The organism is Sinobaca sp. TMA16-18 (genome assembly GCF_059510535.1).
This window is the reverse complement of sequence record NZ_JCAKFM010000006.1, coordinates 172,650-223,617: the sequence shown is the minus strand read 5'-3', so window position 1 is coordinate 223,617 and position 50,968 is coordinate 172,650. Positions and strand designations below refer to the sequence as shown.

The following is a 50,968-nucleotide window of genomic DNA, read 5'->3' as shown; positions in this document are numbered from 1 at the left end:
ATCGCGTCGATGGTTTTTGGCTTTGCCAAGCATCTTAGGATCGCCCCTTTTCTTTTCAGTATACGACCATTCCAGCCCTTTGCCCACAAAAAAACTGCCGAGAAAAAAACTTTCTCGACAGCCTGGAAAAGACCGATCTATTTAGATCGGTCTTTTTCAGATTGTCGAGAAACTATTTCACCTTGTATACCTATACATGATCTCGAATTCTATGAATGCTTTGGTGAGAAGGAGAGAAGAAAAAGAAACAGGGGCGACTCCTGCAGAACAGCCATCGGTGAAGATAAAGAGGTCGTTCTTTTCCTCTTTAGCTTAAGGCTCGGCCTGCGGAAAGCACCCCTGTACAGCTTTTTGTATAAAAATACGTATTTTTTCTCTTTTGTTGTTTTAAAAACAATTTCTATTTATGCATCTCTTTGGTGTAAGTATGCCTGTTATCCTTTCGGCTTCCAGTATTTTTCGCTGCCGACGTAAGCTTCTGCGGTGTGTAAGGAATCATAGGGTGCAGCTTCTTTTTTGGTCCAGAATCTGTAAAGCGCCATAAGAAATTTCACGATACATCCCCCTTTTTGATAAGCTGTAAGTCATAGTCTTTACCTTATGGGATTAGAAGAAAGCCTGCAATTGGTTTGTCAGATAATGTGCTGCGAATAATATGTATATGAAATACACATTAAAAAAACGACCATTCAACGGCGTACCACAGCTGATATTTTTAAAAAAAGAAAGGGGGATAAGCATGATTTATGTCGCTCTTCTAAGAGGGATTAACGTAGGTGGGAAAAACAAAGTGGACATGAAGCTTTTGAAGCAGGCGTTCGAAACAGCCGGGATGAAGGAGGTGGTGACCTATATTAATACAGGAAACGTCATTTTTTCACATCGCAGCCTGTCCCAACCAGAGTTGTCCCGCGTGCTGGAAGAAGCAATGTACAAAGATTTCGGATTACCCATTAAAGTAGTCATCCGCAGCATCGAGGAGATCAGGCAGATCATGGACGCCGTTCCGGACACATGGAAAAACGACAAAAACATGAAAAGCGATGTGATGTTTTTATGGGATGAAGTGGATGATGCATCTATACTTGACCATTTGGTTATTAAGCCGGCTGTCGATACAGTGAAATATGTCCCGGGAGCCATTCTTTGGTCTGTAGACAAAAAAGATGTAACCAAAAGTGGATTAACGAGGATAGTTGGCACAAAATGGTACAAGCAGATGACGGTGCGAAACGTGAACACGGGCCGTAAGATATATGAAATCATGCAGGACCGGGTGGAATAACCTGCTTACAAAACGGGCAGAGAGGAGTTCCTCTCTGCTCGTTTTGTATTAATTACTGTATAGTTAAATTATCATGTTGTATTCCGGGATAATGCCTGCATAATAAAGAGAGGTCTATTTTATTTTACTAAGGACGTATATATAAACACAGGACACGTTTGATATGTAAGGCAAAGCGGACTGTTGGGGAGGGGGGCAAAGCTTATGGGTGAAGGAATTGAATCGTATCAATTAGGAACGGTTGGCATATCCATTCTGGTAGCTGTATTAGCTTCTTACGCTGCACTGCATGTATCCGCACAAATGGTCGATTCCAAAGGAGGGCGCCGGAAACTGTGGCTGTTTGGCGGGTCCCTCGTAATGGCGATGGGCATTTGGTCGATGCATCTCATTGGAATGATGGCTGTACATATAGGAATACCTTCTGCATATAATACCTGGCTGCTGATTATTTCGTTTGGTGCGGCCTGGCTGGGCTCTTTAATAGCTTTTTGGGTCGTTTCTGTCTCCTCCTCTATGAAAGGCGTTCGTCTGCTGATTGCCGGTTTATGCATGGGGAGCTCGATTGCGGCGATGCACTATATTGGAATGGAAGCGATGGATTATGTCGCTATTACATACGATTTTCCGCTTCTGCTGCTTTCCATTATTGTATCTGTAGGCGCATCGATTGTGGCACTCCGGTGTTTTTATGTGTTTCCTGCCTGGCCGCCGTCCCGCAGAAAAAACGCAGTAATAGCGGTAAGTTCGATTCTGCTCGGAACAGCAATAAGCGGCACGCATTATATTGGAATGAGTGCTGCCAGCTTTCAAATGGAAACGGATTCAGCGGCTGTTAATGAAATCAACAGTACAACGATGGCTGTCATTATCGGCCTGTTGGCATTTGCGATTCAAGGGTTTTTCCTTCTTGTGGCATTTTACGACCGGCGTTTTGTCTCACAGGAAGTAAAGCTGACGGACAATGAGCAGCGCTACCAATCATTGCTTACACACAGCGTGGATGCTATTTTTACAATGGATTTGGATGGGACGTTTCGAAAAATGAATAACACGGGAGTGGAATGGTCCGGGATTTCTCACGAACAGTGGCCGGTGACGACGTGGAAGGAGCTGTTCCAGGAAGACATGGCGGCCGCTACAGTTCAGTCATTCCGGCAGGTTGTCACGGGAAAACGGGCGCTGAATTTTGATACGGCGATTATAGCAAAAGGCATGCCGCTCTACCTCAACGTAACGCTGATCCCTTTATACTTAAATGAAGAACTCGATGGCGTTCATGGGATTGCCCGTAATATTACCGAGCAGGTCGTGGGGGAGCAGCAGCTCTATCAAGTTGCCTATCATGATTTATTAACAGGCCTTCCGAACCGCCGTTCGTTTGTAAAGCATCTGGAGGAAATGTTTCGGCAGACCGATCAGGACTATGCTTTGTTTTTTCTCGATTTGAATCGGTTTAAAGTAATTAATGACTCCCTGGGCCATTCGATAGGAGATAAACTGCTGCAGGCTGTGGCCAAACGCCTGAAAAATAAAATAGGAGAATCTGGATTTCTCGCCCGGCTCGGGGGAGATGAATTTACTGTCTTTTTCAGCGGGTATACGTCAAAGGCAGACCTGAAGCAGGAGGCGGAAACCCTTCTCGATGCGTTTCGAACACCCTTTTTCATAGACGGCTATTCGCTCTCTACTTCATCAAGTGTCGGCATTGCGCTGGCGCCGCAGGATGGCTGGGACCCGGATACGTTAATGAAACATGCGGATCTGGCCATGTACGCCTCCAAAAAGAAAAGGCCGAACACCGTGACGTTTTTTCATCTGCAGCTGGCGGAAGCCTCCCGGGACCTGCTTCAGGAAGAACTGGATTTGCAGCGGGGCATCGATCGGGAAGAGTTTTTTCTTGTCTACCAGCCGCGTATCGGCTGTCAGCACCGGCAGATTGTAGGAGTAGAGGCGCTGGTCAGATGGCGGAGAAGCGACGGTTCGATTGATTTCCCGGATGAATTTATTCCTCTGTCCGAGGAAACCGGCCAGATTATTCCTTTAGGAGCCTTTGTTCTCGATCAGGCCTGCAGGCAGGCAAAGCACTGGCAGGACAATGGAACAGCGATTCTCGTTTCTGTTAATTTATCCGCCAGGCAGTTTCAGTCGGTGGAGCTCGTCTCCTATATAGAAACGCTTTTAGAAAAATATGAGCTGCCGCCGCATTTGCTGGAGCTTGAAGTAACGGAAAGCATGACGATGGATCATGTGGAGCATTCCATTCAAATGCTCCATCAGCTGCGCGCATTAGGGGTGTCACTGGCGATAGACGATTTTGGAATGGGCTACAGTTCCCTTTCGTATTTGAAGGATTTCCCTATTCAGCGTCTGAAGCTGGACCGCACCTTCGTGCAGGGCGTAGAGACGGATCACAAAACAGAAAAAATCACCCAGGCCATTATAGCCATGAGTCACTATTTGGAACTGGAAGTCACAGGGGAAGGGGCAGAAACGAAAGAGCAGGTCGAGTACCTGGAGGCCCACCTCTGTTCAGATATTCAAGGATTTTACTTTAGTAAGCCGTTACTCGTCGAGGAGCTGGAAGAGCGCTATTTGGATTTTCTTCCTACCATCAACGTGTAAACGTAATAAAACGCCTGTTTCTCTATTCGTACATGGAGAAGCAGGCGTTTCTTTTTGTTTTCTGTAAAAGAACTTCTTGCCAAATGGAAACGATTTCAGCTAAACTTGTCATACAACATGACAAGATGATTGATTTTCTCATTATATAAAAGAAAGGAATCGATCCGATGGACCCAGTGATTGAACGAAAAAAAGTATCCAGCCAGGTGCTGGAGCGGATTAAAGAAAAAATCAAAAGCGGGAATTTTCCGGCGGGGGAAAAGCTGCCGTCCGAAATGGAGCTTGCCCGCCAGTTCGGCGTGAGCCGGGCACCGATCCGTGAAGCGCTCAGCATTTTATCGGCAAGCGGTATTGTGGAATCGAGGCAGGGCGGCGGCAGCCGCGTGAATGCCGTCCCACTCGTCGACATGCTTGAGCAGATTCCATATGACGTTGTAAAAGTGGAAGAAGTCCACGACCTTCTCGAAATGCGGAGCGTAATTGAAGTGGAGGCGGCCGCACTCGCAGCCGTCCGCCATACGTCCGCAGAAGAAGACGAGCTCAAGCAGGCGCTTGAAGAGTTTTCCAAAACCGTAGCCGATCAGCAGGAAGTAGGCGCGCAGGCCGACTTTTCCTTTCACCGCGTAATACTGAAAGCCGCCCGCAATCCCTTTTTGGAACAGACGATGAACAACGTCAGCGGCCTGCTCCAGAAGGCACTCGATTATTCGTTGTCGCAGAACGTCGGCAGGCAGGAAAAGCGCGAGGAAGTGTACGAAGAGCATCAGGTTATTTACGAAGCGTTCTGCAGGCGCGATCCGGAAGCCGCACGCACCGCGATGCGGACCCATCTGGAGAACGCGCGGCGTAAGCTTGGAGATACAAGAGTTGACCACTAAAGGAGGAAGCAGCATGGCAGATTATATTATTATCGGCGGAGGCATTGTTGGACTATCGACGGCCTACGCGTTAACGCAGCAGAAACCGGGAGCCCATATTGTGATTTTGGAAAAGGAACAGCAGGTCGCCTCGCACCAGACCGGAAACAACAGCGGTGTCATTCACTCCGGCATTTATTACAAGCCCGGCAGTTTAAAAGCAAGACTCGCCAAATCGGGCAATGAATCGATGCGGCTGTTTGCCGAAGAGCACGGCATTGATGTCGACATCTGCGGCAAGGTAATTGTCGCCTCCGAAGAAAAGGAACTGCCTTTTCTGGAAGATTTGTACCAGCGCGGCCTCGAAAACGGCCTGAATATTAGAAAGCTCAACCAGGAAGAGCTTCACGAAAAAGAACCGCACGTCAACGGCATCGCAGCGATTCACGTGCCGACGGCCGGGATTATTAACTACAAGCAGGTATCCAATAAGCTCGCAGAACTCGTTCAGGCCAAAGGCGCCGAAGTGAAAAGCGGCACGGCTGTGACGGGGATCGTTGAACACGAAGGCGGTGTAACCGTCGATACCGATAAAGGCCGGATCGAAGGAAAGTACTTAATCAACTGCGCCGGCCTGCAGAGCGACCGGATTGCAGCAATGGCGGGCTACCACCTGGACGTGAAAATTGTCCCGTTCCGCGGGGAGTACTACAAGTTTGTGGAAACGAGCCGCCACCTCGTGCGCAACTTAATCTACCCGGTGCCGAATCCGGACTTTCCGTTTTTGGGGGCGCATTTTACCCGCATGATTGACGGCAACGTGGATGCCGGGCCGAACGCCGTGCTCGGATTTAAGCGCGAAGGCTACAAGAAAAGCGACATTAACTGGAAGGATCTGTCCGAAGTACTGCTTTACAAAGGCTTCTGGAAGCTGGCCCGTCCGTATTTAAAAGAAGGAACCGGCGAAATGATCCGCTCCGTAAACAAAAAGAAGTTCGTAAAGAATCTGCAGAAGCTTCTGCCCGAGGTACGGGCCGAGGATTTAGTTCCGGGACCGCGCGGCGTTCGGGCGCAGGCGCTGAGTGTAGACGGGAAAATGGTTGACGACTTTTATATCGTGCCGGGGCGCAACAGCCTGCACGTCTGCAACGCACCATCTCCGGCCGCCACCGCGAGCCTCGAAATCGGCAAGGAGATCGTGAAGCGCCTGGATGAAGGACGAAGGAGGACGAATCATGGAAGCTCAATGGATCAAAGCGCTGCAGCAGCGGATTGATAAAAACAGTGTCCAGACCGGCACGGCGGACCGGCACAGCTACAGCTACGACGGCTCCTTCGGGGAGTTTCTGCCGGAAGCGGTCGTGCAGGTCCGCAGCACCACAGAAGTAGTCGCGGTCATGGAAACAGCGAACGCGTACCGTGTCCCGGTCACCCCGCGCGGGCAGGGAACGTGTTTGAGCGGCGGCCCGCTTCCCGTTAAAGGGGGCATCGTGCTTGATATGAGCCAGTGGCCGTCTTCGGTTGAGATTACGCCCGGCGACTTAACGGCCCGGGTGTCTCCGGGAACGCTTACCGCAGCCATTCATGCGGCAGCGGAGGAGCACGGCCTGATGTACCCGCCGGATCCAAGCAGTGCGCACGTGTCCACAATCGGCGGCAACCTGGCGGAAAATTCCGGGGGTCCGCGCGGCTTGAAGTACGGGGTAACGAAGGATTATGTTATTGGACTCGAAGTCGTGACCCCGGAAGGGAAAGTCATGCAGACCGGCGGCAGTACGATCAAAAATGTCACCGGTTTTGACCTTACGAAGCTTATTGTCGGCTCGGAAGGGGTACTTGGCGTGATTACGGCAGCAACATTAAAGCTGATTCCGAAGCCGCCTGCCGTGCAGACGATTATGGCGTCGTTTGCCTCGATGGAAACCGCCGGTGAAGCAATTTCGAAAACGCTCACCTCCGGCATTCTTCCTGCCAAAATGGAATTTATCGACCAGGCCTGTGCGCTTGCGGTGGAAGCCTATCAGCCGTCCGGCCTGCCGACGGACGCTGCCGCCATCGTCATGATTGAACTCGACGGCAACGAGCCTTCCATTGAAGTGGAAGCCGTGCAGGTCAGCGGTATTATGAAAAAGCTCGGTGCTCTGGAAGTGATCGAGCCGAAAACGCCGCAGGCGGCTGCAGCGATCTGGAAAGCGAGAAAAATGGTATCGCCGGCGATTGCAAAAATAAAACCGACAAAAGTGTCGGAGGATGCCACCGTGCCGCGGAGCCGGATCCCGGAAATGACGGCGCGCCTCGCTGAGATACGGGAGAAGTACGGCGTTTCGCTCGTCGTATTCGGCCATGCCGGCGACGGCAACCTGCATCCGAACATTCTCTGTGACAAACGCGACCAGGAAGAAATGAAGCGGGTCGAGCAGGCGGTCGGCGAAATTTTCGAAGCAGCGATCGCACTCGGCGGCACCCTCTCCGGCGAGCACGGCATCGGCACGATGAAGTCCTCGTTTATGGAACAGGAGCTCGGCGTCACCGGCGTTGATATGATGCGGCGCATTAAAGACGCCTGGGATCCGAACGGCATTATGAATCCAGGCAAAATATTTGCCGAACCCGGGCAGAGGCTGGTGCTGACCGATGAGTAATCCCGGTACGCTGAAAGAAAGAATGAACTACGAGAAGTCCTTTGACTGCGTGCAGTGCGGCTACTGCCTGCCCGCCTGCCCAACCTACGAAACGATGGAAACCGAAAAGCATTCACCGCGCGGCCGGATTCAGCTCATGAAGCTGGCGGCGGAAGGAAAGATCGGCCTCGAGGAACTGGAAGAACCGGTCGGCAAATGCCTCGGCTGTATGGCGTGCATGCCCGTCTGTCCGACCAACGTGCAGTATGACCAGATGCTCGAAGGTGCAAAGCGGGTGATTGAAGAAAACAAACAAAAGCCGGTGCTGCAGCGGACACTGGAGCATTCCCTGCTCGATACGCTGATTCCTTCCGCAGGCGGGATGAATACGGTCGGCAACCTCACCTGGCTGTACCAGAAAACCGGCCTTCAGAAAGCGGCACAGATGCTGCGCCTTTCCACGCTGGCGCCGCTTGCGATGGGGGAGTTTGAAAAGGTGCTGCCCGCCCAGCCGTCTCCGAAAGAACGCAGCGCGCGTCCGGTATTCCGGGCCGCGGGGCAGACCGAGAAAGCGCGTGTCGCGTTTTTTACCGGCTGTGTGATGGACAGTATGTTTTTCACCATTAACGAACAGTCGATGGAGCTGCTGGCTGCGGCCGGAGCGAGCGTCGTCGTCCCTGATGAGCAGACGTGCTGTGGTGCGCTGCACGCCCATTCGGGGCGTCACGATAAAGCGGTGGAACTGGCCAAACAGAATATTCTTATGCTGGAATCGGTGGATGTGGATTATGTGGTGAACAATGCCGGCGGCTGCGGCGCGCAGATGGTTCAGTACGGTCATCTCTTTGAAGAGGGCAGTGCCTGGCACGAGCGCGCCCTTGCCTTCACAAAGAAAGTAAAAGACATCACCCAGGTACTCGTGGAATTGGACAGCCTGCGCTTTACCAAACCGGTGGAGGAATGCATTACCTATCAGCCGTCATGTCACATGACGAATGTGCAGCGCGTGACAGAAGCACCGCGGATACTCATGGAGGCGATTCCCGGCATCGAGCTCGAGGAGATGACCGATCCGAATTTCTGCTGCGGATCGGCCGGAGTGTATAACCTCGTCCAGCATGAATCGTCCATGAAAATTCTGGACGTGAAAATGAGTGATGCCGGGCGCACCAGGGCGTCTACGATCGTCACGACCAACCCGGGCTGCCTGCTGCAGATGAAAGTCGGAGCCGAACGGGCGGACACCGGGCAGCGGGCCGTACATCTCGTCGAACTTTTAATGGAAGCCGGACCGGTGCCGAAGTACCAGTAGACAGCGGATTGGATCCAATGTTCAATTTATAAATGAATGAATATTTAAAATCGTATTGACATATTAAGCTGTATTGACTATCATTGTAACTATTAAAGACGATTATGGATTGTTAAGTTCCGACTCGTTTCTTTTGCCGGAAATGAATCTCGGATCCAAACGCCAGTCCGCTCAGTCTTCTTGCATGATGTATTCTGCATGGAAGAATTAGGCGAAGACTGGCGTTTTCTTTTACTTATAATATGTAAGCGCTTTAACAATACAATTACGGGGAGCGATTTGATGAATTTTAACTACTCAGACGAACAGGTAATGGTAAAGAACATGCTTCGGGACTTCGTTGATAAAGAGATTATCCCCAACATTCAGCAGTGGGATGAAAAAGGAGAGTTTCAGCCGGCTATTCTGGAAAAGCTTTCCGGTCTCGGCATGATGGGTATCTGCATTCCGGAAAAATACGGCGGCAGCGGGATGGACTACAATACGCTGGCAATTGCCTGTGAAGAGCTGGAACGCGGAGACACCGCCTACCGGACCGCCGTATCGGTGCATACCGGGTTAAACAGCATGACCCTTCTTCAGTGGGGGACAGAAGAACAGAAAGAAAGAATACTTACGCCGCAGGCTAAAGGCGAAAAAATTGCCGCTTTCGGCTTAACCGAACCAAATGCGGGATCGGACGTGGCGGCGATGAACTCCACTGCCGTTAAAGACGGGGACTCCTACATTTTAAACGGATCCAAAACGTGGATTTCCCTCTGCGATTATGCAGATAACTTTCTCGTATTTGCCTACACCGACAAAAGTGCCGGCCACAGAGGATTATCGGCCTTCATCATTGACCGGAACATGGAAGGTTTTTCGTCCAAAGCAATTAAAGGAAAACTCGGTATCCGTGCCGGAAACACCGGTGAAATCTTCTTTGAAGACATTAAAGTACCAAAAGAAAACCTGATCGGTGAAGAAGGCGAAGGGTTCAAGATTGCGATGAGTGCTCTCGACAACGGGCGTTTCACCGTAGCAGCCGGCGCATGCGGCCTTCTTATGGCATCGCTTGAAGCAAGCGTGAACTACTGCCATGACCGGAAAACATTCGGCAAAGAAATCGGCAAGCATCAGCTCGTGCAGCAGATGATTGCGAACATGGAAGCCGGCCTGCAGATGGGACGCGCGCTCGTATTTAAAGCAGGTAGCCTGAAAAACGAAGGCAAACGCAACACCCGCGAAACATCGATGGCCAAATGGCAGGCCTGTAATTTTGCCAACGAAGCCGCCAACGACGCGGTGCAGATATTCGGAGCATACGGCTATTCCAACGAATATCCGGTAGAGAGATACCTGCGAAACTCCAAAGCACCGGTGATTTATGAAGGCACACGGGAAATTCATACAGTGATGCAGGCACGCTACGCATTAGGCTACAACGAAGACAAGCCGCTGCGTAAAACACTGCCGGCATGGCCGTTCGAATAAAATAAAAAAATCATAATCGAAAGGGGGACATGAATATGAGTGATACAAGCACAGCGACGCCGGAAGAAGAGCAGCAGGAGCAGAAGCGAATACTCGACGAAGAAGGAAAAATGAGAAGCTATACCGGCTTTATGAAGTGGGTTATTACAGCTATCTGTATTGTCTGGGCCTTCATGCTGATATATTATAACAGCTTCGGGGCCATGGAGGCGCTTATTCTCCGGGCGTATACCCTTGGATTTCTTTTCCTGATGGCTTTTCTATTGTTTCCTGCTTCAAAGAAAAGCGGAGGCACGAGAAGACTGCCCACGATCTGGGACTTCATTTGTATTATCGGTTCTGTAAGCGCCATCATCTATTTCGTCTCTATTTATGAAACGTTTGCCAGAGAATGGGGAGGCTTCCACCGCACGGACTGGAACTTTATTATGGGGGCCGTCGGAACGCTGTTTCTGTTCGAAGCGAGCAGACGGGTTGTTGGTAACACACTTTCGATTATCGCAGCGGTTTTCCTCTCTTATATTTTCTTAGGACCATACATGCCGGGCACATTCAGCCACGGCGGCTTCACGATAACGAGAACGATCGACACCATGTTCTGGGGTGCCCAGGGAATCTTCGGTATTGCACTCGGCGTGTTTACCACATTCGTTTTTATGTTCGTACTGTTTGGAGCCTTTCTGAAAAACAGTGGATTTACTGATTTTGTTAACAACCTGGCCCTTACCGTAGCGGGAAGCACCGCCGGCGGACCGGCCAAAGTAGCTGTACTCGGAAGCGGTTTGATGGGCATGGTAAACGGAAGTGCGATCGGAAACGTCGTAACGACCGGTACCGTGACCATTCCGTTAATGAAAAAAACAGGCTATAAGAAGCATTTCGCCGGAGCAGTTGAAGCGGTTGCTTCTACCGGGGGATTGTTCGCACCGCCTGTTATGGGGGCTGCCGGTTTTATTATGGCAGAGTTTATCGGCGTACCTTATACCACGATCATGCTTGCCGCCGTTATCCCGGCGCTGCTGTATTTCGTAACGGTATTTATGGTTGTTCACTTTGAAGCGAAAAATCTCGGGTTGTCCGGGATCAATAAAGAAAACATCCCTTCTGCGATTGGCGTATTAAAAAGCAAAGGGCATCTGATAGTTCCGCTGGCAGTATTAGTGTACCTGCTCGTTATCGGGACGACGCCAACGTATGCTGCGGTATTTGCCCTATTTGCGACCATTCTGGTAAGTGCATTAAGAAAATCGACCAGAATGAGCTTGAAATTGATTATCCAATCGATTGAAGACGGCTGTAAGGCAGCTGTCGCAGTAGGTATTGCCACTGCAATCGTCGGTATCATTGTAGGAACGGTTACTCTTACAAGCCTCGGCCTGGTTGTAGGAAATAACATACTAAACCTTGCAGGGGACAGCCTGTTGATCGCCGGTCTATTCACGATGGTTATCAGCATCATCATGGGAATGGGCGTACCGGCAACAGCCGCGTACATTATCGTAGCAACCGTTTCAGCTCCGCTTCTTGTGGAACTGGGTGCGTCGGTACTAGTAGCGCATATGTTTGCCTTCTTCTTCGCCGCTCTATCGAATATCACACCACCTGTGGCGCTTGCATCCTATGCCGCAGCCGGCATAGCCAACGCGTCACCGAACAAAGTATCGCTGACGGCGGTGAGGATCGGAATCACAGGCTTTATCATTCCGTTCTTCTTCCTCTTTAATCCGGTGCTGTTGTTTGACGGCGCCAGCTACTCGGCAAGTATTCTCGCCGCGATCACAGCAACTATTGGTGTTATCGCTCTGGCAGCCGGCCTGCAGGGCTGGTTATTGACCAGAGCTAGTATAGTACAACGTCTCATTCTTTTTGTCAGCGCCTTCCTTCTGGTGGAGCCGACATTTATGTGGGACCTGGTAGGTATTGCCCTGCTTATCGGCATTATGGTTTGGCAGAAAGTAAAGCCGGCCCAGGCAAAGCAGCCGAAGGAGCAGCAGGAAACAGCAGATCAAATAGCAGGCAATGGCAGAGTTAAGCTGTAGGAACCAACGCACATAAAAAACAAAAAAGGGGAGTTTTATGATGAAAAAGATGTCCACGAAGAGAGTATTTCCAGCAGTAACTATGGCGGTAGGACTGGCATTACTGGCAGGCTGCGGAGGCGGCGGGGAGGAAGAGCCTGAAAACGGAGGCGGCGAAGAAGAAGCAGGTGGAAACGACGCTTCCGGCGAAGGCGGCCTTGATGGCGGAAACGGCGAAGCAAACAATGAAGGCGAAGAAGGAGATACACATATTAACCTGGCGACAGCCAGTGAGACCGGCCTGTACTATCCACTTGGCGCCACGCTTGCCAACTTCTGGTCCAATGAAGTGGACGGCGTGTCTTCTTCCTCGCAGTCTTCCAACGGAAGCGTGCAGAACATGATTTACATGGCCCAGGGCGAGTCGGATGCCGGTTTTGTTATGGGTAACATCCTTCAGGATGCCTACGAAGGTGAAAACGGGTTCGAAGGCGAGCAGTACGAAGATGTTCGAATTCTTGCCGGGATTTATCCGAACTATAATCACGTCGTCATGCGCGACGGAGCCGGCATTGAATCAATCGGCGACATTGAAGGCGAAAGCTTTGCACCGGGAGCAACGGGAAGCGGAACGGAAATTGCGTCCCAGCATATTCTCGGGGCCTACGACCTGACGTTTGATGATATTAACGCCAACTTTGGTGCCTTCCCGGAAGCGACCGATTTAATGAGAAACAATCAGGTAGTCGGAGCCAACATTAACGGCGGCCTGCCGACTTCGGCTGTAAGTGAAATGCTCAGCACGGCCAATGGCGTTCTGACGAGCATCGATGACGAACAGCGCCAGGAAATGCTTGATGAGTATGATTTCTATATTGATGAAACGATTCCGGCCGGCACATACGAAGGGCAGGAAGAGGACGTTCATACAACGGCTATGCAGAACTTCCTCGTTGTGGATGCCAGCATGTCTGACGAAGTAGCCTACGATATTACGAAAGCCATGTGGGATAACATTGAAGATCTGCATTCCAGCCACGAGACATTCCAGCAGTTCGAAGTAGAAAACTTTGATGAAGGGTCCGGAGACATTCCATTCCACCCGGGCGCAGAGCAGTACTATGAAGAAGAAGGTCTTCTTGACTAATACAGGACATTTGTTCCAGCAAAGTGAAGGCTGTTTTTCTAAACAGCCTTTTCCTTTTTTATCCGGCAGAAAGGATGATGCCCGCCATGTACTGGGAAGATTTTCTGAACGTACCTTCAACAATGGTTGAAAATAAAGTATCCCGCAAACGTGTAGAACAATTTAACGAGGCCCTCGGCTTTTACGACATCGCAGCGGGTCACGTGCCGCCGACATTCGTGCGTACGTTTTCGTTTGGAGAAATTGACGGCCTCACCTGGCCGGACGCGGGCATGATTCACGCCGAGCAGGAATACGAATACCACCGGCCGCTCGCAGTCGATGAAACCGTGCAGTGCTCGCAGCAGATTGAACAGATCGTCCGAAAAAACGGCAGAAACGGGGAAATGGCTTTTATTTACCTGACGCAGACGGGAAAAGACGGCGCGGCCAACACCGTGTTTGTCTCCAGGCGGGTGCTCGTCTGGAAAACCGCCCGCCGCATGGAAGGGGTGCCGGAATGAATACGACGACCATTCATGAGTACTGTATTAAAGTGCCGGGCTTCAGTAAAAAGCAGGTACAGGACTATGCCCGGGCTTCCGGCGATTTAAATGGGATACATATAGACGAGGCGCAGGCTAGAGCAAACGGCCTGCCCGGCGTAATCGTGCATGGCCTGCTGACGATGGCGTATACGTATGTTCCCTTTATTCCGCTGCTGGAGGACGGCTGGTATGTTTCATATTTTCAAACGCGGTTTACCGGTAAAGTGTTTCTCGACGAAGCATTGTATATAGAATGGGCACCGGCAGAAACGGCAGCCGGCAAAGCATTTACACTGAAAGCATTAAAGGAAGACGGCACGCAGGTAACCGAAGGAATCATCGAGCTGTCACGCAGCAAGTCAATGTAACAGAGAGGATGCAGGCTTATGGCAAAGGATAGAAAAAAAACAGCATCATACGGAGATGAAGGGTTCAGCGTCTTTCTAAGACAGGCGTTCGCCCGTCACATGGGGCACACGAAAAAGGACTGGGAAAAGCCGACAATCGGTATTTGCAACACGCAGAGCGAGGTGAATCGATGCCATACCCATTTTGGTCCCATTGTCGAAGCCGTCAAGCGCGGGGTGCTGATGGGCGGCGGGATTCCGCTGGAGTTCCCCACCATCTCCCTTGGCGAGAGTTTCACGAGCCCGACAACGATGATGTTCCGGAACCTGGCTGCGATGGACACAGAGGAAATGATCAGCGCCCAGCCGTTGGACGGTGTGATATTAATCGGCGGCTGCGACAAAATGACGCCTGCCCAGCTGATGGGGGCGGCAAGCGCTGATATCCCTTCCATTATGATTACCGGCGGCGGCATGGACAACGGAGAATACGAAGGAAAAACGCTCGGTGCCTGTTCGGACTGCCGTTTCTTCTGGCAGGAATACCGCAGCGGAAGCGTCTCGGAAGAAGAGCTCGATAACATCAATCAGGCGCTGGCTCCTTCCGCCGGCCACTGCATGGTGATGGGAAGTGCAAGCACGATGGCAGTTGTATCAGAAGCACTCGGCATGATGATGCCGGGCGGCGCGGCTACGCTGGCCACCGATAACAGAAAGCTGGCCGAAGCCCAGGAAGCCGGCAGGCAGATCGTGAAACTTGTCGAAAAAGACATTGTGCCGTCGGATATTATGACGGAAAAAGCTTTCGACAACGCGATCCGGATGATTATGGCCGTCGGCGGGTCCACAAACGCGGTCATTCATTTAACCGCGATTGCCGGCCGGCTCGGCATTAAACTGCCTCTCTCCCGCTTCGATACGCTTGGAAAAGACACACCATTTATCGCCAATCTCCGCCCGGCAGGTGAATACCAGATGAAAGAATTCAGCCATGCCGGCGGGGCGCGGGCAGTGATGAAAGAAATAGAATCGTATCTTCACACGGATGTGCTGACGGTGACCGGACAGACGCTGAAGGAAAATCTGGCGGATGTGACCGTGTCTCCGAACTACCGCCACGTGATCCGCCCGCTCACGGAGCCGCTTCATGAAGGCGACGGGATCGCTGTACTAACGGGAAATATTGCACCAAACGGTGCGTTGATTAAACCGAAAGCCGCCTCGGCGTCACTTTTAAAACATGAAGGCCGGGCGATCGTATTTGAATCCACCGCTGACATGGAACAGAAAGTAAATGATCCGGATCTGGACGTGGAAGCAGACGATATTCTCGTACTGAAAAACACCGGACCGCGCGGAGCACCGGGCATGCCGGAAGCGGGTATGCTTCCGATTCCGAAAAAGCTGCTTGAGCAGGGGGTGCGCGATATGGTGCGCATCTCGGACTGCCGCATGAGCGGAACGGCCTTTGGAACGATCGTGCTGCACGTGTCGCCTGAGTCAGCCGTCGGCGGCCCGTTTGCGCTCGTGGAAACCGGCGATTCGATCCGGCTCGACGTCGAAGCGCGCGAGCTCGAACTGCTTGTGGACAAAGCCGAGCTCAGCCGGAGACGCGAACAGTTTGTCCGTCCGGAAGGCGGCGCGGAGCGGGGCTATAAGAAACTGTTTCAGGATCATGTGCTGCAGGCCGATCAAGGCTGCGACTTTGACTTTTTAATGCCTCCGGCTCTTCGATCAACAGATAAGACCGAAGACGGCAGAATCCCGCAGGAGGAGAAAACGAGGGGAGGCTGATGAGTACCGTAAACAAATGGCCGGCGCGGATATCCGTTTCCAGAGGATACCTGCTGCTGACGCTGACCGTTCTCTTTATCATTTTCAGCTTTACCGGCTGGCCGGGAGAAATGGTGCTGATGGTTTTGACAGGAGGGCTGATTCTGTATTCCCTGCCCTTTATGGCATTTTTTCCTAAAATCATGACGGGCATTCTGCTCATCACCGGCCATATCGTATTTTTCGCCCAGGACCTCGGGTTTTCGTACTGGCGGGAATCGCTGATTGAGAACCTGCCGCTGGTGGCGCTGTTTGTATCGGTGCCGTTATTTGCCTACCCGCTGAAAAACGGCGGCTATGTGGAATATATTTCCCTCATCGTTCACCGGTTTTTAAAAACACCGGTCAAAATTTTTTCGAACATTGTGATTTTGACAAGCGTCTTGTCCTCATTTATGAATTTAGGTTCCGTGCGTATATCATTCGAATTGTTTCAAAGCGAAATTGAAAAGGATCCGAAATTTTATACGAAAGCGGTCTCGCAGGGATTTACGCTCGCGATGTGCTGGTCCCCGTATTTTGCCGGGGTGGCAATCGTGCTGAGCATGCTCGGCCTGCCGATTTTTCCGTTTATTTTCTGGGGGCTGCTGCTTGTGTTCATCGGCACCGCCGTTTCGATTTTAATGATTCTCAAACAGCCCCCGGAACCGGAAGAAACCGCGGCTGCGGTGGAAAAGGAAATTCAGGCCGCTGCCGTGCCGGTGACTGCGGGCAAAGGGGTGGAGCTTTTCGTCGTGTTTGCCGGTATGTTTGCCGGGATTTTCATTCTCGAGCGTGTGCTTGATATTAACCTGGTTGTCTTAATCAGCGTCATTGCGATTGCGTATCCGATTATGTGGTCGATCTGTATCAACCGGGTTAAAGCATTCGGGCGCTCGCTCCAGCATTATAAAAATACGATCCTTCCGAATATTCATAATGAAGCGGTGCTTTTTATCGCGGCCGCTTTTTTCGCCAAAATGGTGGAAACGACGCCGGTGTCCCCGTTTATCGCTTCGTTTTTTGCGTCGCTTAACCAGCTGTCTCCGCTGCTCGTCATTGTTGTGACGATTGGAGTTATTGTGCTGCTTGGTGCCGGCGGCATTCACCAGATTCTCACCGTTTCTTTAATCGGTGCGAGTGTATCGACGGCGGATCTGACGATAAGTGTCGAAGCCTTCGCGCTTGCCCTCATGGCGGGATGGTCGTTATCGACCGTTGTATCCCCGGTGGCGGCGCTGAATTTAACGCTCGGTACACTGCTTCACCGCTCTCCGTTCAAAGTCGGGATGTGGAACGCGCCTTACGTGCTTGTCACAGGTGCGCTCGTATCCGTTGTTATTTATGGCATCAGCTATTTAACGATGTAACAGAAAGGAGGCTGCTGCATGAAAGTGGTATGCGTGCATGCGCTGAAATCTTCGCTCCAGCCTATTGAAGATGCGTTTCAGGCGGTGTCCGATGAGATCGAACTGGAGCATCTCATGGATACGACGCTGTTATCGCTTTTAAAAAAACAGCAGACGCTCTCTTCTGCCATTTTGTTCCGGTTTGTGGAATTCTGCCGCCGGGCCGAAGAGGAAGAAGCAGATGTGATCCTGCTGACGTGCTCGGCCTTTAACGAAGCGCGCGATCTGATTCAGCCGCTCACAGCGGTGCCGGTGCTGCGCTCCGATGAAGGTGTTATGCATCAGGCGGCCGCGTACCGACGGGTCGGGCTGATTGCGACGGTAACAGAAACCCCGCCGCCGCTCGAGCGCTACTTAACAAGCCTCGCGCCGGACGTAGAGATCCATACGAAAGTAGACACCGGGGCGATGGACTGCCTCGCCCGCGGGGATAAAACGGGGCATGACGAACGCATCAACCAAATGGTGCAGGACGTACGGGGGGAGGTCGATGTGATCGTTCTTTCCCAGTACAGTATGGCGCACACCGCCCGTCATGTGCCGGCCGGGAACATACCGGTGTTAACCGCACCCGAAGCGGGCGTTCAGCATATTCTCAGGTTACAAGCTCAAAGGGAGGCCGCAGGCTATGGAACTAATTGAAATCACGCAGCAGTTCCCGGAGCAGCGTCTGGAAGACATTGAAGCCGCTGTAAAAGAACAAGTCGGCATCCATCTGCAGGAGCAGCAGTTCCCGGCAGGCAGCCGGATTGCAATTACAGCCGGCAGCCGGGGCATTTACCGGATTGACCATATGCTCGCCTGTGCCGTCGCCGCGGTTAAACAGTTCGACTGCGTGCCGTTTCTCGTTCCCGCAATGGGAAGCCACGGCGGCGCGACCGCGGAAGGACAGCGGAGCGTGCTCGAGCATTTGGGCATCACCGAAGCCACGTCCGGTGCGGAAATCTTGTCGTCGATGGACGTAGAGCGGATTGCCTATACCGACAACGGCATCCCCGCCTACATGGACAAGCATGCGTACGAGGCAGACGGCATCATCGTGATGAACCGGATCAAAGCCCATACGGCCTTCCGCGGCAGTGTCGAGAGCGGGCTCAGTAAAATGGCTGCGATCGGCCTCGGGAAAATCAAAGGCGCCGCTTTTATCCACAGCCACGGCTCGCTGCAGATGGAAAAAAACATCAAAGATATCTGCCATACGTGCCTGAGCCAGGGCCCGCCGATGATGGGCATCGGCATCGTCGAAAACGCGTTTGATCAAACCGCGGTAGTAAAAGCCGTCCGCAGGGAAAACTGGTTTGAAGCAGAAGCCGAGCTGTTGGAGCTGTCCAAGCAGCTCATGCCATCGCTTCCGGTCGAAGAGATCGACGTGCTGGTCGTGGAGGAAATGGGCAAAAACTACAGCGGCACCGGTATGGACCCGAATATTATCGGGCGCTGGCGGATCGAAGGGGTGCCGGAACCGACATCTCCTGTTATCAGACGGATCGCCGCACTCGAACTGTCGGAGGAATCGTTCGGCAACGCCCAGGGCGTGGGGCTGGTTGATTTTATTACCCAGACGCTGTTTAACACGATCGACCGGCACACCACCTACACGAACGCGCTGACGAGCACCTTTCTGCGCCGGGCGATGATTCCGTTTATTTATGAGACGGAACAGCAGACCGTGGAAACGGCTCTGAACAGCCTGAGCGCAGAAGATACCGATGGACTAAAATACATTCAAATCCCGAATACGCTGCATCTGCACCGGCTGTATGTAAGCCCGGCTGTCGTGCAGGAAATGATAGACAACAAGATACATTTTGAAACAGGAGAGCGCTTTACGCTTGATTTTAACGGCGAAGGCCGGCTTTCCCGCCGCCTGCTGCGGCAGTAAATAAGAAAGGACGTGACCGCTGCAATGAGAACTGCTTCGATCCGCGAAAATGGCACCGACAAAGGCGTTATCATATTACCCNTTTTAACGGCGAAGGCCGGCTTTCCCGCCGCCTGCTGCGGCAGTAAATAAGAAAGGACGTGACCGCTGCAATGAGAACTGCTTCGATCCGCGAAAATGGCACCGACAAAGGCGTTATCATATTACCCGAAGGAAAACAGGTCAAAATAGAGACCATCAACGACACGCACCAGACGTTCTTTCCGACCGATGTGGAAGAGCTCGTCGTTTCAGAAAAGCTAACCGAACTCCGCGACTGGGCCCAGTCGCACCCGGAGGAACTGGAAACGCTGGCGAAACCTGCGTCCGGCCCCTACAGCCCGCTGCTTCGCACACCGGGGAAAATCTGGGGCATCGGTTTGAACTACCAGGACCACGCCGCCGATTTAAAGGAAAAAGCCCCGAGCACGGAGCCTGCGAGCTTTATGAAGCCGATCACTTCGATTATCGGACCGGGCGATACGATTGAAATTCCGCCTCAGTCCGACCGGACGACCGCGGAAGCCGAGCTTGGCATTGTGATCGGACGGACGTGCAAAAACGTGTCCGAAGCCGAGGCCATGGATTATGTAGCCGGATATACGACAATCATTGATATGACCGCCGAAGACATTCTCGAGAAGAACCCGCGCTATTTAACGCGCTCGAAAAGCTTTGATACCTTTTTCAGCGTAGGGCCGGAGCTTGTGACGGTGGAAGAAGTCGATAACGTTGACGACCTTAAAGTTGCGACCGTCATTAACGGCCGTATCCACCGCGAGAACGTCGTCTCCAACATGACGTTTACACCGTGGAATCTGGTATCGTTTCACTCCAAAGTGATGACGCTCAAACCGGGTGACATTATTTCGACCGGCACCCCCGGCGCCATCCATATTCAGGACGGCGATGAAGTAGAGTGCCGGATCGAAGGATTTACGTCCCTGACCAATACCGTGAAAGATTTAAAAAAACAGTAATCATCATACTAGAGGAGAGATGTTTCTATGGATCTGCATTTACAAAACAAATCAGTCGTTGTAACGGCTGCAAGCAAAGGGCTCGGCAAAGCATCAGCACTGGAATTCGCACGCGAAGGCGCAAACGTTTTGATTTCCAGCCGGAATGAAGAACAGCTGCAGCAGGCGGTCGCCGAGATCAAAAAAGAAACGAACAACGAAAACGTTCATTACCAGGTGTGCGACATTACCGATGCGGAGTCGATTAAAGCGCTCGTTGAAAAAGCAGTTGAGCTGCACGGCACAGTGGACGTACTTGTCAATAACGCGGGCGGCCCGCCGGCCGGCACGTTTGAAGCATTTGAAGATGAAGCGTGGGAGGCGGCGTTCCACTTGAATCTGTTGAGCTTTGTGCGCCTGATCCGTGAAGTACTGCCGCACATGCGCCGGCAGAAAAACGGACGGATTATTAATTTTGCCTCGTCCTCGATTAAGCAGACGCTCGACAATCTCGTGCTCTCCAACACGTTCCGCGCCGGCATTGTCGGTCTTGCGAAAAGCCTCTCCCAGGAAGTGGCGGACGATAATATTCTCATTAATACGATCGGACCGGGACGGATTGACACCGAGCGCGTTGCTCAGCTCGACAACATCCGTGCAGACAAGCAGGGCAAAACCTACGATCAGGTGCGCGAAGCTACCGAAAAGTCGATTCCAATCGGACGCTACGGGCAGCCGGAAGAATTCGCCAAGCAGGTCGTGTTCCTCTGCTCCGGCGCGAATACGTACGTTACCGGGCAGACGTTTGTGGTCGATGGCGGACTGGTAAAGGCACTATAGTCTATTTTAGTGGAGTGATGCGATAATGAATAAGCCATTGCAAGGTATTAAAGTTCTCGATTTATCCCGGGTGCTGGCAGGTCCCCTCGGCTCGATGCAGCTGGCGGACCTTGGCGCCGAAGTCATTCGGGTGGAAGCGCCGAACGGATCGGACGACATCCGGCACTGGTGGCCGTTTATCGAAGAGGAAAGCACGTATTACCTGGCGGCCAACCGTAACAAGAAATCGATAACGATTGATTTAAAAAATACAGAAGGCGTGGCGCTCTTTAAGCAGCTCGTCAAAGAATCAGATGTTGTGATCGAGAATTTCAAAACGGGGACGCTTGAACGCCTCGGGCTGGACTATAACACGCTGAAACAGGTGAAAGAAGATATTATTCTCTGCTCGGTCACGGGTTACGGCCAGACGGGTCCGTACAAGGATCTGCCCGGCTATGACCCGGTCATTCAGGCCGTCGGCGGCTTAATGGATATTACCGGCCACCCCGGCGCAGAGGCTACAAGAGTCGGGACGCCGGTTGTGGATATTATGACGTCGCACTACGTGGCGATCGGCGTGCTCGCCGCGCTCCGTCACCGCGATAACGAAGGCGAAGGCGAGCATATTGACCTGTCGCTGCTCGATGTGCAGGTGAGCTCGCTCGGCAATATTGCGAGCAGCTACCTGTTAAACGACCATGTGTCTGAGCGGGTCGGCAATGCGCACGGCAACATTACCCCGTACGAAACATTTCCGTGTAAAGACAAGCCGATTATGGTAGCGGCGGGCAACGACCGCCTGTTTCACCGGATGGCTGACGCGATGGACCGCCCGGAATGGAAAGACAACGCCAAGTTTGCGACCAACGGCGACCGGGTCGCGAACCGTGCCGAGCTGCGCAGTCTCCTCGAAGACGTGTTTACCGAAAAGGGAGCGGATGAATGGGAGGAGCTCTTGTCTTCGCACGCTATTCCGTGCGGGCCGGTAAATAATGTTGAACAGGTCTTTGACCATCCGCAGGTAAAGGCCCGGGAAATGACGCAGGAAGCAGAGCACCCTGTCGTCGGCCGGATGAAAGTCGTCCGCAATCCAATTAAATACAAGAATATCAGCGTGGACATGCAGAGCGCGCCGCCGCAGCTGGGCGAACACACAACAGAAGTGCTGCACGGCTACGGGTTATCAGAAGAACAGATAACGGCGCTGCGCGACTGTGGAGCCATTTAACAAAACCGACAGTAAAGAGGGATACGATGACGAACATTACAAACATTTACTGCGTGGGACGCAACTACACCGAGCACGTGTCCGAGCTGAACAATGCGATGCCGGACGCGCCGATGCTTTTCCTGAAGCCGACGCACGCCTGGGTCGAAGCAGACGGCCGCGAGATTCAGCTGCCGGGAGACAAGGGAGCCGTTCATTTTGAAGCGGAGATCGTCATCCGCATCGGCAGGGCATATGAAGAAGGCATGAGTGCCGACGAGCTGATTGACGGACTCGGCCTTGGCCTCGACTTTACGCTGCGCGACATCCAGTCCACGTTAAAGGAAAAAGGCCATCCGTGGCTGCGGGCCAAAGGATTTCCCGCATCCGCCCCGGTGACGCCGTTTATTGATTTTCCCGGTGTGGAAGCGTTAAAAGACATGGAATTTACGCTCATTAAAAATGGAACAGAAGTCCAGCGCGGCAGCAGCCGGCAGATGATCTTTGACCTGCAGCATATTATCGACTACACGGCGGCCTCCTTTGGTCTGGGAGAAGGGGATTTGATTTTCACCGGCACGCCAAAAGGCGTCGGCCCTGTCACAGACGGGGATACGTTTTCCCTTCGTCTCGGGGACCAGGTGCTCGGCGGCTGCCGTACCGTGCTGAAATAAAACAGGACAAACGGAGGAGGAGTAAAGATGGCGGATGTTACACTTCAGGGGGTTATTCCTCCGGTCATTACACCGTTTAAAGAAAACGGGGACGTGGATCTGGAAAGCTACCGGGCCAACATTCAAAAATGGAACGAAGCGGACCTGTCCGGGTACCTGGCACTCGGCTCCAACAGTGAAACGATTTATCTAACCGAAGAGGAAAAGCTGGATCTGATTAAAGAAACCGTGCAGCACGCCAAAAAGGACAGGACCATTCTGGCCGGCACCGGCATGGAGTCCACGCGGGAGACGATTGCGCTCACGAACAAAGCTGCAAAGATCGGGGCCCATGCAGCGTTGATTCTGACGCCGTTTTACTACGGAAAAGCGATGTCGGAGGAGGCGTTGGCGGCCTATTTTACCGACGTGGCGGATCACAGTGACATTCCGATTCTCGTATACAACGTCCCGAAGTTTACGCATATTAACGTCAGTGTGTCGCTGCTGAAACGATTAAGCCGGCACCCGAACATTATCGGCATGAAAGACAGCAGCGGCAACGTCCCGCAGCTTGCGACGTTCAAGCGCGAACTGCCGGCGGATTTCACGATCATGGTCGGCACCGCCTCTGCGTTATTTCCAGCGCTTGCGCTCGGCATTGATACGGCGATCATGGCGCTTGCGAACAGCCACCCAAACGAATGCACCCGGATTATAACTTTATTTAAAGAGGGCCGGGTGGACGAAGCGCGGGAGCTGTACCAGGCCGTGTTTCCGATCAACACCGCCGTCACAGACACTTACGGCATAGCAGGGTTGAAGCATACTGCCACGCTGCAGGGCTATAACGGCGGCTGGGTCCGTAAGCCGCTTCTTGAGAGCACGAAGCAGCAGAAGCAGGAAATAGAGGCTCTCCTCCAGCAGCAGAGCCTGCCGGTCCATTAGCACAGACAGAAGCCGCCCGCATTCTCCAGAACGGAGAATGCGGGCGGCTGTTGTTTTGTCTAATATTATACGCTGCTGGAAATAGCATGTTCGATCGTTTCTTCTTCCACCAGATACTCCTGAATGGCTTCTTCGTTCCACTCGATACCAAGGCCGTCGCCTTCGGGCGGCACGAGGGTGCCGTGGGGCGTTACTTCTCGAGGATTGTGAATCACGAGGTCGAAGTTTTTGACGTTGGTGCCGATAAATTTCTCCAGAATTGTCACTTCTCTTGTCGCGCAGGCGAGATGAATGTGAATATCCCAGTGGTAATGCGGGGCAATCGATACGCCCTGCGCACCGGCAAGGGCTGCGATTTTCAGCCATTCCGACACGCCTCCGCACTGGGTGGCGTCCGGCTGCACGTAATCAAGCGTACCGCGGCGCATGAATTCCTGGAACTCCCAGCGGGTGGCACCGACTTCACCCGAGGCGAGCGGAATCGACGTCTGTCGTTTCAGACGGGCAAACCCTTCCATCATATCAATCGGCAGCGGCTCCTCAAAGAAGGCAATGTCATACTGCTCGACCTTACGGCAGAAGCTCAGGCACTCATTCACATCGAGAAACGACTGGTTGGCATCAATCATCAGCTTCACGTCCGGGCCGATGATGTTGCGGACGACTTTAACCCGTTCGGCTTCCTCGGCTGCGGACAGGCGGCCGACTTTCATTTTGATCGCTTTAAAGCCCTGTTCCATGTAGCCGCGTACTTCTGCTTCCAGCTTGGAGAACACTTCGAGTCCGTCGTAATAGTAGCCGCCCGATGCGTAGCACGGTACTTCCTCACGGTAGGCACCCAAGAGCTTATAGAGCGGCATGCCGGCAAGTTTGGCCTGATGGTCCCAAAGCGCAATGTCAACGGCGGAGAGCGCGTGCATCAGGCTGCCTCTGCGTCCGGCACGTACCGTCTGCCAGTAAAGTCTTTCCCATATTTTAGCGATATCGCGCGGATCTTCGCCGATGATCATTGGGGCCAGCAGCTCATCAACCGCCGCTTTGGCGGCTTTTCCGCTTACGTCCTGCAGGCAGAAGCCGATCCCTTCCACGCCGGCATCGGAATGGATGCGCACAAGCAGATGGTCGCGGTGCGTTAACGTTTTAATCGAAAAGCCGACCGGTCGTTCCAGTGGAATCTGTACCCATTGTGTAACTACTTTTGTAATTTTCATTTGTTCTCTCCTTTTCATGATAGCGCTGTCATTTTTAAGTAAAAAAATAAGGGTTCGGATCGGGTGCTGCTTTCGGTTCACCTCCCGGATTTAATGAAGCGGCTCGACACCTAGTTCCGCTGCCAGTTCTTTCAGTTCGGCTGCAAGGGCGGGGGGAAGCTCGACGCCTTCTGCTTTATGCTTCTGCAGCTTGTCATATTCCAGTTCACCGGGCAGTAGGATCCGTTCGATGCCTTCCCGGGTGGAGACGCTCTGGACTTCGGAGGCAAGCTGATCGATACGGCTGTGAAACACGTCCATATCCTCAAACAGGTCGGGACGAAACGCCAGAAAGAAGTGGCCGTTGTTCTGCTTGACCTTAAAGTCATTGTACAAGTCGCCCATATGCGGGCCGGTGGCGGCACCGCTTAGTGCTGTAGAGAGCATTTCCACGAGAAATGCAATCCCGTAGCCTTTCGGGCCGCCGACAGGAAGCAGCAGGCCGTCAAGCGCTTCGGACGGATCGGTTGTCGGCTCGCCGTCTTTTGTGATCGCCCAGCCGAGCGGGATCGATTCACCGTTGTTTTTTGCCGCAATAATTTTGCCTTTGGCAACAGCACTGGTGGCCATGTCAAAGACGATGTTCGCACGGTCCCGGCGGGGAACGGCGTAGGAAAACGGATTCGTGCCGAAGTATTTTTCCAGGCCGCCCCACGGAGCGACAGCGGAAGGGGAGTTGGTAAAAGCGAGGGAGATGCAGCCCTGATCAGCCGCGTAGTTCGTATAATCGGCAAGCATCCCGCAGTGGTTGGAGTTGGTCACCGCCACCATGCCGATGCCGGAGAGTTTGGCTTTCTGGACGGCAAGCTTGATGCTTTCGGACGCGATCGGAATACCGAGACCGTTGCCGCCGTCTATTGCGGCACTGACGGGCGTTTCCCGTTTGATCGTAATATCCGCTTTTGTTTCTACGATGCCTTCGAGTAAGCGCTTAATATAAATGCCGGTGCGAATCACACCGTGGGACGTTACGCCCCGCATCTGCGCGGTTACCAGATGCTGTGAGACGAGCGAAGCGGGGCCTTCTTCGACGCCGGCCGCAGTAAAGAGACGCTGCAGAAAAGGCTGAAGCTGCTGTTCGGTGTAGCGGAGCTGAACGGTTTCCATAGCACTGGTCTCCTTTCCATCTTTACAAATTAATGTTGTCGATCAGATCGTTTTTGTTTCGTTCAATATGGTACTCCACTACTTTTTTCAAAAGCGAAACTTTGCCGGAACGGGCCGCGGCCAGAATCTGGCGGTGCTCCATCTTGGCTTTGTCGGTGTAGCGGGTCAAAATCATCGGGCTTTTGATCGCCAGGTAGTGATTGCGGAGAATCTCCGTGTTGTGCAGCACCCGTTTCCACGGGCATTTTTCCATCAGCTTCTTATGAAACAGCTGATTCAGGGAAGAATAATGGTCAAAGGATGCCTCGGTTAACTCCATCGTTTCCATCTCCGTCAGGATCGCGTCCATTTCTTCGAAATCCGCTTCCTCCAAATAAGGAAGCGCCTTTTCCACCGCCAGGCTTTCATTCATGGAGCGCAGGGTGTAAATCTCTTCGATGTCATTAATGGAAATAGGATACACAATCGCGCCGCGCCGGGGTTCGTTTTTAACAAGGCCTTCGAACTCCAGGCGCTTTAGTGCTTCGCGGATCGGCATCCGGCTTACCTGCAGGCGTTTGGCCCAGTCTTCCTGAACGATCCGGTCCCCGCGCTGAAACTCCCCGTCCAGAATCGCTGCCCGCAGCGTTTCCGTTACCAGGTCTTCGCTCGTCGGATTCGGATTTTTCGTGTTGGTATGTTCCATAGCTTCCTCTTCTTTCTATAAAAATCTGTGTAAATGGGATCCAATCTATGATTGTATAATATCATAAAAATATCCATTTAGTAAGTATATTCTTGATAAATAAAGTATTTTTTCTGTTTTCTCTGATAAGCCTTTGGTATAATTACTTTATATTGGATCCAAAAATCAATAACGGCACGATCTGATGAAAAAAATACGTTGCCCTGCCGCCGGAATACCCATACGATAAAATAGAACCACCCCGGGCTGGTGCCGCCAGCCTGAATAACAGCCGGGAGGACAAGACAGATGAATGGAAAAAATATTATTTTTATTGCAGGACACTCCAGGCTTCCGGAAGGAATGGCCGCACAAAGTTTGTTTCAGACGCTGACGGTCACTGCGGAAATTGACAGGCAGTATGGGGTTATTCTCCAGTGCTCCTGCACGCTTGCCACCGAACACGGCAGAGAATTTATTAACCAGCTGTTCCGGGGCTACAGCTTGAAAAATGGAATAGAAGAGCCGATTAAAGCGATTCAGTACAGCTATTCCGGCAAAGCCAAAAACGCTATTATAGCGGCGTTAAAAGACTTGTATACCCAGTTTAATGAGCTGCAGAAAAGAGAAACCAGGTAAGCCGGCACGGGGCCTGGTTGACAGAAGTCGGAATATCCTATATATTATTGGTAACGCTTACCTTGATTCGGAGCAATCCTTACCAAATCGTAAGTGCACGATAAAAACCAATAATGCTGTTTAATAAGGCGTGGACTCCTCCGTTAAGGGAAGAGCCGGTCCGCCTGTTAGAGCCAGCCGTTCACATGAGCTTCTTTGCGTGTGCACCGGCTGGCTTTTTGTGTGTGCTCGGAACGATCAGGCTTTGTATTACCCAATCCAAAGGAGGAATTTTATTATGAGTATTACAGAACAGAACGTCGTGGATTTTTCGCAGGAAACGAAGCATTTGTCCATACAGAAGCATCCCCAGAACGACCGGATGTACCATATTGATATTAAAGAAGAAGCGCTCGATGCGTTCTTCGATAAAGTGAAACACGTGGAAGTGCAGGAGCTGGAATACGTGCCGTACATGCGTTTTATCGCAGCCAATGCGCTTCAGGAAGTGCTCGGCGAAGCATTCACGAAAACGGTGCAGTCGATTCTGATGGACCGCCGCACGGGCGGATTCACGATCGGACTGAACGAAGAGCGCAAGAACACCGATGAGTTTGTGCTGTTTTCCACCGCGCTCACGCATTTAGTAGGCGAGTGCAACTTCGATGCGATGTCAGGAAAATACTATGCCCGCTTTACCGTGAAGCATACGGATGCAAGTGACTCGTATCTGCGCCAGGCCTACCGCCTGTTTACGATGCATACGGACGGAACCTTCGTCGGCGACCAGACCGACTGGCTCTTAATGATGAAAATGCACGAAGAAAATGCCGTCGGCGGTGAATCGCGCCTGCTTCACCTTGACGACTGGGCAGAGCTGGATCATTATGCCAATCACCCATTTGCGCAGAAGGAAATACTCTACAAGTCACCGGCAAGCAAGAACGTGAGCGAAGAAATCAACCGCAAGACGTTCTTCCTGCATAACGGCGAACCGTGCATCTGCTTTATTGACCAGTTTGCGAACCCGGCTTCCATTGCAGAAGCCAAATACCTGCGCGACATGTCCGCCTCCCTTGAAGCGGATAAGAGCGTGACCGAGCTGAACCTGCCGGTCGGACACCTGGTAATGGTGAACAACCTGTTCTGGCTGCACGGACGCGCAGCGTTTGAAGAAAACAAAAGCCTCGATCGCGAGCTTCTCCGCCAGAGAGGAAGATTCCAGGAATAATATAACAACGCCTTTTCAGACGGACGCTTTCCGCAGGCCGAGCCTTAAGCTAAAGAGGAAAAAACAACCTCTTTAGCTTCACCTGTGGCTGGTCTGCCGGAGTCGCCGCCTGTTTTTGGAAAATAAGATGGCACACAAAAAGCCGTCCTTCGGGGCGGCTTTTTGTCGTTTATACACCTGCGGCAGTTGGGACTTCCCCAGGCACCTGGTAATGGCGGACGGTTTCTTTCAAGGCGCCGGCTGCGAGAGGGCGGGCGAAATAATAGCCCTGGTAAAACAGGCAGTTCAACTCTTTTAATATGTGCACCTGTTCGATCGTTTCCACTCCCTCTGCAATCACGTCGAGTCCGGTCTGTTCGGCCAGATACACAACGGTATGAACGACGTTTAACGCGGAGGGACTCACGGCAATGTCATCAATAAAGGATTTATCGATCTTCAGGCGGTCGAGCGGCAGGGAATGAAGCCGGCTTAAGGAAGAATAGCCGGTGCCGAAATCATCGAGGGCAAGCGTGACGCCGATCTGCTGCAGTTTCTCGAGCACGCGGCGGAGCCGGCTGCTCTCCCGCATGACCGATTCGGTGAGCTCAATTTCCAGACACGAGGCCTCTACCTGGTGAAAACGAAGAAGCGCCTCCAGCTGATCTGTGAATGCCGGCTGTTCGAGCTGCACGAGCGACACGTTCACGGCAATCTGCTGCACCGGTGTGCCGGCTTTCTGCAGGGTTTTAAACTGGCGCAGCGTTTCATCGATCACCCACCAGCCGATCGGAATAATCGTTTCCGTTTCTTCAGCGATCGGGATAAATTCCAGCGGGGAGATCGGACCCAGACCGGGATGGTTCCAGCGCAGAAGCGCCTCCGCGCTGACGATGCTGCGGTCGGCGAGGCTGACCTGCGGCTGATAGTATACCTCGAGCTCGTTCTTATCTAGTGCGAGCGGCAGATCGGCTTCCAGTTTGAAGAGCCGTTCAATATGACTCATCATCGAGGCGTCAAAGTAGGACACGGATGTTTCCTTGATCCGCTGGGCCTGCCTTTTAGCAACATACGCATGCTGCAGCAGCGTGCCGGGATTCGTCCCGTCCTGCGGATAAAAGCACACCCCGATCGACAGCGGGGTAAACAGCTGGAGGCCGTTCACCGAAAAGGGCTGCTTCAACTGCTGGCGCAGCTGTTCCCACAGGCCGGCGAGAGACACATCTTCTTCAGGCAGAAGCAGAACGAAATCGCAGTCGCTCCAGCGGGCGAGAAAAGCACCGTTTGGCAGGACCGCCTGCAGGCGGTTTGTCATATCAAGCAGCAGCGTCTCGGACGGCTGTTGGCCGAGTGCTTCCGCCAGGCGTGGAAACGAATCAATCGATAGAAGTGATACAGAGAAAGGGGAAGCGTTGTCCGTTGTCTGCTCTTCAAGATACAGAAGCAGGGCAGCCCGGTTAGGAAGTCCGTTAAGGGGATCCGTATCTATCTGCTGTACAGCTCCTCTGGAAACCGATGCTGGAATATCCTGCCGAAGAATCACGGTATAGAAATGCTCCCGCGGCTGAAGAGAAATCAGTATATCTATGAGGCTGCCGTCCTTGTGTTGTGCCTGCAGCGGGATCAGTCTTTCTTCCGTACAGTCTGCCAGAGTCTTTGGAATACGGCGGCGATCCCCGGATGCAAGAAACGTAGCTTTGTTGTGGAGCATGTCTTCTTTAGGATAGCCAAGCAGCTCTTCGGCAGCCCGGTTCCACATTAAAATTGTGCCGTTCCGATTAAGTACAGCCGCCGCATCCGAGGTCCAGTCTATCGACTGCTCATACATATCGTGAAACGCAAACAGCCATTTTCTGTGACGCTCCTGAAACCACTCCCGGCTGAGCAGCATGGTCAAGCTGATCAATACAGCGATCAGCGCCAGGACACATACGAGAAACAGCCACGGCCGTTCGGTCAGCTGCTCGAACAATGCAGAATAAATCCATTCACCTGTCATACACTTCGCCCCATACTCTCTACGTCCATTAACGTCTTTTTCGTTATATCGGCAGAAACATAAGCGACTTTCACCAGTATTGACATATTGTTTCCTTTTGTTATAAAAAAGGAAAATGCCGCACGTTCCGGTACTAGTTTCTTCCATTATATAGCGTTCTATTTTAGAAAGCGCTCTCTTGATCAAGGCACTTCTCATCCGGTATAGTACAGGAAGAATAGGGGAGGGAGTCCATGAAACGAACGATAGAACGCACGCTTATTATTATAGCAATGATCCTGCACGGACTCGCGGTATTTTCCGCCGGCTTTCAGTGGATGCTGACAGAAGTGGAGGCGGACATTCCGGGGAGTATGGCATTTGGCCCGCAGATGGGGTGACCCTTGCCGCCAACATCGCAGCCCTTCTGCTCGCGGTAATGGTGCTCCCTATGATCGGCGCCAATGCGAAAAAAACCGGGTATTGGCTGATCGGCATGGGAATCGGACTGCTTCTCGTGACGTTAGGCGCGTCCATTCTGCCATCCGTACTTTATCTTGCAGCCGGAGGAATGTGTCTTAAACGCCGTCCCCACGCTTAACGCCTGCATCATTCGGGTACTAGTACAAAAACAGGAAAAAGGGGATTACACTTTATGCAGACAATGGAAACGACCGATGTACAGAAGATTCTCGATACCCAGCAGGCCTACTTTCATACAGGCGAAACGAAAAGCACGGCCTTCCGGTTGCGCCAGCTGAACATTTTGGAACAAGCGATTAAAGCATACGAAGACCAGATTATTGAAGCGATGAAAGCGGATCTCGGCAAGCCTGCCTTTGAAGCGTACCTTACCGAAATCGGTGTGCTGCGGATGAGTCTAAAAGATATGAAGAAAAAAATGCCCAAATGGGCGGAGCCGAAAAAAGTGAAGGGAACGATCGTGCAGACCGGTTCGAAAAGCATGATCTACCCGGAGCCGTATGGCACCGTTCTTGTGATCGGCCCGTTTAACTACCCGTTTCAGCTGCTGATCGAGCCTCTTCTCGGAGTAATGGCGTCCGGCAACACTGCCGTACTGAAGCCATCCGAGTTTACGCCGCATGTTGCCGTAGTCGTTCGGAAAATGATTGCTGAATACTTTGATCCGGCCTACATTACCGTTGTAGAAGGAGAAAAAGAAACGACCTCGGCGCTGATTCACGCACCGTTTGACTATATGTTTTTTACCGGCAGCACCCCGGTCGGCAAAATTGTGATGCAGGCGGCTGCGAAGAACCTGACGCCGGTTACGCTCGAGCTCGGCGGCAAGAGCCCGGCGATTATCGATGAAGATGCCGATCTTGATAAAGCAGCAGAAAAGATTATCTGGGGCAAATGCATGAACAACGGCCAGACGTGTATCGCACCGGACTATATTCTTGTCGCCGAAGACCTGCAGACCGCACTCGTCGCCCGATTGAAAGCGAAGATCCGTGACTTCTACGGCGAGAACCCGCAGGCAAGCCCGGACATTGGCCGTGTGGTAAACGACAAGCACTGGGAGCGTCTAAAGAAGCTGCTTGATCCGGAAAAGGTCGTATACGGCGGACGCAGCGACCGGGAAGACTTGTATATCGAGCCGACGCTTATGACCGGCGTTACGATGGAAGACGCGGTGATGCAGGAGGAAGTGTTCGGACCGATTCTGCCGATTCTCACCTACAGCAACCTGCACGAAGTAGTTAACATTGTCCGTTCCTTCGACAAGCCGCTTGCGCTGTATCTGTTTACGAACAATCCAACCGTGGAGGAGCATATTCTTACTACGCTTTCCTTCGGCGGTGGCAGCGTAAACGACACGATTCTGCATCTGACCAACCCGAACCTGCCGTTCGGCGGCGTTGGCAATTCCGGCATCGGCTCCTACCACGGCAAGGCAAGCTTTGACACGTTCACCCACTACAAGAGCATTTTGAAAAACAAAAGCCCGTTTTCCCCATCGGTCATGTATCCACCTTTTAAAGAAAGCCGGCTGAACGCCGTACGAAAATGGTTTTCTAAATAACAATCCGGCCGCCTTTTCTGAAAGGCGGTTTTTCTTATGCGGAAATCCTATACCTGCAGGGTATTTAGGGTTGTGTTGCTGAGTGCTTTATTAAATTTTGTGAAAAAAGAGGAGGTACTAAGTATTGGTTCACTCGAAATGAAAAGCATGTACTAGTACAAGAGGCACTTTAAAATAGGTAAAAAGTATACTATAGTGAATATCAGGCATTTTTGATACGTATTAAAAAAACACATAGATATAAAGCAAAAACGCACGCGATTATCATGACATAGTACATCTCCACCAATTTAGAGGGGGGTCATACACATGATTGATATTCACACGCACGTATTGGCCGGGCTGGATAACGGACCGGAAACGATCGAAGAAAGTGTTGCGCTGATTCAGCAGGCGGAAGCATCGGGCATTCATACGATAGTAGCGACCCCTCATCACAATGATGGAAGAAGCTATCACACCGGGGCTGCCATTCAGCAGCAGGTTAAAGAGTTGAATGTACGCCTGAATCAGGAGAATATCCGCGTAGACGTCAGGGCCGGCCATGAGATCCGTCTGAACGGAGACATTATGGCGGAACTGACGGAAAGCCGCGCTATTCCTTTATGCGATAGCCGCTATGTGCTTTTGGAATTCCCGGAGCATGCCGTGCCGCTTCTGAGTAAAAATGTCTTCTATGATCTACAGGTAAAAGGATACCGGCCGATTATTGCCAATCCCGATAAAGTAATGGAATTTATTAAAGAGCCGGACCAGCTGTATACGCTCGCCACCAACGGCGCGTTAATTCAGCTGAACGCAGGCGCTGTAATCGGCGAGTACGGCAGAGACCTGCAGCAGTTCTGCTTTAGCTTATTGGAATCGAACCTGGCGCATTTTATCGCGACGAGCGCGAGCGACGTGGAAAGCAATCCATTTGTACTCAAAGAAGCATATGAGCTGATAGAAGAAGAATTCGGCCGCAGCGCTGTCGACACATTCAAAAACAATGCCATCGCCGTTATTGAAAATGAAACGGTGCTGGTCGATAAGCCCGAACATATCAGCCGCAGGAAGCGCAAAAGACGCTTCGGCCTGATTTAATACACCAGGCAGCCTGGACAGGAGAACAGTTGGTTCTGTACCTGTCCGGGTTGTCTCTGCGTGAAAAAAACAACGCCCATTTTTAGATATGTCCTTGAATAAAGAGAACGAAAGTGGGACAATAGCTTGGTGTTTAGATACAATTACAGGAAAATGCTGGAAGAATATCAAGAAATTAAACAATAAGCATACATACATTCATCAAGGAGTGGAATATCCCGATGTACGTTAAAATAAAAAGGCTGATCGATGTCAGCCTCTCTTTTTGTGCGCTGGTCGTACTATGGCCGTATATAGTGCTACTTGCCGTAATGATCAAGAAAGATTCAAAAGGACCTGTGTTTTTTAAACAAAAGCGGGTTGGCCTTCATAAAGAGCACTTCTACATACTGAAATTCAGAACGATGCGTTCAGATACCCCTAAAGACATGCCAACCCATATGCTACAGGACCCGGAAGCATTTATTACGAAGAGCGGAAAGTTTCTCCGGAAAACAAGCCTGGACGAACTTCCACAGATTATTAACATTTTAAAAGGCGACATGAGTATTATCGGCCCGCGCCCTGCGCTCTGGAATCAGTATGATCTGATTGAAGAACGCGATAAATACGGAGCCAACGACGTGCCGCCCGGTCTTACCGGATGGGCACAGATTAACGGACGCGATGAGCTGCCGATTGATATGAAAGCCGGACTGGACGGCGAATACGTAAAGAAAATGGGTCCGTTAATGGATATCCGCTGTTTCCTGGGCACGATCAACAGCGTATTAAAAAGCGACGGCGTTGTCGAAGGCAAGGCTAAAGATGACGCAGGCAAGGAGAGCACACCGAAATGAAGAACATTCTTATCACAGGCTCAAACAGTTATATAGGAAACAGCCTGACCGAGTGGCTGAGTAACTATCCTGATGAATACAACATAGAAACGCTAAGTGTACGAGACGACCAGTGGAAAGAAAAAGACTTTTCCAAGTACGATGTAGTGTTCCACGTCGCCGGCATTGCGCACGTATCAACAGATCCTAATATGGAAGAAAAATATTATAAAGTAAACCGCGATTTAACAATAAATGTAGCCCAAAAAGCAAAAAACGATGGAGTAAAGCAGTTTATTTTTATGAGTAGTATTATCGTATACGGCGACAGCACGGCTGAGAAAAGAGTCATTGATCGCAGTACAGTGCCAACGCCAAGTAATTTCTATGGCCGCAGCAAGCTTCAGGCAGAGGAAGGCATCATTCCATTAGGAGATGACCAGTTTAATGTAGTAGTTATCAGACCACCAATGATTTATGGAAGAAACTCAAAAGGAAATTACCCTAAGCTCGCTAAAGCAGCCAAGCTGCTGCCAGTGTTTCCCAACATAAACAACCAGCGCAGCATGCTGCACATTGATCATTTAAGCGAATTTATCCGATTAATGATAGTAAATGAAGAATCCGGCATATTCTTTCCGCAAAATAAAGAGTATGTGAATACAAGTGAAATGGTGAAAACAATTAGTGAGATGCACGAGAAAAAAATTTGGCTAACCAAGGCGTGTAATCCTATTATTAATAAGATGATAGGCAATGTCCCAACAGTGAATAAACTGTTCGGCAATTTAGTGTATGATAGCGGCATGAGCTTTTATAAAGAAAATTATCAAATTAGAAGTTTCAATGAAACATTAGTCGCAACAGAGCGATAAAAAATGAGCATAATGTGGAGGTAAGTTAGATTTGAAGATTTCAGTAATAACGGTAGCTTTTAATAGTACAAATACTATTGAAGATACATTCACATCAGTGTTTTCTCAGTCACACGATAATATAGAATACATAATTGTAGATGGTGTTTCTAAAGATGGAACAGTTGACTTGATTAAGAAGTACGAAGAAAAAGCAAAAGAATATCCTAATATACAGCTACGCTGGATTTCGGAAAAAGATAAAGGTATTTACGATGCTATAAATAAAGGTATTATGATGGCCACTGGAGAGGTAGTAGGAATTCTTAATTCAGATGACTACTATAATGATGATAATGTTTTACAAGCTATGGCGGAAGAGTTTAAGAATGAAAATATAGATTGCATATATGGAAATTTAAAATATGTTGATTTTCAAAATACCGATAAAGTAACTAGAAAATGGACCTCGCGCTCTTTTGAAAAAGGGTTGTTTGAAAAAAGTTGGACACCCGCTCATCCTACATTCTATTGTAAAAATGAGTTATATAAAAAGCACGGTTTATATCGAACAGATTTTAAAATCGCAGCTGATGTAGAATTGATGTACCGTTTATTGGAAAATCATAATGTGCAGAGTAAGTATTTAAACAGAAGCCTGGTAATAATGAGACAAGGTGGCGTAAGCAGTTCAGGTATAAAGAGTACCATAACAATTACAAAAGAAATGAAACAGGCTATTAATGAGAACGGCGGAAAATTCAGCCTACTAAAATATATGGGTTATAAAGGCTTAAAAGTTAAAGAATTCATTTCTAAAAAATGAAGGGGTGGGCAGTATGAATAAAGATTCAAAAATATATGTAGCCGGTCATAGAGGGCTTGTTGGTTCAGCGATTTTAAAGAAATTAAAAATAGAAGGGTATCAAAACTTAGTTTACAAAACGAGCAGTGAACTTGATCTAAGAGATAAAAACCAAGTTGATTCCTTCTTTGCAGAAGAAAAAGTTGATTATGTTTTTTTAGCAGCAGCCAAAGTAGGCGGTATTGTAGCTAACAATGAATACCCTGCGGACTTTATTCGCGATAATCTAATGATCCAAACAAATGTTATTGACGCAGCTTATCAAAACAATGTTGAGAAATTATTGTTTTTGGGAAGCACTTGTATTTATCCAAAGCTGTCACCCCAGCCTATGAAGGAAGAATACCTTCTGACTGGAGAATTGGAACCTACTAATGAACCGTACGCTATTGCTAAGATTGCAGGCATAAAGATGTGTCAGTCCTATAATAGACAATATGGAACTAAATATATTTCAGCTATGCCTACAAATTTATATGGGGAGAACGACAACTTTGATTTAGAGACTTCTCACGTTTTACCTGCTTTAATTCGAAAGTTTCATGAAGCTAAGTTAAATAAATCTTCTTCAGTAGAGATTTGGGGAACAGGTTCTCCTAAAAGAGAATTCTTATATTCAGATGATTTGGCTGACGCCTGCGTGTACCTTATGAATAACTATGATAACGATGAGATTGTAAACATTGGTGTTGGTGAAGATATTTCTATTAAAGAAATTGCAAAAAAAATTAAAAGTATTGTAGGATTTGAAGGAGAGTTGACCTTTAATACTTCAAAGCCCGATGGCACACCGCGAAAGTTAGTTGACGTAACAAGAATTAATTCACTTGGATGGAAAGCAGATACTTCATTAAATGAAGGGCTGGAAAAAGCGTATCAGTGGTTCGTAGAAAATGAAGCAGCGTCTATAAATAATTAATTTATTCGGAGGGTGTCATGAGAAAAGCATTGATTACAGGTGTTACTGGTCAAGATGGGTCATATTTAGCAGAATTTCTTTTAGAAAAAGGGTATGAAGTCCACGGGATAATTCGCAGGAGCTCTTCTTATAACCAAGATCGGTTGGAAAATATAGTAGGGCACGAACATTTTCACCTTCATTATGGCGATGTAACAGATGCGACAAATATAATCCGTGTTATTGGTGAAATTAAACCGGAAGAAATATATAATCTGGCAGCCCAATCTCATGTACAAGTTTCTTTTGAAATGCCTGAGTATACACAAAATGTGGATGCTGCAGGTACATTAAACATATTAGAAGCAGTTCGTATACTTGGTTTAACTGAAAGTACTAGAGTGTATCAGGCTTCTACTTCAGAACTTTACGGAAAAGTACAGGAAGTACCACAAAAAGAAACAACGCCTTTTTATCCGAGATCTCCATATGGTGTAGCAAAAATTTATGGTTTCTGGATTACCAAAAATTACCGGGAATCTTATAATATGTTTGCGGTAAATGGTATTTTATTCAATCATGAATCGGAACGCAGAGGCGAGACATTTGTAACTAGAAAAATTACGCTTGCTGCTGCAAGAATAGCACAAGGGAAACAGAAGAAATTATCTTTAGGAAACTTAAACTCTAAGCGCGATTGGGGTTATGCAAAAGACTATGTTGAATGCATGTGGCTCATATTGCAGCATGGTAAACCGGAAGATTTTGTGATTGCTACGGGAGAAATGCACACCGTAAGAGAGTTCGTAGAGATAGCGTTTTCTAAAGTTGGAATAGAAATAGAATGGTCAGGTAAAGATGCACAGGAGTATGGTACAAATAAAGCTACAGGAGAAATTGTAGTAGATGTGGATCCAAGATTCTTTAGGCCATCAGAGGTAGATCAATTGTTGGGAGATCCAACAAAAGCAAAATCACTGTTAGGTTGGAATCCTACGAACACATCATTTGAAGAGTTGGTAGAAATTATGGTTACAGAAGATATGAAAAAAGTGGAGAATAATGTCACTGCCAACATTATGTTTGATTAAATATTGAAAAATCAAGAAAGGGGGAGCGTTTATGAAGCTTGTATTACTTTCCGGTGGTTCCGGAAAAAGGCTGTGGCCTCTTTCTAACGATACCCGGTCTAAACAATTCTTGAAAGTATTAGAGGATGAGAACGGAAATAAACAATCAATGGTACAAAGAGTCTGGAGCCAACTGGAAAGACTTAATTTAACAAAGGATACCGTCATAGCAACATCTAAAATGCAAAGAGATATGATACACAATCAAATTGGAGTACATGTTCCTTTAATTATTGAGCCGGAACGTCGGGATACATTTCCTGCAATCGCACTAGCGGCCACATATCTATACTCCATTAGTAAATCAACTAATGAAGAAACGATAGTTGTGCTGCCAGTAGACGCTTATGTAGATGATGAATTCTTTATAAAAATGAGTGAAATAGAAAGTGTACTAAACCAATCAAACGCTGACCTTGCATTAATGGGAGTCAAGCCTACTTATCCTTCAAGCAAATACGGTTATATAGTTCCTAAAGGCAATAACCCCGATAATAACTATTTTACAGTAAGTGAATTCAAAGAGAAGCCTACAGAAGAAGCAGCAGAATTACTCATTCACCATGGGGCTTTATGGAATACTGGAATTTTTGCATTTAAATTAGGATATCTAATGAATATATTAAAAGATAAAAATATATCACGTAATTATAGTGATTTAACAGAATCCTATAACAGCTTAAAGAAAATAAGTTTTGATTATGAAATAGTTGAAAATGCTAAACATACAATAGCTGTAACCTACGATGGATCTTGGAAAGACTTAGGGACATGGAATACTTTAACAGAGGAAATGGCTACAGAACAAATAGGAAGAGGAATTGTCAGCAATTCAGTCAATACACACTTAATAAATGAATTAGACATATCAGTAACAGTTATGGGGTTAAATAATGTAGTAGTAGCAGCCAGCCCTGAGGGGATCTTAGTAACTGACAAAGCTTCCAGCCCTAAAGTAAAAGAAGTAATGAGTGACCATTATCAAAGACCGATGTATGAAGAAAGAGCATGGGGATGGTCCAGAGTTTTGGATTATGCTAAATATGACAGTGGTGAAGAAATGGTTACTAAAAGAATTTGCATACTACAGGGTAAAAATTCGAGTTATCATTATCACAATTTTAGAGACGAAGTATGGACGATAGTTAAGGGAGAAGGAGAACTTATCGTAGACGGAAAAGTAACTAAAGTAACAGCAGGCGAAATAATACAGTTGTCTTTAGGAGAAAAACACGCAATCAAAGGCATAACTGATTTAGAATTTATTGAAGTTCAGACAGGTTCAAGCATTAGTGATAAAGATTTTGAGAGAATATTATTTGATTGGAAAATAATAAGTGACCTAAAAGTAATGAAGTGAATTCTAATAAATTGTAAAGGAGACTTTTTTTGAAAATACTTCAAATCAATACAGTTTGCGGAACAGGAAGTACTGGGAGAATAGCTACTGATATAGAAGTTTTACTTAAAGAATATAACCACGATAGTTATATTGCTTTTGGAAGAGGTCTTGCAGTAAAAGCAGAAAAAACTATTAAAATAGGCAGTAAATATGATAATTATAAACATGTAGCAAAAACTAGAGTTTTTGATAGACATGGCTTTGGATCAAGACAAGCAACAATGCAATTTTTAAAAAAAGTGGAAGAACTTAACCCGGATGTTATTCATTTACATAACTTACATGGTTATTATTTAAATATAGAGCTATTGTTTGATTTTATTAAAGAAATTGATAAACCTGTTATTTGGACATTGCATGATTGTTGGTCATTTACAGGTCATTGTGCTTATTTTGATTATATTAAATGTAATAAATGGGAAGTGAATTGCGAAAAATGTCCTCAAAAAAAGTCTTATCCTACAAGTAGAGTTATAGATAATTCGAAAAGAAATTTTTCTGATAAGAAAGATATTTTTTCAAACGTAAATAATTTAACTATAGTAACTCCTTCTGAATGGTTAGCTAATTTAGTTAAATACTCTTTTTTAAAGGAATATCCGGTGATGGTAATTAATAATGGAATTGATTTAGAAAGTTTTCGTCCAACAACAAATAATTTTAGAACAAATAACAATCTTGAAAATAAATTCTTAATATTAGGAGTAGCGAGTGTTTGGGAAAAAAGAAAAGGATTACATCATTTTTTAGAGTTATCAAAAAAAATATCTTCAAATGATATTGTAGTGTTGGTAGGTTTAACCAAAAATCAAATGAAAAAGTTACCCGCAAATATTATTGGTATTTCTAAAACTGATAGTATCGAGGAATTGGCAGATATATATGCAAGTGCAGATGTATTTGTTAACCCTACTTTGGAAGAAGTAATGGGACTTACCAATGTTGAGGCTTTAGCATGTGGAACTCCAGTCATAACATTTAATACTGGCGGTAGTATTGAATGTATTGACCAAAAAACTGGAATTATAGTAGAGAAGGGGAATACAAGCAAGCTATTAGAAGAAATAATAAATATAAAAGAAAATAAAAAAACTTTTGAAAAAAAGGAACTTATTAATCGCGCAAGAGAAAGGTATAACAAAAGGGAAACATACAAAGAATACATTAAACTTTATGAAGAAGTAGGGAAATAAAAATGAGGATAGTTCACGTAGAAGATTATTTTGATCCACTAGCAGGATATCAAGTAAATGAATTGTTATATGCTAACAAAGATAGTGAAGACGAAGTATTTCTGATAACTTCTAATGATATGTCACCTTTTCATAAATCCGTAGATGAAAAACAAGATCAACATTTTGAAAAAGTAACGAATGTAAAAGTAATTAGATTAAATTCTAAATTCAAATTATCCACTAGATTAATTTTAAAGAATTTGAATAAAACAATAAATGATATTAAGCCAGACATTTTATTTCTTCATGGAATAGGAGACTTTAAAGATATTAGACTTTGGAGTTTCAAATCATCACAGTATAAAGTAGTTCGTGATTGTCATATGTCATGGGTAGCTTCACAAAATAAATTTAGAAAAGTTTTTTATTTAGTCTATAGTTATTTATTTGCTTCAATTATTAATAGAAGTAATAAATACGATAAGATATACGCCCTTGGTGAAGAAGAATATGAATATTTACAAAAAATAGGAATAAAAGAATCCAAAATAGATTTTCTATTACACGGTTATAATGATGAAGTCATGTACTATGATCATAATGAAAGAATAAATATAAGAAAAAAATATAATTACTCTGATAGTGATACTGTAATAGCTTACATTGGAAAATTTAATGATTTTAAGAAACCAGATCTCATTATTGATATAGTCGAAGAACTCGGTGAGAATTATATATTTTCAAAAAAAATAAAATTACTTTTTATTGGTCCAAAAGATGATAAATATATGAAAAAATTTAATGAAAAAATAAAAAAAGTTAGTAACCATATCGAAATTGTTGTCGATGATGCTAAACCCTTTAATGAACTTAGAAAGTATTACTCGGCAAGTGATATTTGTATTTACCCTAAAGAAACTACATTAAGTTCAATACATGCACAAGTTTGTAGATCACCAGTTATTATGGAAAACCACAAATCAAACATAGAGCGTGTAATTGACAAAAGTAATTTGTACGATGAAAACGACATTAGGAAAGCAGCTGATATTTTAAAAAAAATTGTAGAAACTTCCCCGCTCTCAAAGAATGAAGAAATATCAAATGATTTGTCCAACAGAGAATATAAAAATCAAATAAAAAAATTAAAAAGTGATTTAACATAAAAAATTAAAAGAGGGTTATATATGATCAATATTATTGGTTTGGGTTACATAGGTTTGCCTACAGCGCTTATGTTTTCAACAAAAGGTATCGAAGTAATAGGTACAGATAAAAATGAAAAAGTAATTGATTCCTTAAATAACAACCAAATACTATTTGAAGAAAAAGGGATAAGTGAACTATTTAAAAAAGCAAAAGATAATAATATAAAGTTTCAAAATGAATATGAAGAAACTGATATATATATAGTTGCAGTACCTACTCCATTTTTAAAAAAGAATAAAAAATTAGATCCTCAATATGTTATTTCAGCAGTTAATAATATACTTGATGTATGCCCTAAAGAAGCAATCATAATAATCGAATCAACCATTTCTCCAGGGACTATAGATAGGTATATTAGACCGGAGGTTTTAAAAAGAGGATTTATAATAGGTAAAGATATTCATTTAGCTCATGCTCCTGAAAGAATAACTCCAGGTAAGATGATTTATGAATTAGAGCATAACTCTAGAACTATAGGCGTAGATAACTTAATGATCGGAAAAAAAATTAAGAATTTATATGCTAATTTTTGCAAGTCAGATATCGTTATAACCGATATAAGATCAGCAGAAATGTCCAAGGTCATAGAAAATACTTATAGAGATGTTAATATAGCTTTTGCCAATGAACTAGCAAAAATTTGCAGGGAAGATAATATGGATGTTTACGAAATAATCAATATTGCCAACAAGCATCCGAGAGTGGATATATTACAGCCTGGACCTGGGGTAGGAGGGCATTGTATCTCTGTAGATCCTTGGTTTTTAGTAGGTGATTATCCAGATTTAACGAATTTAATTATGACAGCAAGAAAAATAAATGATTCTATGCCTAACCATGTACTCAGTAGGATAAGAGATATAATGCTGGAAAATGATATTAAAGACGTTACTAAAGTCGGTTTATATGGACTAACTTATAAAGAAAATGTTGATGATGTTAGAGAAAGCCCTACATTACAATTACTACAAAAAATGGACGAACATTTAGCTTTTGGAGTAAAAGTTTATGATCCCTTAATAAAAGAAAAAATTGTTGAAAATCAATATTTAGAATTTGAGCTTTTTATGAATGATATTGAAATTTTAGTGTTGATGGTAAATCACGATCATATAAAAGATAAGCTCGACGTACTGAATAATAAACTAATCCTTGATACAAAAAATGTACATAAAAAAGAAAATAAAAAAGTATATAAACTTTAGAGGGGTGATGGTTTGAAAAAGAAAGTATTAATTACTTTTGGGACTAGACCTGAAGCAATCAAAATGTGTCCAATGGTAAATATATTAAAAAAAAGAAAAGATTTTAATACCTTTGTGTGTGTAACCGGTCAACATAAAGAAATGCTAGATCAAGTACTAAATGCTTTTCAAGTAGTACCTGATTACAACCTATTGATAATGAAAGAAAATCAGTCTTTGTTTGATGTAACAATAAGGATATTAGAGAAAATGAAAGCCGTACTTGAAGAAGTTAAACCAGATATTGTTTTAGTGCATGGCGATACTTCTACAACATTTGTAACTGCATTGGCTTGTTTCTATTTAAATATTCCTATAGGCCATGTTGAGGCAGGTTTAAGAACTCATGATATTAATTCTCCTTATCCTGAAGAGTTTAATAGGCAATCAGTTAGCATTTTAGCAAAATACAACTTTGCGCCAACATTGAAGTCAAAAGAAAACTTAATTAATGAGGGTAAAAAGTTAGAATCAATTTTTGTGACAGGAAATACCGCTATTGATGCTTTAAAAACTACAGTAAAAGATGAATACTCTCATCAACATTTAGATTGGGCTAAAGATAGTAAATTAATTATGATTACAGCTCATAGAAGAGAAAACCTTGGACAACCCATGGAAAATATGTTCAGAGCTATAAAAAGAATTGTCAAAGAACATAAAGATATAAAAGTAATATATCCGATTCATATGAATCCTACTATAAGAAAAATTGCGAAACAAGTGCTCGGAGGAAATACTAGAGTGAAAATTATTGAACCTTTAGAAGTTGTGGATTTTCACAATTTTTTAGCTGAATCGTATTTAATTTTAACAGATAGTGGGGGAATTCAAGAAGAAGCCCCTAGCCTTGGAAAACCAGTGTTAGTTATGCGAGACACTACGGAAAGACCAGAAGGCATTGAGGCTGGAACTTTAAAATTAGTAGGAACAAACGAAGAAAATATTTATAATAACTTTAAATTATTAATTGAAAACAAGTCAACCTATGACGCAATGAGTTACGCTAGTAATCCTTATGGTGATGGAAAAGCTTCTGAGAAGATAGTTGATATATTAGTTGAAAAATTAATTACAGAGGAGAGAGAGGGTTGAATAAAGTAATTCCTATATTTGGAATGATGAGTGCTAATTTATTTTTTGTGTTGTCTTCAATTATTGGATATGAATATCAAGGAATTGAAGAAAGCCAAGTTTACATCGCATATGTAATTATTATAGCGTTATTAAATATATTTTTATTTGTCAAATATGTATTTTTAAAAAATGCTTTATTGAACAAAAGAGAATTGTTAGCTATTTTCTTTCCATTTATTATATTTGCATTGTTTTTATGGGAAGTTTATTTAAATAGTGATTTTAATTCAACAGCCACAACATATTTTCTTTATTTTTTAATTTGGACGGTTCCTTCGATTTATGCAGCAATTTATATTAAAAAGCAAAACTTACTTAAAGATATTATCAAGTGGTTTGAAGTATTGATGTTAGCATTAAGTGTGTCAGTAGTAATTACATCGATACTACCTTTAGTACAAGGTACTTCTTTTACTTCAATGGGAGGAGCTACATATCAATCTGCCTCTTATATGGCTGCACTAGCATTCGGGTTAAACTTATATTTTTTATTTTATGGAAATAATCATGTTAGATTTAAAGTATTTAAAAGTAAGTTGTATTATTTTATTTGTTTGATGTTAATATTTGTTCAATTTTTAGGTATATTTATCTCTGGAGGCAGAGGGGGAATCATTCTTTTCTCCATATATACATTATTCTTAGTGTACTCAGTCTTTAAAAGTCGTAAGGTTGGAAAAATAGGTGGACTATCAATGATAGGTTCGGTTTTTGTAGTTAGCGTTTTAATTGCTTTACCAAACTTATTAGAAAACGAATTATTTTATAACGGATATATGAGAACTATAGAATTTATTTCCCTTGATACTGGTTTAAATTGGGAAGGTTCATCAAATAGAGATATTGTATATATTAGTGCCATTAATTTAATAAGAGATAATCCGCTTTTTGGCTATGGTCTTTATGGTTTTTGGAATGTAAGTGGTTATCCTCATAATATTGTCTTAGAAGTTCTTTTAAACGGCGGTTTAATTTACCTGATTTTTGTTGCAGTATTTTTTATAGCCATAATTAATAAACTATTTCGCATGATTAGGTGGGATGAAGAAAATCGTATTTTAATGATTTTATTTATATATCCATTGACAATGCTAATGTTTAGTGGAACTTATATGATAAATACAGAATTGTGGTTTATATTAACTTTTGTGTTTATTTATAATAAACAAAATAAAAATAGTTAATTTAGAAAGGATTTATCGTATGAACAAACCGTTAAGAGTACTACATGTTGTTAGTAGCATGAATATGGGTGGAGTTCAGTCAATGCTAATGAACTATTATAGACACATTGACAAAAAAAAAGTGCAATTTGATTTTATAGTGGAGGAGAAAGGAACTTATGATAAAGAAATATTTCATGCAGGTGGAAAAATATTTTACATTGGTAATTTAGAAGAAAAAATTAATTACTATAGAAACTTCGATGAAGTTTTAAAAAAAAATCATTACAGCACAATACATATACACTATAACTTTGCTAACATTCATGCCTTACTACTGTCTTTTAAAAACAGGATAACTAATAGAATATCTCATAGTCATAATAATTATCCAGAAAAAAACCTACTGAAAAAAATGATAAAAAAAATTCTTCGTTTTTTTATTAATTTATTATCAACCCACCGGTTTGCTTGTTCATATATTGCCTCAGAGTGGTTATATGGTGAAAGCTCAAAAAAACAAAACGAAATAAAAATAATAAAAAATGCTATCGATGTTAATAAGTTTAACTATAGTGAAGAATTTAAAAATAAAAAATTAAAAGAATTAAATATAATGGATAGTCATATAATAGGACATATTGGTCATTTCTCAGAACAAAAAAACCATCGGTTTTTAATAGACGTATTTAAAAATTTAGTTGATCGCAATGAAAACTACCATTTAATTCTTGTAGGAAAAGGCCCTCTTGAAAATGAAATAAAAACTAAAGTGAAAAAATTAAATTTAGTAAATAATGTAACATTTTTAGGGGAAAGATCAGATGTTAATGAATTAATGCAAGTGTTTGATGTGTTTCTATTTCCATCGTTATATGAGGGTTTAGGAATAGTTTTAATAGAAGCTCAAGCGATGGGAGTAAACTGTGTTATTTCAAAAACTATAACAAAAGAGGTTATTATTTCTAATTTAGTGGACACTATCTCTCTAAACGAGTCTCTAGTAGTATGGGCTAATCATTTGGAAGAAAATATAAATAGAAATATTGAAGAAAATATTTCAAAATTGATTATTGATAATGGTTTTGAAATAAAATCTGCAGCGAGTAAACTTGAGAATGAATATATAAAGATGAATATATAAAAGTAAGGTGATGTTAACAATTGAAAATCGCTATAATATCTGCAGGTGTTTTGCCAGTACCTCCAGTAAAAGGGGGGGCAACAGAAAACCTAATAGAACATTTTTATGAAGAAAATGAGAAGAAGAATCATTTTTCATTAGTTATTTATAGTATATTCGATAAGAAAGCAGAGTATAAATCTAGATTCTACAAAAAATCAAAATTCAAATTTATTAACACTAGTACTAAAAAGTATAAGGTTAATAGAATTATTAGATATGTCTTAAAAAGATATTTTAAATGTAAAGTAAGCAATCAATTTATAAATACAGTAATTAAAGATTTGAAAGAGGAAAGTTTTGACTTAGTTATAATAGAAAACAAATCGGAATATGCAATACCCTTAAATGAAATTGCAGAAGGAAAAATCGTTCAACATGTTCATAATGATTATTTGCATACATTTAATCGAAGAAATTCGGAAATATTAAATAAATCTAATAAAATAATTGTAGTAAGTGATTATATTAAAGAAACTTTGAATTGGTATAGTGAAAATAATGAGATAGCTACTCTTTATAACGGTATCGATACAAAAAAATTTTTAAACAATAAGAACACCTCAAAATCTAAAAATTTCAAAAAAAAATTAGGTATCAAAAATGAAGATGTCATAATTTTGTATTCCGGAAGAATTAATAAGAACAAAGGAATTAAAGAACTTATTCAGGCTTATAGAGAAATATTAAAAACTTGTAGTCATGTAAAGCTATTAGTAGTAGGTTCTTCATGGTATGGATCCGATTCAGAAGATACCTTTACAGGAAAATTGAAAAGTTCAATAAAAGATATAGAAAAAAGTATTATATTTACAGGTTATGTTGATTATAATGAGATGTCTTTAGTATATTCTATAAGCGATATGTTAGTAATGCCCTCTATAGGACCGGAAGCTGCAGGTTTAGTTATAATAGAGGCAAGAGCAAGTGGTTTACCTCTAATAGTAAGTGATTCTGGTGGAATACCAGAATTTGTCGATGATTCTTTTGCTATTATTTTGAATAGACATGGAGAGTTAGTCAAAGATATTAGTATTGCTTTAAAAAAATTAATTAATAATAAAGAGTTGAGAGAAATAATGGGTAAAAATGCTTCTTTTGGAATAGAGAAATATGATCGTTCAGAATACTATAATAATTTCAGTCAATTATTGTATGATTTTAAAAATAAATAAAATTTTGTTTTTATGTTTTTAAATGTACTTATTCATTTTGGAAGATATCCAAATGTCTGGAGATATAAGCATGTACAAGTTAAAAAAGTTAATGAAGAGAAATTTTGTTAAAAATGTATTAATCGTTGCAACAGGTACAGCTGCCGCCCAAATAATCACATTGGCCTTTGCTCCTATCATTACTAGAATTTATGGGCCAGAAGCTTATGGTATATTAGGGGTTTTTATGGCAGTGGTTAATATTGTCATTCCAGTAGCTGCGCTGACGTATCCTGTGTCAATAGTTCTCCCGAAAAAAGACAAGGATGCTATTTTATTAGGCAAAATTTCTATCATTATTTCTTTGATAATTTCTGTACTACTAATATTAATACTGGTTCTATTTAAGGGAGATTTAGTTAATATTTTACAGATTGATGTCATTGCCCCCTATTTATATTTAATACCTTTAGTAATTGTATTTTCAGCTATGTTCCAAGTAATGAATCAATGGGTTATAAGGAAAAAGTATTTCAATTTGATAGCTAAAATAACTTTTTTACAATCAATTATGATGAACGGAACTAAGGTTGGTGGAGGGTTAATCACTCCTTCAGCAGTCATATTAATTATTATAGCAACTTTCGGAAATGGTATTATGTCTGTAGTGCTTTTATTTCGAGCAATGAAATATGATGAAAATTTCAAAAAAAATATTCTTGCCAATAGGAATCAATTCAAACGTATGCGGCTGTTGGTTAAGAAATATAAAGATTTTCCAAAGTATCGCGCTCCAGAAGTTTTAGTCGATAGTGTCACACAAAGTTTACCAATTATAATGCTAACTACTTTCTTTGGACCTATTGCAGTAGGGTTCTACTCCATAGGGAAAACAGTTCTTGCTTTACCTTCTCAACTGCTAGGTAAAGCTGTAGGAGATGTTTTTTATCCGAGGATTTCAGAAGGAGCCAAAAATAATGAAAGATTAACTATATTGTTAAGTAAAGCTACAATGGGACTTTTAATAATAGGTGTTATCCCTTTTGGAACTGTTATTTTATTTGGTCCTGTATTATTCAGTTTTGTTTTTGGAGAGGATTGGTATAGAGCTGGAGAATATGCGAGATGGATTTCCTTATGGACTTACTTCATGTTTTCAAGTCAACCGAGTTTAAAAACACTTCCAGTTTTATCAGCTCAATCTTTTCTATTGAAATTTACAATTATTACGATGCTTGTTCAATCGTTTGTAATGTTTATAAGCTACTATTATATGAAAAATGATCTAATATCAATCGCATTATTTAGTAGTGCAGGAGCAATATTAAATATAGTACTTATTTTATTAACATTGAAAATATGTAAGTTACATGATGATAAAATAAATTCGAATTAAATCAAAATCTTTTAAGGCACTAAGAAACTGCTAGAAAATAATAATTATCAGATGGAGGAAGTAATGGAAGAAAACATTAATTTTAAAGAGGCTTTTAGAATTTTAAAAAAGAGGTCTAACCTTATAATAAGTGTAACTATAATTATTTTAATTTTAAGTTCAGTATATACATTTTTTATAGCTACACCTCAATATCAAGCCACGACACAAATCCTTATTAATCAAACACAAGATGTTGAACAACCGTTAACTACCACAGAATTACAGTCCAATAGGGAGCTAATTAATACATACAACGTAATTATGACTAGTCCTATTATACTCGATAGTGTTATAGAAGAAACAGATGTTAGCAAAACTGTTAGCGAATTACAAGGACAAATTACAGTCTCTGCAGAGGAAGAGTCGCAAGTAGTAACATTAACTGTCGAAGATCAAAGTCCGGAAGTTGCTACAAACTTAGTGAATACTATTGCAAGTGTATTTGAAAATGAAGTTATTGAAATCATGAATATTGACAATGTAAGTATACTATCTGAATCTCAAGTCTCGGATAATATTTCTCCTACTTCTCCAGTTCCGATATTGAATTTAATAATAAGTTTAATAATAGGTATGATTGTTGGGGTAATTATTTCATTCACATTACATTTTTTAGATCAAACAATAAAAACAGAAAGCGATGTAGAAAAATTATTGGGCTTATCAATATTAGGAAGTATACCTATTATCAATAAGGATCTCTTAGAGAATAATCAAAAAAATGAAAAATAGTGACCACAGTTAGTATAGAGGGTTATGTTAATACTTCTATAGAAAGGAGACGTTTTTTTGAATTATGTAAAACGACTAGTCTTATTAATGACTATTGATACTGTAATAGTTATCTTTTCGATTTTTATAGGAAGCTATCTTTTGTATAATGATGACTATGTAAACTCAAGTATTATTATTGCTAGTTCAATTGCTTTATTAATCAGTCATCATTTTTTTGCATATTTTTTCAAGCTGTATAAAAGAGTTTGGCAGTATGCAAGTGTAAATGAGCTAACTGAAATATTAAAAGCTGTGACTTTTTCTATATTTATTACAGCTTTACTTCAAATTATTGTTTTTGACGTATTATTCAGTAGAACTTTGATAATTACATGGATGCTACATATTTTGTTATTAGGAGCTTCTAGATTTTTTTGGCGTATATTTAGAGATAATTATATTTCTAAATACAAAGAAAAATTATACAAAAAGACATTATTAATAGGAGCAGGTAGTGCAGGTCGTATGGTAGTTCGTCAAATCACTATGAGCGGCTCAGATAGTGAATTAAATCCTGTAGCATTTGTGGATGATGATATAAAAAAAATGAACTTAGAAATTCTAGGAGTACCCGTAGTTGGACGGGTAAAAGATATTGAAGAAATTGTGCAAGAATATGAAATT

At 45.2% G+C, this 50,968-nt stretch carries 47 protein-coding genes (1 of these 47 running past the window's edge); 43 read left to right on the top strand and 4 right to left on the bottom strand.

Features of this window, described 5'->3' with window-relative positions:
• The 21 genes from AC5W14_RS12695 to AC5W14_RS12595 all read left to right on the top strand — a co-directional run.
• On the top strand, positions 1-474 hold a 474-nt coding region (locus tag AC5W14_RS12695; protein WP_496194634.1), incomplete at its 5' end, for a hypothetical protein.
• A gap of 265 nt (positions 475-739) precedes the next feature.
• Positions 740-1,285 carry a DUF1697 domain-containing protein gene (locus AC5W14_RS12690; RefSeq protein WP_496194633.1) on the top strand — a complete coding sequence of 182 codons (546 nt, stop codon included), beginning with the start codon at positions 740-742 and terminating at the stop codon, positions 1,283-1,285.
• Between the two features lie 204 nt (positions 1,286-1,489).
• Positions 1,490-3,910: a bifunctional diguanylate cyclase/phosphodiesterase gene (locus AC5W14_RS12685; protein WP_496194632.1), complete on the top strand. Its 2,421-nt coding sequence runs from the start codon at positions 1,490-1,492 to the stop codon at positions 3,908-3,910.
• Positions 3,911-4,077: 167 nt separating this feature from the next.
• Positions 4,078-4,788: a FadR/GntR family transcriptional regulator gene (locus tag AC5W14_RS12680; RefSeq protein ID WP_496057721.1), complete on the top strand. Its 711-nt coding sequence runs from the start codon at positions 4,078-4,080 to the stop codon at positions 4,786-4,788.
• A 13-nt stretch (positions 4,789-4,801) separates the two neighbouring features.
• Positions 4,802-6,043: an L-2-hydroxyglutarate oxidase gene (lhgO, locus tag AC5W14_RS12675; protein ID WP_496194631.1), complete on the top strand. Its 1,242-nt coding sequence runs from the start codon at positions 4,802-4,804 to the stop codon at positions 6,041-6,043.
• Positions 6,003-7,409, top strand: a complete 1,407-nt coding sequence (locus AC5W14_RS12670; RefSeq protein ID WP_496194630.1) for an FAD-binding oxidoreductase — start codon at positions 6,003-6,005, stop codon at positions 7,407-7,409. The genes lhgO and AC5W14_RS12670 overlap by 41 nt, the downstream gene beginning before the upstream one ends.
• Positions 7,402-8,700, top strand: coding sequence for a (Fe-S)-binding protein (locus AC5W14_RS12665; protein WP_496194629.1), 1,299 nt, complete (start codon positions 7,402-7,404; stop codon positions 8,698-8,700). The genes AC5W14_RS12670 and AC5W14_RS12665 overlap by 8 nt, the downstream gene beginning before the upstream one ends.
• A gap of 282 nt (positions 8,701-8,982) precedes the next feature.
• Entirely contained in the window at positions 8,983-10,173 is a 1,191-nt protein-coding gene (locus AC5W14_RS12660) for an acyl-CoA dehydrogenase family protein (RefSeq protein ID WP_496194628.1), read from the top strand.
• A gap of 35 nt (positions 10,174-10,208) precedes the next feature.
• Positions 10,209-12,212, top strand: a complete 2,004-nt coding sequence (locus AC5W14_RS12655) for a TRAP transporter permease (RefSeq protein ID WP_496194627.1) — start codon at positions 10,209-10,211, stop codon at positions 12,210-12,212.
• Positions 12,213-12,249: 37 nt separating this feature from the next.
• Positions 12,250-13,338 (top strand): TAXI family TRAP transporter solute-binding subunit, encoded by a 1,089-nt coding sequence (locus AC5W14_RS12650; RefSeq protein ID WP_496194626.1) that lies wholly within the window; start codon positions 12,250-12,252, stop codon positions 13,336-13,338.
• A gap of 86 nt (positions 13,339-13,424) precedes the next feature.
• Positions 13,425-13,841 carry an FAS1-like dehydratase domain-containing protein gene (locus AC5W14_RS12645; protein ID WP_496194625.1) on the top strand — a complete coding sequence of 139 codons (417 nt, stop codon included), beginning with the start codon at positions 13,425-13,427 and terminating at the stop codon, positions 13,839-13,841.
• A complete protein-coding gene (locus AC5W14_RS12640) occupies positions 13,838-14,233 on the top strand; it encodes a MaoC/PaaZ C-terminal domain-containing protein (RefSeq protein WP_496057713.1) in 396 nt (131 codons plus the stop codon). Before AC5W14_RS12645 ends, AC5W14_RS12640 begins: the two co-directional genes overlap by 4 nt.
• A gap of 18 nt (positions 14,234-14,251) precedes the next feature.
• On the top strand, positions 14,252-16,006 hold the full coding sequence (locus AC5W14_RS12635) for a dihydroxy-acid dehydratase (protein WP_496194624.1): 1,755 nt from the start codon (positions 14,252-14,254) through the stop codon (positions 16,004-16,006).
• Positions 16,006-17,394 carry a hypothetical protein gene (locus AC5W14_RS12630; protein ID WP_496194623.1) on the top strand — a complete coding sequence of 463 codons (1,389 nt, stop codon included), beginning with the start codon at positions 16,006-16,008 and terminating at the stop codon, positions 17,392-17,394. Before AC5W14_RS12635 ends, AC5W14_RS12630 begins: the two co-directional genes overlap by 1 nt.
• 18 nt (positions 17,395-17,412) lie before the next feature.
• The gene (locus AC5W14_RS12625) at positions 17,413-18,075 is read left to right on the top strand and encodes an aspartate/glutamate racemase family protein (protein ID WP_496194622.1); all 663 of its coding nucleotides are present in this window, start codon (positions 17,413-17,415) and stop codon (positions 18,073-18,075) included.
• Positions 18,062-19,315 carry a nickel pincer cofactor-dependent isomerase, group 22 gene (locus AC5W14_RS12620; RefSeq protein WP_496194621.1) on the top strand — a complete coding sequence of 418 codons (1,254 nt, stop codon included), beginning with the start codon at positions 18,062-18,064 and terminating at the stop codon, positions 19,313-19,315. Before AC5W14_RS12625 ends, AC5W14_RS12620 begins: the two co-directional genes overlap by 14 nt.
• A 152-nt stretch (positions 19,316-19,467) precedes the next feature.
• Positions 19,468-20,334: a fumarylacetoacetate hydrolase family protein gene (locus AC5W14_RS12615; RefSeq protein WP_496194620.1), complete on the top strand. Its 867-nt coding sequence runs from the start codon at positions 19,468-19,470 to the stop codon at positions 20,332-20,334.
• 27 nt (positions 20,335-20,361) lie between these two features.
• Complete coding sequence (locus tag AC5W14_RS12610) at positions 20,362-21,153, top strand: SDR family oxidoreductase (RefSeq protein ID WP_496194619.1); 792 nt, start codon at positions 20,362-20,364, stop codon at positions 21,151-21,153.
• Positions 21,154-21,178: 25 nt separating this feature from the next.
• Complete coding sequence (locus AC5W14_RS12605; RefSeq protein ID WP_496194618.1) at positions 21,179-22,363, top strand: CaiB/BaiF CoA transferase family protein; 1,185 nt, start codon at positions 21,179-21,181, stop codon at positions 22,361-22,363.
• 26 nt (positions 22,364-22,389) lie between these two features.
• The gene (locus AC5W14_RS12600; protein WP_496194617.1) at positions 22,390-23,016 is read left to right on the top strand and encodes a fumarylacetoacetate hydrolase family protein; all 627 of its coding nucleotides are present in this window, start codon (positions 22,390-22,392) and stop codon (positions 23,014-23,016) included.
• Positions 23,017-23,043: 27 nt separating this feature from the next.
• Positions 23,044-23,943 (top strand): dihydrodipicolinate synthase family protein, encoded by a 900-nt coding sequence (locus AC5W14_RS12595; protein WP_496194616.1) that lies wholly within the window; start codon positions 23,044-23,046, stop codon positions 23,941-23,943.
• Positions 23,944-24,008: 65 nt separating this feature from the next.
• On the opposite strand, the gene AC5W14_RS12590 is transcribed toward AC5W14_RS12595, so the two are convergent.
• The 3 genes from AC5W14_RS12590 to AC5W14_RS12580 form a co-directional block, all read right to left on the bottom strand.
• Positions 24,009-25,154 carry a mandelate racemase/muconate lactonizing enzyme family protein gene (locus AC5W14_RS12590; RefSeq protein ID WP_496057703.1) on the bottom strand — a complete coding sequence of 382 codons (1,146 nt, stop codon included), beginning with the start codon at positions 25,152-25,154 and terminating at the stop codon, positions 24,009-24,011.
• 90 nt (positions 25,155-25,244) lie between these two features.
• Complete coding sequence (locus AC5W14_RS12585; protein WP_496194615.1) at positions 25,245-26,300, bottom strand: Ldh family oxidoreductase; 1,056 nt, start codon at positions 26,298-26,300, stop codon at positions 25,245-25,247.
• A 22-nt stretch (positions 26,301-26,322) separates the two neighbouring features.
• Positions 26,323-26,985, bottom strand: coding sequence for a GntR family transcriptional regulator (locus AC5W14_RS12580; protein ID WP_496194614.1), 663 nt, complete (start codon positions 26,983-26,985; stop codon positions 26,323-26,325).
• A 288-nt stretch (positions 26,986-27,273) separates the two neighbouring features.
• Between AC5W14_RS12580 and AC5W14_RS12575 the strand changes: the two genes are divergently transcribed.
• Together AC5W14_RS12575 and glaH are read left to right on the top strand one after the other, a co-directional pair.
• Complete coding sequence (locus AC5W14_RS12575) at positions 27,274-27,603, top strand: DUF3870 domain-containing protein (protein ID WP_496057700.1); 330 nt, start codon at positions 27,274-27,276, stop codon at positions 27,601-27,603.
• A gap of 274 nt (positions 27,604-27,877) precedes the next feature.
• Positions 27,878-28,813, top strand: a complete 936-nt coding sequence (gene glaH, locus AC5W14_RS12570; protein WP_496194636.1) for a glutarate dioxygenase GlaH — start codon at positions 27,878-27,880, stop codon at positions 28,811-28,813.
• Positions 28,814-28,982: 169 nt separating this feature from the next.
• Here the strand turns inward: glaH and AC5W14_RS12565 are convergent, their stop codons facing one another.
• Positions 28,983-30,791 (bottom strand): putative bifunctional diguanylate cyclase/phosphodiesterase, encoded by a 1,809-nt coding sequence (locus AC5W14_RS12565; protein ID WP_496194613.1) that lies wholly within the window; start codon positions 30,789-30,791, stop codon positions 28,983-28,985.
• Positions 30,792-31,024: 233 nt separating this feature from the next.
• Between AC5W14_RS12565 and AC5W14_RS12560 the strand changes: the two genes are divergently transcribed.
• The 20 genes from AC5W14_RS12560 to AC5W14_RS12465 form a co-directional block, all read left to right on the top strand.
• Positions 31,025-31,171 carry a hypothetical protein gene (locus AC5W14_RS12560; RefSeq protein ID WP_496194612.1) on the top strand — a complete coding sequence of 49 codons (147 nt, stop codon included), beginning with the start codon at positions 31,025-31,027 and terminating at the stop codon, positions 31,169-31,171.
• Positions 31,168-31,371 (top strand): hypothetical protein, encoded by a 204-nt coding sequence (locus AC5W14_RS12555; RefSeq protein WP_496194611.1) that lies wholly within the window; start codon positions 31,168-31,170, stop codon positions 31,369-31,371. Before AC5W14_RS12560 ends, AC5W14_RS12555 begins: the two co-directional genes overlap by 4 nt.
• Before the next feature lie 54 nt (positions 31,372-31,425).
• On the top strand, positions 31,426-32,817 hold the full coding sequence (locus AC5W14_RS12550; RefSeq protein WP_496194610.1) for an aldehyde dehydrogenase: 1,392 nt from the start codon (positions 31,426-31,428) through the stop codon (positions 32,815-32,817).
• Between the two features lie 309 nt (positions 32,818-33,126).
• A complete protein-coding gene (locus AC5W14_RS12545; RefSeq protein WP_496194609.1) occupies positions 33,127-33,900 on the top strand; it encodes a tyrosine-protein phosphatase in 774 nt (257 codons plus the stop codon).
• A 221-nt stretch (positions 33,901-34,121) separates the two neighbouring features.
• Positions 34,122-34,739 carry a sugar transferase gene (locus AC5W14_RS12540; RefSeq protein WP_496194608.1) on the top strand — a complete coding sequence of 206 codons (618 nt, stop codon included), beginning with the start codon at positions 34,122-34,124 and terminating at the stop codon, positions 34,737-34,739.
• Complete coding sequence (locus AC5W14_RS12535) at positions 34,736-35,593, top strand: NAD-dependent epimerase/dehydratase family protein (RefSeq protein ID WP_496194607.1); 858 nt, start codon at positions 34,736-34,738, stop codon at positions 35,591-35,593. Before AC5W14_RS12540 ends, AC5W14_RS12535 begins: the two co-directional genes overlap by 4 nt.
• A 31-nt stretch (positions 35,594-35,624) precedes the next feature.
• Positions 35,625-36,398 (top strand): glycosyltransferase family 2 protein, encoded by a 774-nt coding sequence (locus tag AC5W14_RS12530; protein ID WP_496194606.1) that lies wholly within the window; start codon positions 35,625-35,627, stop codon positions 36,396-36,398.
• 13 nt (positions 36,399-36,411) lie between these two features.
• Positions 36,412-37,356, top strand: coding sequence for a GDP-L-fucose synthase (fcl, locus tag AC5W14_RS12525; RefSeq protein ID WP_496194605.1), 945 nt, complete (start codon positions 36,412-36,414; stop codon positions 37,354-37,356).
• Positions 37,357-37,373: 17 nt separating this feature from the next.
• Positions 37,374-38,426, top strand: a complete 1,053-nt coding sequence (gmd, locus tag AC5W14_RS12520; RefSeq protein ID WP_496194604.1) for a GDP-mannose 4,6-dehydratase — start codon at positions 37,374-37,376, stop codon at positions 38,424-38,426.
• Positions 38,427-38,457: 31 nt separating this feature from the next.
• Positions 38,458-39,825 (top strand): sugar phosphate nucleotidyltransferase, encoded by a 1,368-nt coding sequence (locus tag AC5W14_RS12515; RefSeq protein ID WP_496194603.1) that lies wholly within the window; start codon positions 38,458-38,460, stop codon positions 39,823-39,825.
• A 29-nt stretch (positions 39,826-39,854) separates the two neighbouring features.
• Positions 39,855-41,060, top strand: coding sequence for a glycosyltransferase (locus tag AC5W14_RS12510; protein WP_496194602.1), 1,206 nt, complete (start codon positions 39,855-39,857; stop codon positions 41,058-41,060).
• Positions 41,061-41,062: 2 nt separating this feature from the next.
• Positions 41,063-42,208, top strand: a complete 1,146-nt coding sequence (locus tag AC5W14_RS12505) for a glycosyltransferase family 4 protein (protein ID WP_496194601.1) — start codon at positions 41,063-41,065, stop codon at positions 42,206-42,208.
• A 21-nt stretch (positions 42,209-42,229) separates the two neighbouring features.
• On the top strand, positions 42,230-43,456 hold the full coding sequence (locus tag AC5W14_RS12500; RefSeq protein WP_496194600.1) for a nucleotide sugar dehydrogenase: 1,227 nt from the start codon (positions 42,230-42,232) through the stop codon (positions 43,454-43,456).
• Positions 43,457-43,468: 12 nt separating this feature from the next.
• A complete protein-coding gene (gene wecB, locus AC5W14_RS12495; protein ID WP_496194599.1) occupies positions 43,469-44,590 on the top strand; it encodes a non-hydrolyzing UDP-N-acetylglucosamine 2-epimerase in 1,122 nt (373 codons plus the stop codon).
• On the top strand, positions 44,587-45,816 hold the full coding sequence (locus AC5W14_RS12490; RefSeq protein WP_496194598.1) for an O-antigen ligase family protein: 1,230 nt from the start codon (positions 44,587-44,589) through the stop codon (positions 45,814-45,816). Before wecB ends, AC5W14_RS12490 begins: the two co-directional genes overlap by 4 nt.
• A 19-nt stretch (positions 45,817-45,835) precedes the next feature.
• Positions 45,836-46,939, top strand: a complete 1,104-nt coding sequence (locus AC5W14_RS12485; RefSeq protein WP_496194597.1) for a glycosyltransferase family 1 protein — start codon at positions 45,836-45,838, stop codon at positions 46,937-46,939.
• A gap of 20 nt (positions 46,940-46,959) precedes the next feature.
• Complete coding sequence (locus AC5W14_RS12480) at positions 46,960-48,153, top strand: glycosyltransferase family 4 protein (protein WP_496194596.1); 1,194 nt, start codon at positions 46,960-46,962, stop codon at positions 48,151-48,153.
• A 70-nt stretch (positions 48,154-48,223) separates the two neighbouring features.
• Positions 48,224-49,528, top strand: a complete 1,305-nt coding sequence (locus AC5W14_RS12475; protein ID WP_496194595.1) for a lipopolysaccharide biosynthesis protein — start codon at positions 48,224-48,226, stop codon at positions 49,526-49,528.
• Between the two features lie 63 nt (positions 49,529-49,591).
• Positions 49,592-50,302 (top strand): YveK family protein, encoded by a 711-nt coding sequence (locus AC5W14_RS12470; RefSeq protein ID WP_496194594.1) that lies wholly within the window; start codon positions 49,592-49,594, stop codon positions 50,300-50,302.
• Positions 50,303-50,359: 57 nt separating this feature from the next.
• A protein-coding gene (locus AC5W14_RS12465) for a polysaccharide biosynthesis protein (protein WP_496194593.1) crosses the window boundary here: on the top strand, positions 50,360-50,968 show its beginning. 1,221 nt of this gene lie beyond the right edge of the window; only the first 609 of its 1,830 coding nucleotides appear in the window; the start codon lies at positions 50,360-50,362; its stop codon lies beyond the right edge, outside the window.

Bases quoted from the DNA above. Each gene is read 5' to 3' on its own strand.
- AC5W14_RS12690 (WP_496194633.1), top strand. From the start codon at position 740: ATGATTTATGTCGCTCTTCTAAGAGGGATTAACGTAGGTGGGAAAAAC.
- AC5W14_RS12685 (WP_496194632.1), top strand. From the start codon at position 1,490: ATGGGTGAAGGAATTGAATCGTATCAATTAGGAACGGTTGGCATATCC.
- AC5W14_RS12680 (WP_496057721.1), top strand. From the start codon at position 4,078: ATGGACCCAGTGATTGAACGAAAAAAAGTATCCAGCCAGGTGCTGGAG.
- lhgO (WP_496194631.1), top strand. From the start codon at position 4,802: ATGGCAGATTATATTATTATCGGCGGAGGCATTGTTGGACTATCGACG.
- AC5W14_RS12670 (WP_496194630.1), top strand. From the start codon at position 6,003: ATGGAAGCTCAATGGATCAAAGCGCTGCAGCAGCGGATTGATAAAAAC.
- AC5W14_RS12665 (WP_496194629.1), top strand. From the start codon at position 7,402: ATGAGTAATCCCGGTACGCTGAAAGAAAGAATGAACTACGAGAAGTCC.
- AC5W14_RS12660 (WP_496194628.1), top strand. From the start codon at position 8,983: ATGAATTTTAACTACTCAGACGAACAGGTAATGGTAAAGAACATGCTT.
- AC5W14_RS12655 (WP_496194627.1), top strand. From the start codon at position 10,209: ATGAGTGATACAAGCACAGCGACGCCGGAAGAAGAGCAGCAGGAGCAG.
- AC5W14_RS12650 (WP_496194626.1), top strand. From the start codon at position 12,250: ATGATGAAAAAGATGTCCACGAAGAGAGTATTTCCAGCAGTAACTATG.
- AC5W14_RS12645 (WP_496194625.1), top strand. From the start codon at position 13,425: ATGTACTGGGAAGATTTTCTGAACGTACCTTCAACAATGGTTGAAAAT.
- AC5W14_RS12640 (WP_496057713.1), top strand. From the start codon at position 13,838: ATGAATACGACGACCATTCATGAGTACTGTATTAAAGTGCCGGGCTTC.
- AC5W14_RS12635 (WP_496194624.1), top strand. From the start codon at position 14,252: ATGGCAAAGGATAGAAAAAAAACAGCATCATACGGAGATGAAGGGTTC.
- AC5W14_RS12630 (WP_496194623.1), top strand. From the start codon at position 16,006: ATGAGTACCGTAAACAAATGGCCGGCGCGGATATCCGTTTCCAGAGGA.
- AC5W14_RS12625 (WP_496194622.1), top strand. From the start codon at position 17,413: ATGAAAGTGGTATGCGTGCATGCGCTGAAATCTTCGCTCCAGCCTATT.
- AC5W14_RS12620 (WP_496194621.1), top strand. From the start codon at position 18,062: ATGGAACTAATTGAAATCACGCAGCAGTTCCCGGAGCAGCGTCTGGAA.
- AC5W14_RS12615 (WP_496194620.1), top strand. From the start codon at position 19,468: ATGAGAACTGCTTCGATCCGCGAAAATGGCACCGACAAAGGCGTTATC.
- AC5W14_RS12610 (WP_496194619.1), top strand. From the start codon at position 20,362: ATGGATCTGCATTTACAAAACAAATCAGTCGTTGTAACGGCTGCAAGC.
- AC5W14_RS12605 (WP_496194618.1), top strand. From the start codon at position 21,179: ATGAATAAGCCATTGCAAGGTATTAAAGTTCTCGATTTATCCCGGGTG.
- AC5W14_RS12600 (WP_496194617.1), top strand. From the start codon at position 22,390: ATGACGAACATTACAAACATTTACTGCGTGGGACGCAACTACACCGAG.
- AC5W14_RS12595 (WP_496194616.1), top strand. From the start codon at position 23,044: ATGGCGGATGTTACACTTCAGGGGGTTATTCCTCCGGTCATTACACCG.
- AC5W14_RS12590 (WP_496057703.1), bottom strand. From the start codon at position 25,154: ATGAAAATTACAAAAGTAGTTACACAATGGGTACAGATTCCACTGGAA.
- AC5W14_RS12585 (WP_496194615.1), bottom strand. From the start codon at position 26,300: ATGGAAACCGTTCAGCTCCGCTACACCGAACAGCAGCTTCAGCCTTTT.
- AC5W14_RS12580 (WP_496194614.1), bottom strand. From the start codon at position 26,985: ATGGAACATACCAACACGAAAAATCCGAATCCGACGAGCGAAGACCTG.
- AC5W14_RS12575 (WP_496057700.1), top strand. From the start codon at position 27,274: ATGAATGGAAAAAATATTATTTTTATTGCAGGACACTCCAGGCTTCCG.
- AC5W14_RS12565 (WP_496194613.1), bottom strand. From the start codon at position 30,791: ATGACAGGTGAATGGATTTATTCTGCATTGTTCGAGCAGCTGACCGAA.
- AC5W14_RS12560 (WP_496194612.1), top strand. From the start codon at position 31,025: ATGAAACGAACGATAGAACGCACGCTTATTATTATAGCAATGATCCTG.
- AC5W14_RS12550 (WP_496194610.1), top strand. From the start codon at position 31,426: ATGCAGACAATGGAAACGACCGATGTACAGAAGATTCTCGATACCCAG.
- AC5W14_RS12545 (WP_496194609.1), top strand. From the start codon at position 33,127: ATGATTGATATTCACACGCACGTATTGGCCGGGCTGGATAACGGACCG.
- AC5W14_RS12540 (WP_496194608.1), top strand. From the start codon at position 34,122: ATGTACGTTAAAATAAAAAGGCTGATCGATGTCAGCCTCTCTTTTTGT.
- AC5W14_RS12535 (WP_496194607.1), top strand. From the start codon at position 34,736: ATGAAGAACATTCTTATCACAGGCTCAAACAGTTATATAGGAAACAGC.
- fcl (WP_496194605.1), top strand. From the start codon at position 36,412: ATGAATAAAGATTCAAAAATATATGTAGCCGGTCATAGAGGGCTTGTT.
- gmd (WP_496194604.1), top strand. From the start codon at position 37,374: ATGAGAAAAGCATTGATTACAGGTGTTACTGGTCAAGATGGGTCATAT.
- AC5W14_RS12515 (WP_496194603.1), top strand. From the start codon at position 38,458: ATGAAGCTTGTATTACTTTCCGGTGGTTCCGGAAAAAGGCTGTGGCCT.
- AC5W14_RS12505 (WP_496194601.1), top strand. From the start codon at position 41,063: ATGAGGATAGTTCACGTAGAAGATTATTTTGATCCACTAGCAGGATAT.
- AC5W14_RS12500 (WP_496194600.1), top strand. From the start codon at position 42,230: ATGATCAATATTATTGGTTTGGGTTACATAGGTTTGCCTACAGCGCTT.
- AC5W14_RS12485 (WP_496194597.1), top strand. From the start codon at position 45,836: ATGAACAAACCGTTAAGAGTACTACATGTTGTTAGTAGCATGAATATG.
- AC5W14_RS12475 (WP_496194595.1), top strand. From the start codon at position 48,224: ATGTACAAGTTAAAAAAGTTAATGAAGAGAAATTTTGTTAAAAATGTA.
- AC5W14_RS12470 (WP_496194594.1), top strand. From the start codon at position 49,592: ATGGAAGAAAACATTAATTTTAAAGAGGCTTTTAGAATTTTAAAAAAG.